The sequence below is a fragment of the Rhizobium freirei PRF 81 genome, from assembly GCF_000359745.1.
GTDB lineage: Bacteria > Pseudomonadota > Alphaproteobacteria > Rhizobiales > Rhizobiaceae > Rhizobium > Rhizobium freirei.
This window is the reverse complement of sequence record NZ_AQHN01000086.1, coordinates 56,853-114,523: the sequence shown is the minus strand read 5'-3', so window position 1 is coordinate 114,523 and position 57,671 is coordinate 56,853. Positions and strand designations below refer to the sequence as shown.

General features: G+C 56.9%; 52 protein-coding genes and 3 pseudogenes (1 of these 55 only partly in view). 26 read left to right on the top strand and 29 right to left on the bottom strand.

From position 1 onward, the window contains the following. Positions 1–81: 81 nt before the first annotated feature. The 3 genes and pseudogenes from istB to RHSP_RS26955 all read right to left on the bottom strand — a co-directional run bounded on the left by istB (position 82) and on the right by RHSP_RS26955 (position 3,628). Entirely contained in the window at positions 82–882 is an 801-nt protein-coding gene (gene istB, locus RHSP_RS26965) for an IS21-like element ISSme2 family helper ATPase IstB (RefSeq protein WP_004126157.1), read from the bottom strand. After that, positions 882–2,167, bottom strand: a pseudogene (gene istA, locus RHSP_RS26960) (IS21 family transposase). Before istA ends, istB begins: the two are co-directional and overlap by 1 nt. Positions 2,168–2,734: 567 nt before the next feature. Then, positions 2,735–3,628, bottom strand: a complete 894-nt coding sequence (locus RHSP_RS26955) for a MurR/RpiR family transcriptional regulator (RefSeq protein ID WP_004126151.1) — start codon at positions 3,626–3,628, stop codon at positions 2,735–2,737. 498 nt (positions 3,629–4,126) lie between these two features. Between RHSP_RS26955 and RHSP_RS26945 the strand changes: the two genes are divergently transcribed. After that, the gene (locus RHSP_RS26945) at positions 4,127–4,498 is read left to right on the top strand and encodes a transposase (RefSeq protein WP_240535525.1); all 372 of its coding nucleotides are present in this window, start codon (positions 4,127–4,129) and stop codon (positions 4,496–4,498) included. Continuing rightward, positions 4,495–4,617, top strand: a complete 123-nt coding sequence (locus tag RHSP_RS35905) for a transposase (protein WP_141694186.1) — start codon at positions 4,495–4,497, stop codon at positions 4,615–4,617. The genes RHSP_RS26945 and RHSP_RS35905 overlap by 4 nt, the downstream gene beginning before the upstream one ends. A 76-nt stretch (positions 4,618–4,693) precedes the next feature. Here the strand turns inward: RHSP_RS35905 and RHSP_RS26940 are convergent, their stop codons facing one another. From RHSP_RS26940 to RHSP_RS35755, 3 genes are read right to left on the bottom strand one after another with little or no spacing between them, the layout of a single operon-like run. Further along, positions 4,694–5,701, bottom strand: a complete 1,008-nt coding sequence (locus tag RHSP_RS26940) for a tyrosine-type recombinase/integrase (RefSeq protein ID WP_004126146.1) — start codon at positions 5,699–5,701, stop codon at positions 4,694–4,696. Next, entirely contained in the window at positions 5,698–6,630 is a 933-nt protein-coding gene (locus RHSP_RS26935) for a tyrosine-type recombinase/integrase (RefSeq protein ID WP_004126144.1), read from the bottom strand. The genes RHSP_RS26940 and RHSP_RS26935 overlap by 4 nt, the downstream gene beginning before the upstream one ends. Further along, on the bottom strand, positions 6,627–7,205 hold the full coding sequence (locus tag RHSP_RS35755; protein ID WP_240535524.1) for a site-specific integrase: 579 nt from the start codon (positions 7,203–7,205) through the stop codon (positions 6,627–6,629). Before RHSP_RS35755 ends, RHSP_RS26935 begins: the two co-directional genes overlap by 4 nt. 147 nt (positions 7,206–7,352) lie before the next feature. Between RHSP_RS35755 and RHSP_RS35900 the strand changes: the two genes are divergently transcribed. The 3 genes and pseudogenes from RHSP_RS35900 to tnpC all read left to right on the top strand — a co-directional run bounded on the left by RHSP_RS35900 (position 7,353) and on the right by tnpC (position 9,714). Beyond that, positions 7,353–7,478 carry a hypothetical protein gene (locus RHSP_RS35900; RefSeq protein ID WP_276307848.1) on the top strand — a complete coding sequence of 42 codons (126 nt, stop codon included), beginning with the start codon at positions 7,353–7,355 and terminating at the stop codon, positions 7,476–7,478. A 331-nt stretch (positions 7,479–7,809) separates the two neighbouring features. Continuing rightward, positions 7,810–8,040: pseudogene (gene tnpB / locus RHSP_RS36110) on the top strand (IS66 family insertion sequence element accessory protein TnpB); the annotation flags it as partial. 75 nt (positions 8,041–8,115) lie between these two features. Further along, positions 8,116–9,714, top strand: coding sequence for an IS66 family transposase (gene tnpC, locus RHSP_RS26925; RefSeq protein ID WP_004126142.1), 1,599 nt, complete (start codon positions 8,116–8,118; stop codon positions 9,712–9,714). Positions 9,715–9,994: 280 nt separating this feature from the next. Here the strand turns inward: tnpC and ectB are convergent, their stop codons facing one another. Then, a complete protein-coding gene (gene ectB, locus RHSP_RS26920) occupies positions 9,995–11,269 on the bottom strand; it encodes a diaminobutyrate--2-oxoglutarate transaminase (protein ID WP_004126138.1) in 1,275 nt (424 codons plus the stop codon). A 243-nt stretch (positions 11,270–11,512) separates the two neighbouring features. After that, positions 11,513–12,481, bottom strand: coding sequence for a LuxR family transcriptional regulator (locus tag RHSP_RS26915; RefSeq protein WP_004126135.1), 969 nt, complete (start codon positions 12,479–12,481; stop codon positions 11,513–11,515). Between the two features lie 258 nt (positions 12,482–12,739). Here RHSP_RS26915 and RHSP_RS26910 point away from each other — a divergent pair, with 258 nt between their 5' ends. Beyond that, positions 12,740–13,573 (top strand): IS5-like element ISRtr4 family transposase, encoded by an 834-nt coding sequence (locus RHSP_RS26910; protein ID WP_004126132.1) that lies wholly within the window; start codon positions 12,740–12,742, stop codon positions 13,571–13,573. Positions 13,574–13,817: 244 nt separating this feature from the next. Here the strand turns inward: RHSP_RS26910 and RHSP_RS26905 are convergent, their stop codons facing one another. Then, entirely contained in the window at positions 13,818–14,312 is a 495-nt protein-coding gene (locus tag RHSP_RS26905; protein WP_240535523.1) for a hypothetical protein, read from the bottom strand. A gap of 755 nt (positions 14,313–15,067) precedes the next feature. Between RHSP_RS26905 and RHSP_RS33215 the strand changes: the two genes are divergently transcribed. Next, positions 15,068–15,781: a response regulator transcription factor gene (locus tag RHSP_RS33215; RefSeq protein WP_157385444.1), complete on the top strand. Its 714-nt coding sequence runs from the start codon at positions 15,068–15,070 to the stop codon at positions 15,779–15,781. A gap of 263 nt (positions 15,782–16,044) precedes the next feature. Here the strand turns inward: RHSP_RS33215 and RHSP_RS26895 are convergent, their stop codons facing one another. The 12 genes from RHSP_RS26895 to RHSP_RS26840 form a co-directional block, all read right to left on the bottom strand. Continuing rightward, entirely contained in the window at positions 16,045–17,058 is a 1,014-nt protein-coding gene (locus tag RHSP_RS26895; protein WP_004126123.1) for a 1-aminocyclopropane-1-carboxylate deaminase, read from the bottom strand. A 373-nt stretch (positions 17,059–17,431) separates the two neighbouring features. Continuing rightward, positions 17,432–17,656, bottom strand: coding sequence for an exopolysaccharide production repressor protein (locus RHSP_RS35750; protein WP_210305378.1), 225 nt, complete (start codon positions 17,654–17,656; stop codon positions 17,432–17,434). Positions 17,657–17,711: 55 nt separating this feature from the next. Beyond that, positions 17,712–18,041, bottom strand: a complete 330-nt coding sequence (gene fdxB, locus RHSP_RS26885; RefSeq protein ID WP_004126119.1) for a ferredoxin III, nif-specific — start codon at positions 18,039–18,041, stop codon at positions 17,712–17,714. Continuing rightward, positions 18,038–18,241, bottom strand: a complete 204-nt coding sequence (locus RHSP_RS26880; RefSeq protein ID WP_015342006.1) for a CCE_0567 family metalloprotein — start codon at positions 18,239–18,241, stop codon at positions 18,038–18,040. The genes fdxB and RHSP_RS26880 overlap by 4 nt, the downstream gene beginning before the upstream one ends. Positions 18,242–18,267: 26 nt before the next feature. Beyond that, complete coding sequence (locus RHSP_RS26875) at positions 18,268–18,756, bottom strand: NifX-associated nitrogen fixation protein (RefSeq protein ID WP_004126118.1); 489 nt, start codon at positions 18,754–18,756, stop codon at positions 18,268–18,270. Positions 18,757–18,768: 12 nt separating this feature from the next. Further along, positions 18,769–19,269 (bottom strand): nitrogen fixation protein NifX, encoded by a 501-nt coding sequence (gene nifX, locus RHSP_RS26870; protein WP_015342005.1) that lies wholly within the window; start codon positions 19,267–19,269, stop codon positions 18,769–18,771. Further along, complete coding sequence (nifN, locus tag RHSP_RS26865) at positions 19,235–20,626, bottom strand: nitrogenase iron-molybdenum cofactor biosynthesis protein NifN (RefSeq protein WP_004126114.1); 1,392 nt, start codon at positions 20,624–20,626, stop codon at positions 19,235–19,237. Before nifN ends, nifX begins: the two co-directional genes overlap by 35 nt. Then, a complete protein-coding gene (gene nifE, locus RHSP_RS26860) occupies positions 20,626–22,071 on the bottom strand; it encodes a nitrogenase iron-molybdenum cofactor biosynthesis protein NifE (RefSeq protein WP_240535527.1) in 1,446 nt (481 codons plus the stop codon). The genes nifN and nifE overlap by 1 nt, the downstream gene beginning before the upstream one ends. Positions 22,072–22,183: 112 nt before the next feature. Beyond that, positions 22,184–23,725: a nitrogenase molybdenum-iron protein subunit beta gene (gene nifK / locus RHSP_RS26855; protein ID WP_004126108.1), complete on the bottom strand. Its 1,542-nt coding sequence runs from the start codon at positions 23,723–23,725 to the stop codon at positions 22,184–22,186. A 125-nt stretch (positions 23,726–23,850) separates the two neighbouring features. Next, entirely contained in the window at positions 23,851–25,353 is a 1,503-nt protein-coding gene (nifD, locus tag RHSP_RS26850; RefSeq protein ID WP_004126105.1) for a nitrogenase molybdenum-iron protein alpha chain, read from the bottom strand. Positions 25,354–25,456: 103 nt separating this feature from the next. Then, positions 25,457–26,350: a nitrogenase iron protein gene (gene nifH / locus RHSP_RS26845; protein ID WP_004126102.1), complete on the bottom strand. Its 894-nt coding sequence runs from the start codon at positions 26,348–26,350 to the stop codon at positions 25,457–25,459. Positions 26,351–26,956: 606 nt separating this feature from the next. Further along, positions 26,957–27,931, bottom strand: a complete 975-nt coding sequence (locus RHSP_RS26840; protein WP_004126101.1) for a LysR family transcriptional regulator — start codon at positions 27,929–27,931, stop codon at positions 26,957–26,959. A gap of 995 nt (positions 27,932–28,926) precedes the next feature. Between RHSP_RS26840 and RHSP_RS26830 the strand changes: the two genes are divergently transcribed. Continuing rightward, positions 28,927–29,892, top strand: coding sequence for a phytanoyl-CoA dioxygenase family protein (locus tag RHSP_RS26830; RefSeq protein ID WP_004126098.1), 966 nt, complete (start codon positions 28,927–28,929; stop codon positions 29,890–29,892). 194 nt (positions 29,893–30,086) lie between these two features. Here RHSP_RS26830 and RHSP_RS26825 read toward each other — a convergent pair whose 3' ends face one another. Further along, the gene (locus RHSP_RS26825; RefSeq protein WP_004126095.1) at positions 30,087–32,168 is read right to left on the bottom strand and encodes a prolyl oligopeptidase family serine peptidase; all 2,082 of its coding nucleotides are present in this window, start codon (positions 32,166–32,168) and stop codon (positions 30,087–30,089) included. A 429-nt stretch (positions 32,169–32,597) separates the two neighbouring features. Here RHSP_RS26825 and RHSP_RS34900 point away from each other — a divergent pair, with 429 nt between their 5' ends. From RHSP_RS34900 to RHSP_RS26810, 3 genes are all read left to right on the top strand, one after another. Beyond that, on the top strand, positions 32,598–33,059 hold the full coding sequence (locus RHSP_RS34900) for a hypothetical protein (RefSeq protein WP_028755198.1): 462 nt from the start codon (positions 32,598–32,600) through the stop codon (positions 33,057–33,059). A gap of 303 nt (positions 33,060–33,362) precedes the next feature. Then, positions 33,363–33,746: a hypothetical protein gene (locus RHSP_RS26815; protein ID WP_240535522.1), complete on the top strand. Its 384-nt coding sequence runs from the start codon at positions 33,363–33,365 to the stop codon at positions 33,744–33,746. Between the two features lie 227 nt (positions 33,747–33,973). Continuing rightward, positions 33,974–35,356: an IS701 family transposase gene (locus RHSP_RS26810; RefSeq protein WP_004126092.1), complete on the top strand. Its 1,383-nt coding sequence runs from the start codon at positions 33,974–33,976 to the stop codon at positions 35,354–35,356. 50 nt (positions 35,357–35,406) lie between these two features. Here the strand turns inward: RHSP_RS26810 and RHSP_RS26805 are convergent, their stop codons facing one another. From RHSP_RS26805 to RHSP_RS26790, 4 genes are all read right to left on the bottom strand, one after another. Further along, complete coding sequence (locus RHSP_RS26805) at positions 35,407–36,228, bottom strand: IS5-like element ISRtr3 family transposase (RefSeq protein WP_004126090.1); 822 nt, start codon at positions 36,226–36,228, stop codon at positions 35,407–35,409. Positions 36,229–36,441: 213 nt separating this feature from the next. After that, the gene (locus RHSP_RS26800; RefSeq protein ID WP_004126087.1) at positions 36,442–37,497 is read right to left on the bottom strand and encodes an LLM class flavin-dependent oxidoreductase; all 1,056 of its coding nucleotides are present in this window, start codon (positions 37,495–37,497) and stop codon (positions 36,442–36,444) included. A gap of 246 nt (positions 37,498–37,743) precedes the next feature. Beyond that, complete coding sequence (locus tag RHSP_RS26795) at positions 37,744–39,246, bottom strand: SDR family oxidoreductase (protein ID WP_004126084.1); 1,503 nt, start codon at positions 39,244–39,246, stop codon at positions 37,744–37,746. 115 nt (positions 39,247–39,361) lie between these two features. Next, a complete protein-coding gene (locus tag RHSP_RS26790; protein WP_004126081.1) occupies positions 39,362–39,928 on the bottom strand; it encodes a nuclear transport factor 2 family protein in 567 nt (188 codons plus the stop codon). A 999-nt stretch (positions 39,929–40,927) separates the two neighbouring features. Between RHSP_RS26790 and RHSP_RS34035 the strand changes: the two genes are divergently transcribed. Then, positions 40,928–41,656, top strand: coding sequence for an amino acid kinase family protein (locus RHSP_RS34035; protein ID WP_004126078.1), 729 nt, complete (start codon positions 40,928–40,930; stop codon positions 41,654–41,656). A gap of 76 nt (positions 41,657–41,732) precedes the next feature. On the opposite strand, the pseudogene RHSP_RS35745 reads toward RHSP_RS34035, so the two are convergent. Both RHSP_RS35745 and RHSP_RS26785 read right to left on the bottom strand, forming a co-directional pair. After that, positions 41,733–41,880: pseudogene (locus RHSP_RS35745) on the bottom strand (SOS response-associated peptidase); the annotation flags it as partial. Between the two features lie 77 nt (positions 41,881–41,957). Continuing rightward, positions 41,958–42,821, bottom strand: a complete 864-nt coding sequence (locus RHSP_RS26785; RefSeq protein ID WP_240535520.1) for an isocitrate lyase/phosphoenolpyruvate mutase family protein — start codon at positions 42,819–42,821, stop codon at positions 41,958–41,960. Positions 42,822–43,554: 733 nt separating this feature from the next. On the opposite strand from RHSP_RS26785, the gene RHSP_RS26780 reads away from it, so the two are divergent. Both RHSP_RS26780 and rpoN read left to right on the top strand, forming a co-directional pair. After that, positions 43,555–44,094, top strand: a complete 540-nt coding sequence (locus RHSP_RS26780) for a peroxiredoxin (protein ID WP_004126073.1) — start codon at positions 43,555–43,557, stop codon at positions 44,092–44,094. Between the two features lie 79 nt (positions 44,095–44,173). After that, positions 44,174–45,616: an RNA polymerase factor sigma-54 gene (gene rpoN, locus RHSP_RS26775; RefSeq protein ID WP_004126070.1), complete on the top strand. Its 1,443-nt coding sequence runs from the start codon at positions 44,174–44,176 to the stop codon at positions 45,614–45,616. Between the two features lie 45 nt (positions 45,617–45,661). Here the strand turns inward: rpoN and RHSP_RS26770 are convergent, their stop codons facing one another. Next, positions 45,662–46,318, bottom strand: a complete 657-nt coding sequence (locus RHSP_RS26770; RefSeq protein WP_004126068.1) for a nitrogen fixation protein NifQ — start codon at positions 46,316–46,318, stop codon at positions 45,662–45,664. A gap of 484 nt (positions 46,319–46,802) precedes the next feature. Between RHSP_RS26770 and RHSP_RS26765 the strand changes: the two genes are divergently transcribed. From RHSP_RS26765 to RHSP_RS26720, 12 genes are all read left to right on the top strand, one after another. Then, entirely contained in the window at positions 46,803–47,123 is a 321-nt protein-coding gene (locus tag RHSP_RS26765; protein WP_004126065.1) for an iron-sulfur cluster assembly accessory protein, read from the top strand. Between the two features lie 25 nt (positions 47,124–47,148). Next, on the top strand, positions 47,149–47,790 hold the full coding sequence (locus RHSP_RS34025) for an iron-sulfur cluster assembly scaffold protein (protein ID WP_004126062.1): 642 nt from the start codon (positions 47,149–47,151) through the stop codon (positions 47,788–47,790). A gap of 47 nt (positions 47,791–47,837) precedes the next feature. Then, positions 47,838–49,064, top strand: coding sequence for a cysteine desulfurase NifS (nifS, locus tag RHSP_RS26760; RefSeq protein WP_004126059.1), 1,227 nt, complete (start codon positions 47,838–47,840; stop codon positions 49,062–49,064). Between the two features lie 195 nt (positions 49,065–49,259). Then, a complete protein-coding gene (nifW, locus tag RHSP_RS26755; protein ID WP_004126055.1) occupies positions 49,260–49,643 on the top strand; it encodes a nitrogenase stabilizing/protective protein NifW in 384 nt (127 codons plus the stop codon). 181 nt (positions 49,644–49,824) lie between these two features. Then, positions 49,825–50,676: an electron transfer flavoprotein subunit beta/FixA family protein gene (locus tag RHSP_RS26750; protein ID WP_004126051.1), complete on the top strand. Its 852-nt coding sequence runs from the start codon at positions 49,825–49,827 to the stop codon at positions 50,674–50,676. 12 nt (positions 50,677–50,688) lie between these two features. Further along, positions 50,689–51,801: an electron transfer flavoprotein subunit alpha/FixB family protein gene (locus RHSP_RS26745; protein WP_004126048.1), complete on the top strand. Its 1,113-nt coding sequence runs from the start codon at positions 50,689–50,691 to the stop codon at positions 51,799–51,801. 12 nt (positions 51,802–51,813) lie between these two features. Further along, positions 51,814–53,118 carry an FAD-dependent oxidoreductase gene (locus RHSP_RS26740; protein WP_004126038.1) on the top strand — a complete coding sequence of 435 codons (1,305 nt, stop codon included), beginning with the start codon at positions 51,814–51,816 and terminating at the stop codon, positions 53,116–53,118. A gap of 12 nt (positions 53,119–53,130) precedes the next feature. After that, entirely contained in the window at positions 53,131–53,430 is a 300-nt protein-coding gene (locus RHSP_RS26735; protein WP_004126035.1) for a ferredoxin family protein, read from the top strand. A gap of 176 nt (positions 53,431–53,606) precedes the next feature. Then, positions 53,607–55,355, top strand: coding sequence for a nif-specific transcriptional activator NifA (gene nifA / locus RHSP_RS26730; protein WP_004126033.1), 1,749 nt, complete (start codon positions 53,607–53,609; stop codon positions 55,353–55,355). Positions 55,356–55,587: 232 nt separating this feature from the next. After that, positions 55,588–57,069, top strand: coding sequence for a nitrogenase cofactor biosynthesis protein NifB (gene nifB, locus RHSP_RS26725; RefSeq protein ID WP_004126030.1), 1,482 nt, complete (start codon positions 55,588–55,590; stop codon positions 57,067–57,069). 34 nt (positions 57,070–57,103) lie between these two features. Next, positions 57,104–57,298: a 4Fe-4S binding protein gene (locus RHSP_RS34020; protein WP_004126027.1), complete on the top strand. Its 195-nt coding sequence runs from the start codon at positions 57,104–57,106 to the stop codon at positions 57,296–57,298. Between the two features lie 93 nt (positions 57,299–57,391). Further along, positions 57,392–57,671, top strand: partial view of a nitrogen fixation protein NifZ gene (locus RHSP_RS26720; RefSeq protein WP_004126025.1) — the 5' portion only. 44 nt of this gene lie beyond the right edge of the window; the window shows 280 of its 324 coding nt (coding positions 1–280); it begins with the start codon at positions 57,392–57,394; its stop codon lies off the right edge, out of view.

The window sequence follows — 57,671 nt, the reverse complement described above, 5'->3', positions numbered from 1 at the left end:
CGTAGACAGAGGCAGCCCCAGACGAACCTGTCAAGCGAATCGAGGAATTGACCCCTCTGCCGAATTGAAGAACTGACCCCCTCATTTGTTTGCAGTTTCGTTGGTTTCAAGCGCCGCTCCGGCCTTCTGCAGAAGGCCGGAGCGGCGCTTTTCGCGAAGTCGGTAGCTATCGCCCCGAATGGTGATCACTGTCGAGTGGTGAAGCAGGCGATCCAATATTGCCGTGGCAACGACGGGATCCCCAAAAACACTTCCCCATTCGCCCACAGAGCGATTTGAAGTGATCAGGATTGAGCCCTTTTCGTAGCGCCGAGACACCAGTTGGAAGAACAGGTGGGCGGCATTGGCCTCGAAGGGCAGGTACCCCAGCTCGTCAATGATCAACAATTTCGGTCGCGACAGAATCGTCAACTGTTTGTCGAGCGAGCCGTCGCTGTGAGCCTTCGCCAGCATCGCCACCAAGGTAGCCGCCGTGACGAACTGGACGTTGTAATTTTGACGGATCGCCTCGCGGCCGAGGCTCACCGCCAAATGCGTCTTGCCTGTACCTGGCGGTCCAAGGAACAGAACAGTGTCACCGTGGGCGATCCAGCGGCAGGTCGCTAGTTCCCTGATCTGCCCCTGATCCAGCGAGGGCTGCGCCTCGAAGTCGAAGCCGTCCAGTTCGCGCACGAACGGGAATTGCGCCAGCTTGCTCGACATTGATATCCGCCGCTCGTCGCGCCGGGCGATCTCGCGCGATACCAGGAAGGCGAGAGCCTCCCGCAATGTCATCTTCGACCGCGCTGCCTCGTCCAGCAACGTATCGAGCTGGTCGCGGATCGCCGTCAGCTTCAGCCGGTCGAGCGTTGCGATCAGCACGTCATGATCCACAGTCGTCATCACCAGCCTCCTCCAACCACTGCTTCATATTCCGCAAGCGGCCGCAGCAAGGCAGCGGGCGCGGCCTCGATGGCCTCCTTACGAACCGGCCCGTCGAAGCCGGTAACGCCAACAAAGTGCGCCCGGTCCACAATTCGTTGTCGTCGCCCCCGGCACTGGGGATGGTTAGCGATGACCTGGCCGGCATGACGGATAATCACGCGGCCGGCCAACACTACGACCTGAACGCTTTCACCGATCAGGTGCCAAGGGACCGAGTAGCTGTTGGTATCGAGGTCGATCGCGCAATCGGCTTGAACCTTGCGAACCAGATCCCGCAATTGTCCGAAGGGTGCCCGTCCGGCCAGCGGACGTAGCGCCTTGGCTTCGTCGGCAAAACGTTCCGCCGGTTTGACACCGGTGGTGCCGTGTTCACGCTGGTCGGCAACTTCGCGTGTCCATCGATCCAGGTGCGCTTCGAACTCGGCCCAGCTCTCGAAGCGTCGCCCGGCGATCGCGTTCTTCTTGATGTAGCCGACCCCGCGCTCGTCTTTGCCTTTCGTTCTCGCCCGATACGGTGCACAGGCCCGCGGCGTGAAGCCCCAATAACGGGCAAAAGTATGCAGTCGCGCGTTGAAGCTTACCTCTCGCGTCACCGCATCATGATGCTCGACCAGGGCTTTCGCATTGTCGATCAGCACTTCCGCCGGAATCCAACAAACCGCAGAAAGGCGCCTTCCATCCCCTCGAACCAGTCCGCCTGCCGCTCCCTCAGTGACGCGCGAGCGTGCATCCGTCGCGAATAGCCCAACGTCGCCACGAACAGATGAACCCGAGCCCGCTCGCCGCCGATCCATACCTTCGTATCACCGAAGTCGATCTGCATCTGATGGCCTGGCGCCGTCTCAAAGCGGACTGTCGCCCGCTTCTGTGCTTTTAGCTCTCGCCGCCACTGCCGAACTCGAAGCTCAACTGAACGCAGACCGATGGTGATTCCATGCTCGCTCGCCAACTCCTGGCGGATTACATCCGCATTGCCGTCGTGCCGGAAAAAACGCTCGCGAAGCCAATCATCAAGCCCGTCGAACCCCGTGCGCCGAACAGGCTGTTTGAACGGTGCAACTCCGCCTTCTCGAAGATAACGCCGGACCGTATTGCGGGCGCATCCGAACTCCTTCGATAGACGTTTGGCGCCCCAACCGAGCTCGTGCAGCCGCAACATCGCCACCACCTCATCAGCCTGAAGCATATCCCCGTCCTGCATCGTTCGCGACAATGCAGGATGCGATAAAATCGTGCTCGTCATCCATCATTCCTCGTTTTGACACGAGGGGTCAGTTCTTCGGTTCGTCAGGGGGTCAGTTTTTCATTTCGCCCGACAGAACCTACGGAAATGCGGTAAACAACCCGCGCACAAGAGTATGCCAACCGTCGTCGAAAGCCCTGCCTCCAACTTTGTATATCAGCTTCATCTACACGGCTTCATCACTGCTGATGGAAGGGACACAGTCATGCCTAGACCACTTGACAACGAACATAAGAGGATTTGAAGACTCGGTTTGATAGCCAGTTATCGCACGTGAGCTCTGATGTTCATTGTAAAGGTAAATCGTGCAACCTTCGGCCTTCCTTATTATGGGCCTGGTATTTGGAGCGGCTGCGCAGGGCGGGAGACAGAGCTTTAGACAGTTGAGCAGCCAGCGACGCGAGCCAGATGGTGGCTCAGCTAGGTCCGCATGTGCGCTATCAAGGGCGCTGATCGATCCTGTCCTCCGGCCAATCGATAGGGGAAACAAACGCAACTCAGCCTCGATGCGATAGAGTTCAGCGACCTGCTAGGCGGAAACGAGCGGTTCAAATTTCTGGCTCTTCTTTAGTCATGAGAGTTCTTGCCGACGCCGCTCTTCAGAGCATAAGTTTCGAATTCCATAAGTTGTTCTTCATGGTCAGCCAGAGCTCGAAGAGCGAAGCTCCCGCGTCTCGCGGCGACCAGTTCCATGAGACATTCTACTGCGGCCAATGCGGGAGTCATCGTGTGAATAAATGAAGGAACTTCGGTGCGAACGCGGATTACCGCTTGAGAAATCTTGGCGATTGGAGACAGTTCGCTGTCCGTCAAAGCGACGAGTTTTGCACCACGGGATACGGCAAACTCGGCTGCCTGTACTGTGAAGCGAGTGTAAGGGTTGACTGTGACCGCTAGCAAAATGTCTTCTGGGCCGACAGACCGAAGCGCATCATCGGAGGCACCGCCCATCCCATCGATCAATGTTGTAGGAGAGCCAAGCAATGATCCAACATGGTGCATTAGATAGGCGATGGGAAAGCTTGAACGGCGGCCGACGCAAAAAATTTGTTTCGCCTCCGCTATTAGGTCGGCTGCTGCCGCCAACGCGGCAATCGCGGGCGGCTGCGCGAACCTGCTTAGATGACCCTGCAAAGCATTCACTGTATCGCATATGAGGACGCCATCGCCCCCGATCTCCGCTCGTGCCAATAACTCCTCTCCACTCCCACCGAAGCTTTCCGGCCGTTCCCTGACCCTATCGGCGAATACCTCCTTTAATTTGTCGAAACCGTCGAAGCCAAGGCGTTTTGCAAGTCTCGTTAATGTTGCCGGAGGCACTCGTGCTCGGCGTGCCTGCTCCCTCATTGACAGCAGTGCGACCTCTGTCGGATGGTCAACCAACCAACGCGCAGCGACCTTCATTTGCCGAGGAAATCGCTCATAGTTGTTCTTTATGAGACTTGTGGTGGGACAATCCATTCTTACTTCCTGAAGTCTATTAGGCAAATGCTTAAGCGACAAAGGCTTTTCCTTGGTCTATGGATTAAGGTCGCCGTCTTCGTTGACAAACGTGACCATTCCGCGATGCCTCAAACAGCCCGTGTTGCCTACGGCATCCACGTGCTTAAGCGTTCCCCGGGACCTGGTTTGATTGAAACTTTCTTGAAGATCAGGCGATGTCAACCCAAGCGCACCAACATCGTCAGGAGAATCAGGACGGCGCCGAACATGAAATTACTCGATGTGCGGCACGCTGTCTTCTACTTCTCATCATCATAATCTCGTCCTTGACGTTAAGATCGGCAGTCCATTGCTTCGCAATAGGAAGCAAGCAAAAGATGTGCCAACTCCGCAGAATTAGCCAACGAAGGGGTTATCTCCACTGTTCGTAAGCGGACAGGCCATCCCACGTAGCATGGAGACGCGAAATCGCTCATTTTCAGCATGAATCATGCTGGGAATCCTATGAGTGAAGATATGAATCATGATCGTACGTTCGAAATTCTGACGGCGGAGCCGGTGCGAACGCGGCGGAAACCGAAGTCGTGGTCAGATGAGGCGAAAGCTCTGATCCTGGAGCAAGCGTTGGCTCCGGGCGCAAATGTCTCTGCGGTCGCGCGTGCCCATGGAATGGACCCATCGCAGCTCTTTGGATGGCGGCGCGTAGCCCTTGCATCTGGTTCGGTTCAGCGGTTGAGAGCAACCGAAAACGATGAGGCCTTTACTCGTTTCGAGGCGGTGCGGACGGACACTGTCGAGATCCAGGTGGGCGACACGACACTTCGCGTCAGCGCTTCGATCGATCCGGCGCTGCTGAGCGGCATCGTCAGGGCGGTACGGCAAGCATGATCGCTTCGGGTGTCGTGGTCTATGTGTCGTGCCAACCGGTCGACTTCCGCAAAGGCGCGGCCTCGCTGATGGCCCTGGTGCGCGATGGCGGCCTCGACCCCTTTTTATGCATCGGGTGAGATTTTGTGGCGGAGCCGTCATGGCGCCAGCCGGGGACTGCCAAATCTGGCATCTTCCGCCACATAATGTTTTAGCTTAGATGCTGTTCAGCAGTTGCAGAACGGCATCGGTGGGCCGGAAGCGCGTCCCGTAATCGCCCTTGATGCCCGCCTTTTCGAGTCCGTTACGCATCATCTCGACATCCGCGGCGGCATAGCGGTGGGTGGTGGCGACCTGTGCGTGCCCGAGCCAGGCTTGAATCGTCAAAAGATCCACGCCGGACTGGAGAAGCTTCATGGCAAGGGAGTGCCGGAAGATGTGTGGCGATATGGGCTTTTCGGCCAAATCCGGCCTTGTGGCCACTGCCTTGGCCGCCGCTCGTCGTACGATGTGGGTCGCCCCGAAGCGCGTCAGGCGCTCATTGTGGGCACCGATAAAGATCGGTCGTGGTTCGTGGTTGGTGATTCCGCGCTCGCGCAACAAGGCCGCCAGCGCTCTCGCCAGATCCTGAGGAACGGGGATGACGCGATCTCTGCGCCCCTTACCGTGCAATAGCACCTGCGAGTGCGGGCGTCCCAACTGAAGGTCGTCAGCATTGACACCGATGGCTTCGGAGACCCGCGCGCCGGTCCGCGCCAGGAACAGCAGAAACGCGCGGTCGCGCCGACCACGGGGCGTCCTCTGATCGGGCGCCGCAATGACGGTGTCCACTTCTGCGTCGGTGAGATGGTGCGTCACCTCAATGTGCGCGCGTTTTGTGGGAATCGTCAGCACGCGTTGCGCGACACCAAAGGACGCCGGGTCGGCGGCTGCCACATGGTGGAAGAAAGATCGTATCGCAGCTAGTCGGGCATTACGCGTGGCGACGGTGTTGTTCCGCTTCTCCTCGAGTTCGTCGAGAAATGCGAGAACGAGGTCTCGATCGAGATCTTCGAGCACCAACGCCGCCGGCCTCTTCCGCAACCTGGCGGCGGCAAAGAGGATCAGCATGCGCAAGGCGTCGCGATAGCTCGCGACAGTCGCGGGAGTGGCGTTGCGCTGCTTGGTTAGGCGCCGGCGAAAGTAGGATTCCAGGAGCGGCGCCAGGAGCAGATGTTCGCTCATGCTGCACCTCCATCGAGGAAAGCGCGGTCCGCCGCAATGGCGAGAAGATCCGCCGAACCAGTGAGGTAGTAAGCGGTATCGCTGTAGCTGGCGTGGCCGAGATAGGTGGCGAGCAACGGGAGCAACGCCTGAACGTCTGCGCGCTGTTGATGCCAGAAGCTGAGGCGGGTCACGGCGAACCGGTGCCTGAGATCGTGCGGCCTTAAGGGCTTACCGCCATCAAGGCCGGAGAGCTTACGCACCTCGGCAAAACCGTTTTGCAGGCCGGTCGCTGAGAGGCGGTTGCCACGAGAGCTGAGGAAGAAGCCCTGGTCCTTGGGCGTGGGAAAAGCGGCGTCACGCTCACTGGCGTAGTGGCGAAGGGCAGCCTGGGTCGTCGTGTGAACTGGAACGAGACGGTCCTTGCGGAACTTCGTCTTCCGAACGAGAAGAACCCCGTTGGTCAGATCGACGTCGGAACGATCAAGCCTTACCACTTCGCCAGATCGCAGTCCCGAGCTTGCCAACAATCCGATTAGCGTTGCCATCGTCCGCCCCCTGAGAGGGATGCTTGGCGAAATGCGCGCACATGCGTCGATGAGCGACGCCAACTCTGACTCGCTGAGGATCCGCGGCGGCGGAATTGCCCTGGATCTGGGAAAGACCCTACGCTCCAAGCTCTCGGTTTGGGCGTCATAGACGGCGAGATACTCGTAGAATCTGCGGAGCACGCCGTGACGAGTGGTGCGGCTGTTGGCGGCCCCGCCGAACGATAGGACGAAGTCCAGCGCCATCGTCCGGGTGGCGGGCGCGTCGATTTGAGTGCGTTCAACGTAGCGGACAAAAGCGCGCAACGTACCAGCTTGCTTACTGAAGGCATAGCCGAGCGAGTGGCGCAGTTCGATGTAACGCTCAACCTTCTCGCCGAGGAATCGGGCAAAGGCGGTCATGCGGCGCCTCCCGGAAAGGGGAGTGCGACCTCGGCGAGTTGCGAGGCCGCAACCTTCACGTACAACGCCGTTGTGTTGATGCTCCGGTGGCCAAGAAGATCGGCGACCTCGTTGATTGGCCTTTGCTGCCTGACGAGCTGGGTGGCAAGGCTGTGGCGCAGGAGATGCGCACCTGCGACTCGCCCAAGTTCGACCCCGCCATGCCGCAACCGCTTCCGCACGATCCTCGAAACAGGCGACGCGCACTTGAACGGCCCCAGCGGCGGCGTGAAGGACAGGAACAGATACGGACTATCCACCTTCGGTCGAGCGCGCAGGATGTAATCGGCGAGTGCGGCGCCGGTCTCCTCTAGGAGTGGCACCACCCGATCACGCTTGCCCTTGGTGCGCCGGACAAAAACCTCGCCAGTACGCCAGTCGATATCCTTCAGCCGAATGGCGCGTAACTCGCCGTTGCGAATGCCCGTAGTGGCGAGCAGCAGCAGGACGGCTCGATCGCGGATGTCGACCGGCGTCGTTGCGCCGATCGCATCGATCGCCTGCCGAACGTCATCCCATGCAAGGCGTGGCGGCAAATGTGCCAAACGCCAAGAGGGCGTCCTTGGGACAACGCCGGCGAGATCTTGGCGATGGTAGCCAGCCCAATACAAAAACCGAAGAAATGTTCGAGTGTGAGCAGTCGCTGCCGTGCGGCTGCCGGAGGTCGCCGATAGCGACAGCCGATGCTCGACAGCAGCAAGGACCTGCTCAGCCGTCAACGGCTCGAGGTCCTGGCCGAGATGGTGATGGCGGAACCAATCCAGAAAGCGGCGGCCGCCCAGAAGAACGCCTCGCGGCAAACTGGCTAAAGCGCGCAATCCGGCTCAGGTAAATCTTGGCAGACGCTCGCTTATAACCGAGCGTGAAAAAATGCTCCGCGAAGCGATCCATCTCGCCGCCGAGCGCACCGCTACGCAGACGCTTGAGTACCCCACGATACGAAAAATAGAAGTCGAGCATATTGCCCCTCCAGTATTGCGGCGCAGGGGGATCCCGCGCCCGTCAGAGAGGCATGAAATATTATGTGGCGGAGAATTCTAGATTTGGCAGTCCCCGGCTGGCGCCGTAATGGCTCCGCCACAAAATCTCACCCGATGCATAAATATGGTTATGTGGCGCGCCACATAACCCTTTAACGGTGCGCTTTATGTATTCCGCTCGAAACGTGCAGACCGGATCCGCATTGTTTGGTGGGATGGCAGTGGGGTCTGCCTTTACGCCAAAATAATCGAAGAAAATGGCTTCTGCTGGCCTGTCCCGTCTGCTGCCCGCGTCCGTCTCGACCATGCGCAATTGATGGCACTTCTGGCCGGAATGGATTGGAAAAAGATCCGCCCCGCCAAGGTGCGCCGGCCACTTTCGATCGGCTGATGACGACGTGCGGCAAGTTGAATCATGTTGCTGTAAGTGTTGGGAAATCGGCTGATTTTATGCTCTATTACGCGCATGATTTTACCCGGTCCCGACCTTCCTGACGACATCGATGCGCTGAAAGCGATGATCATCGCTTTGAACGCAGAGAAGGCTGCGACTGACGCCGAAATTGCCCGAATGAAGGCTGTCCAACAGAAAGCCGACGAGCGGATCACCACTTTGACGGCGATCTTGAAGGTTTTGCAGCGGGCCCAAAACGGTACGCGCTCCGAGCGACTGCGGCTGGCGATAAACGACGAGCAGATAGACTTCGCTTTTGAGGAGGTCGAGACTGGCCTTGCGGCGATTGACAGCGAGCTCGGCCAAGTGGGCAAAGAGCGGCCAAAAAGGGAGGCGCGGCCACGCAAAGGTTTTGCCGCCCATCTCGAACGCATCGAGGAAGTGATCGAGCCGGAGATCCCCGACGACTGCCAAGGCTTGGAAAAGGTTCTGATCGGCGAGGACCGATCCGAGCGGCTTGATGTCATACCGCCGAAGTTCAGGGTCATCGTCACACGCCGCCCGAAATATGCCTTCCGCGAACGTGACGGCGTGCTGCAGGCTTTGGCGCCCGCGCATATCATCGAAGGTGGGCTGCCGAGCGAACGGTTGCTGGCCTATATCGCCGTGTCGAAATACGCCGATGGTCTTCCGCTCTACCGGCAGGAGGCGATCTATCTGCGCGACAGCGTGGTTCTCAGCCGCTCTTTGATGGCCCAATGGATGGGGCATCTGGGCTTCGAGCTGCGGATCTTGGCGGATTACATCTTGGAACGCATTAAAGCCGGAGAGAGGGTTTTTGCAGACGAGACCACCTTACCGACGCTGGTCCCCGGCTCTGGTAGAACGATGAAGGCGTGGTTATGGGCCTACGCTTGCGATGACCGACCGTTTGGCGGGTCTGGCCCGCCGATGGTTGCCTATCGCTTCGAAGACAGCAGGGGTGGCAAGTGTGTCGCGCGTCATCTCGCCGGGTTCAGCGGCATCCTGCAAGTGGATGGGTACTCGGCTTATACCAGCATGCTCAAGGAGCGCGCCAAGTCCGGCAGCAATGAAACGATCAAGCTTGCCGGATGCTGGGCACATTTACGCCGAAAGTTCTACGAGCTGCATGTCGGCGGCATTAATGACGCTGCAACGGCGTCGATCACAGCCATGACGGAACTTTGGAAGGTCGAGGACGAGATCCGCGGCAGTGATGCCGAAACGCGCGCGAGGCGCCGTCAGGAGACGTCCGCTGGCATTGTCGCCGATCTCTTCCAGTTGTGGGAGAAGGAACTCTCCAAAGTCTCCGGAAAGTCCAAGACTGCTGAGGCGATACGCTACGGCCTGACACGCCGGGAGGCGCTGGAGCACTTCTTGACGGACGGCCGCGTCGAAATCGACTCCAACATAGTCGAGCGTGCCATCCGGCCCCAAACCATTACGAGGAAGAATAGTCTCTTTGCCGGCAGCGAGGGCGGCGGAGAGACATGGGCGACGATCGCCACACTTCTGCAGACGGCAAAAATGAACAACGTCGATCCGCTTGCCTGGCTATCTCAAACGCTCACCCGCATCGCAAATCGCTGGCCAGCCGCTGATATTGAGCTGCTCATGCCATGGAACTTCAAACCAGACGCCGTCGGCTAACCGCTTACCACTGTTCAACTATTTAGGTGAGGATGGGGCAACGCGCAGGGCCGAACTCCGTGTCATGAATCCGACAAATCAACCGCAGTACCCAACAAGCTTAAGGGTCGTACTTTTTAAATAGCGGCAACCCATTACGAGTGGCGCCAACGAAGACGCCCGTCCGGCCGCACGATCGGAGAATGAACCGGTTCGTGCGAGCCGCGGTGCCCAAAACTACGATAAATGCCCTCCCCCCATTGCTTTGGCTCTGCCATGCCTCCAAGAGGCAAGCGTAGCTTTATACGCTTGAGTGGACGGACTTCTCCAGAATGTCCAAGCCACGCTGCAAGATCTGCCGTTCAATTGTCAATGGAGGAAGAAGCTTAATAACCTGATCTTCAGCGCCACATCGCTCTACTACAAGCCCGTCTTCAAAGGCTTTCCGTACGATTTCCCCCGCCAATTTGCCCGTACTGCAGTCGAGCCCCACCATCATGCCCCTTCCACGTACGGTAATGTTGGAATTTCGGTTGCTTTGGGCGACTTCCTGAAGGCGCTCTCTTAGAATGCATCCTGTTTCGACAACTCCTTTAGATAGCTTTTCATTTGTCCAGTATTTTCGCAAAGCAGCAGTCGCTGTCACGAGTGCGAGATTGTTGCCCCTAAAGGTTCCACTGTGTTCGCCTGGTTGCCATACGTCAAATTCGGGTTTGAGCAGCAGGAGCGACAGCGGCAGCCCACAACCGCTGAGAGACTTAGACAAGAGAACGATGTCTGGAGAAATGTCCGCAAACTCAAAGCTGAAAAAATCGCCAGTTCGTCCGCAGCCCGCTTGAATGTCATCAATAATCAGGAGGATCTCGTTCTTCCTGCAAAGCCGCTCTAGCGACTGCAACCAGTTTCTGCTCGCAGGATTGATGCCGCCCTCACCCTGAACGGTTTCGAGAATAACAGCTGCAGGCAAATCGACGCCACTGCTACCATCCGCAAGCACTTTGTCCAGATATTCCGTAGTATCCTGATCAGGCCCCCAATAACCGTCGTAAGGCATGAAGACCGCGCCGGAAGGAGGAAGACCTGCCGCATTTCGGAAGTATCGATTACCAGTTACAGCAAGCGCGCCCAGGCTCACCCCATGATAACCGTTGGTGAATGAAACGACGCTATGACGTCCAGTGACCTTGCGTGCAAGTTTCAAAGCTGCCTCGACGGCATTGGCGCCAGTGGGACCGACAAACTGAAATTTGTATGAGAGACCGCACGGGCGCAAAATCAGGTCGTCAAAAAGCTCCATAAACTCTCTTTTCGCCGGCGTAGCCATGTCTAACCCATGAATAACTCCATTTGAATGCAGGTATTCCACGGCAGCACTTAGGATGTGCGGATCATTGTGACCGTAGTTAAGGGCACTCGCGCCGGAAAGAAAATCAATGAACGCACAACCATTTTCGTCTTCGAGGATGGCTCCTGCCGCTTTCGTGAACACCACGGGGAATGATCGGGAATAGGATCGCACGTTCGATTCATGGTTTTCAAAGGCAAATAGGGAATTGGAAATGCTGTCATTACTCACGATTATTTCCTCAACCAGATGCCATGACCCACCAGCGCCTGTACCCCTCGCCAATTACCGCGAGATCTTAGCAATGCTCCGAAAGCGGGCTCCATTTTGAAAGTTTCCGCAACTCTATACGGCCATTGCCAACTGTGCTCCTACCTAGAATGATAGTGTTCCTACTTGCCTATTGTTCGTCGCAGGAAAACAGGCCTGCGGCAGTGGCGGCACTATCACTTAGCGACGAACGAACATCGCCTCCTACAACTCGATAAATCCGAAATTTAACGCCTTAATAGCCGCGACGGTTCTACTCGCAGCGTCTAATTTTCTCATGACGTTTTTAATGTGAAAATTAACAGTATTTTCAGATATACTCATAATAATTCCAATGTCCCATGACGACTTTCCCCGTGCTACCCAGAGAATACATTCTTTCTCCCTTTGCGAGAGCTCAGGCACTTTCTCCATGACATTCGAACTCCCGACATTAGCAAGTCTCAGATGGAAATGTATCGCCGCTAGTTGTAAGTAGGCGATTGCCCTGTGGTGGAATTCACGCTCAATCTGCTGGGCAAAGCTCATGATGGCGAAACTTCCAGCCGCGCTGCGCAATGGAATGGTAATGCCTGACCTTACGCCAAAGCTTGCAGCCTCGTCGAAGATGCGCCGTTCGTTTGGAGTTGTGCTCGAGCTAACGTATGCCTCCCTCCATTGAATAGGGCCTGATCGCATTCGACTTTCCTTGATAATAGGAGCTTTCCGATCATAACCCATTTCGAGACATCGCTTCTGCCATTCATCAGGATAGTTCAGGATCTCAAAAGAAGGGCGTCGAACCGGCTGTAAAACCTTGCGCTCGGTTGTAAGAGGACCGTAGGCTATCCACGTGCAGCCAAGATTCAGAGCAAAAGCTGATAAGTGCTCAAATAACTGTTTAGACCGAGCGACGGTATGTGTCTGGTCAAGAAATCGGCCGAACTCGGCCGCAAGTTCCCCTCGATTTAAAGCTTGAGAAGGTGGCGAGAGGTCCGAGGAATTCAGATCGGTAACTCGGCCAGTCTGTTTATTGATTTGAGTGGAACCGCAACCGTCCCGAGACAATCGATGCTGTCTCTCGGGCAAATAATGGCACGCCATGCTGTCGCCAGATGAAGTCGCTGGCCGTGAGCGGCCACCGGCGAACGTTATCGCTAAAGCTTTGGAAGCGGGCTGTGGAAGAGCTGACATCCTGCTTTCCTCTCGTTTTTTCCGAGGGGTCGGAATTGCTGTCCGTAGTTCAAGAGTCGTGCCAATTTGAAAGAACCCACAGAGCCTCTACCAAATTTTCTTAACTGCATGCGAAATGCAGCATAATCAGCCGAGTACGTCGCGACCCTGGGTTGGACAAACCTGACAATAGTTCTCTTAGAGGCTGCCTCAAAAAGAGGTGGGTGATTTCAACAGGTTATGATTCCTTCGGATTTGCGAGATTCGATGGAGAACACGATGGCCTGGACCAAAATCACCCGTCGGCAATATGCCCGGCGAACGGCACGCTACGCAAGCGATATGACGGATCGGGAATGGGGTCTGGTTCAGCCTTTCCTGCCAATGCCGCGCCGCTTGGGCCGCCCGCGGACCACGGATTTGCGAGAGGTGGTGAATGCCCTGCTTTACATCGCCACAACTGGTTGCCAATGGCGGATGCTGCCGAAGGATTTTCCACCCTGCTCGACCGTCCAGCGCTATTTCTATGAATGGAGAGCGTTGGGACTTTGGCCACGCATCAACCATCGTCTCGTGATGGAAACGCGCGAGTTGGAGGGCAAGGAGGCAAGCCCGACGGCCGGTGTGATCGATAGCCAGAGCGTCAAAACCACCGAAAGCGGCGGCATCCGGGGCTATGACGCGGGCAAGAAGACCAAAGGCCGCAAGCGCCATATCATCGTCGATACGCTCGGCCTGATGGTCGGTCTCATGGTGCACAGCGCCGACATCCAGGATCGCGACGGTGCTCCCGATCTCCTGAAATCCATCCGCCACAGGTGGCCATGGTTACTGCATGTCTTCGCCGATGGTGGCTATGCGGGCGATAAGTTGAAGCGGCGACTGAAAAAGATCGGGCGCTGGACGATCGAGATCATCAAGCGCTCAGACAAGGCGAAAGGCTTCGAGGTTCTGCCGCGTCGATGGGTGGTCGAACGGACCTTCGCCTGGCTTGGCAGATGCCGCAGATTGGCCAAAGACGTCGAACGCTCCATCGCATCAGCCGAAGCGTGGATCATGATCGCCCACATTCGTCTCATCACCAGACGGCTAGCAAGGTATGGATATCGTTGAACGCTTTTCGAATCCGACTCTTATGAGTCACTTACGCCGTGACGTATGTATGAAAGGGCTCGAAGAAAGAAGAGAGCGACTCGCTGGTTGGCATACGCGCAATTTGGCGTCAGGAACCAAGCTTTGCATTTTGACAACAGGGAACGCATCTGGGGCCTCAAAGATTGCGTGCGCCGAAGGAACAGGGTTGCGGCCAGATTCTTCAGTTGCGGCACTCAAAATCTTGCTGCATGGATGTCGTTGTTCATCGTATTTCGCCGGGTTCGGCACACATGACATAGATTGGATGACCGTGAAAACCAAATGCTGCTTCAAAGAACTCCGGATCGTCATGCGAGCGACGTTTCCGCCTCCGCGCAATCCTCCGAACTAACGCCGCATCAAATTTATAAATGCCGACGAGGCTCAAATCTGCAGACGCACTTTTATAGCTGTCGGAGCCTTCGGGTACAATTGCTGTAAGGCGTTGCGCTTTGCCCGTCAGCACTCGTAGCGATCGTTTGCCGAGTGACTGGCTCACAACGACAATGTTGCGATATGATGACCGTACCAAGCGCTCCAGCACAGTTAAATTGATCACCATTTCCGCGGTAAATATCAAAACTACTCCATCGACATCAGCGACTTCCTCTGCCGCTGTCACATCAATAAGACGCCCGGGATATGGCGTGCGCTGTGGGCGTACGCGGAGCTCCATACCGTACAGCTCGTGACAGAAACGATGGTCGACCTCGCCCATGCCTCCTAGTCCAAGGATAATCGTCTTTTGCACGCCAACGCGTGCCAATTGAGATAATAGATGTTGCAGAACGGACGTGCCGCCGACCATAACTGCGCGCGCTGGGAAGCGCTCTTTGCCAGTTAACATAGTATGTCGGGGGCTTGCGATAACAATCGCACATGTCTCCATTAGCAGTGCCCTCGGATCGTGCACATAAGCTGAGACTAACCCCGAAACGTACTTGGTCCACTCCCTAATCAGATAGTTGACTAGCTGGTGGATCAGCGCCTCCTCCAGGCGCATGTCCAAACGCTGTTCGCAGCCATCGGCGACGGCGAAAGCATCAAGATCAGAGGGTCGAACAGATGGTCCGCGTCAAGAGTATGCGGTGTTCTTTCTGCCGCTGACAGATACATTTCTTCACGAACCGAAACGCGTGTTAATGCAAGGGCGCGCTGGCTACAGATCCGCTGAAGTATCTTTGCTTTAGTGGCAAAGCGCCCAAGTCCGAGTTTCAACATGTGCGCTCTAGATTAGAGGCATGGCACTGTTTCAAAACGATCTTTTCATTGGCACGATGTGTGCATGGTTATCCGCAAAATTGCCGACTGAGGAGTGAACTCCCTCCGGATCAAGCCCATTCGCCGAGGTGCCGCAATGGAAAGCTTCGGCGCGAGCCGCAGTTCAACAAACTGGGTTTTGGAGATAAGTGCAAAACTTTGTTGGCGAAAGAATTTGAAGGTCGGTCGAACTTTCATTGAAGGATGCACGCGATGGCGGAGAACGAGACTAATCGGGATTTCCACTCAGCGGCGGTGCTGATCACTGCACCAGAAGATTGCTCTGGTCAGTTCTTGGAATGCGCATGTAAGCACCTCAATACCAGCCATGGGAACGTCCTCGCCAAACACTTCCAAGAGGCGACGCCAGATGTGGTGTTTCTTAGGACGCATTTCCCTGACGTTGAGAAGCAGACGCTCTGTATTCGCCTGCGTCTTTCTCGCCGGGCGCGGTCAATGTCGATCATTGCGATTGCGGCGGTTGCTGATGAAGTAACTCAAGGAGACACGGTCACTTTCGATGACAATGAGCATGTTAGCCGATCGCGAGAGATAGCGCTGACGAGCATCGGCAGAATCTTGGACGGCTCGTGTCGGAGTTCCATTCCCAGGCATCACGAACTGCTTGCCTTTCAGGACATTGAATTGGATGTGGCCACGCATCGTGTGCGCCGAAACGGCCGGACGATTCATGTAGCTCCAACCCAGTTCCGCCTGCTGGAGCACTTTATGAGGAACCCATACCGGGCCTACTCGCGAGATGAACTAAAGAATGCAGCTTGGCCCCATGCCGTTCATATCGGGCCTCGCACCATCGATGTTCACATCGGCAACTTGCGCGCGGCACTAAATAGGGATAGCGACCGCGATCTGATACGGACTGTAAGAACTGTCGGCTACGCGCTTTCCGAAAAACCGGATTCGTAATTGCGGGATCGGCGTGAAGCTGGCCGTGTAAGCGGCGCCAATTTGGCGGCGTCTTAATCAGTCAAATTCAACAGCGCTTGATATTCAGCTTTTTCAGGCGGAGGATTTTTTAGTTGCCAGCGGTATTCCATTGTTGCTGATGTTAGCCCATCTTCATATTGCTGAGATTGGCAAGAAGGGCCGTCGCCCGCAGTACTATTGCTTATTGGCGCATCCGTGGAACCTTCAAAGTCCAGGGCATCTATGGAGGCTCTTCCTTTGGATCAGCCGTTGCGAAACGTGTCGCTGTAAGCATTGATTGCCGGCACGCCGCCGAGATGCGCGAATAGGAGCCTTGATCCTTTCGGAAAGAAGCCCTTGCTGATGAGATCTATCATCCCTTGCATCGATTTCCCCTCGTAGACGGGATCAGTGATTATGCCTTCCAGCCGCGCGCAAAGGCGAATGGCCTCGTTTGTTTCCTCGGAAGGAATGCCATAACGGGGGTGCGCATAGTCCGCGAGCAATACCACATCATCATTGGCGATTTCTCTTCCGAGTTCGACGAACTTCGCAGTTTGCCGGGCAATGTTAAGCACCTGCGACTGGGCTTGGAGAGGGGTTGCCGAAGCATCGATACCGATCACATTGCGCTGTCGTCCATCCTTGGCGAAACCAACGACCATGCCGGCTTGCGTCGAACCCGTCACAGTGCAAACCACGATATAGTCAAAGGCAAAACCAAGCTGTTTTTCCTGCGCGCGCACTTCCTCGGCAAAACTCACATAACCCAAGCCGCCATATTTATGGACAGACGCACCGGCTGGGATCGCGTAGGGTCTGCCGCCCATTTGCTTGACGTCGTCGAGCGCCCTTTCCCAACTGCTGCGGATGCCGATATTGAAGCCGTCATCAACCAGTCGCACCTCCGCTCCCATGATCCGGCTTAAGAGGATATTCCCAACCTGATCGTAAACAGCGTTCTCATATGGTACCCAATCCTCTTGCACCAGAAGGCATTTCATGCCGATCTTGGCGGCTACTGCGGCGACCATGCGTGTATGGTTGGACTGCACGCCACCAATGGAAACAAGCGTGTCGGCATTTGACGCGATCGCGTCCGGGATGATGTACTCGAGTTTGCGGAGCTTGTTGCCGCCGAACGCCAGCCCCGAGTTGCAGTCCTCGCGCTTGGCATAGATCTCCACCTTGCCCCCTAGATACTCGCTAAGTCGGTCAAGCTTTTCGATAGGCGTAGGGCCGAAGGTAAGGGGATATCGTTCGAAGTTTTGCAGCATGTTCTCTCCAGTGATTTGCGCCTGAAATAGACGTGTTCACGACGCGTGGGCGGGCAAGCCCGGCAACAATCCTCGGCGTTTGATTAGATCCCATTGCTTCATCGGCCTTCGTTCGTCGTCGAGGCGGCGCAACCCACAGGCCGGTCGCTGCGTTTGCCACAGCACCCTTCAATGGGAACCGAACAGCAATAAACTCCTTAGGTTGCTACACCGTGGAAGCCATTGCCGACGGACACGTCGTGTAGTTGTTCCAACAACGTTATGCTCGATGATCAATGTCTTCCAGGCAGCCCGAGGCTCGCAACTGATCTGTTCCCGGCCCTCAAGGGCAACAAACCCACCATCGAGCCGAGCTGGAAGACAACGGGGTAGTTCAGTCTTTCTTTTCGCAATGCTCTGGCCGGTAACGCATTTCCTCGAGATCATCGAAACGCAAGACCCGCTGGCTCCTCTTTAAAGCGCAACTGGCGCGCCAGATCAAAAAAAGCACGCTTGCGAAATAGGCCACCTGAAGAAGGAGCCAAATATCCACCGTCGTGACCATTGCTCTGCGGATTGAATGTGAAACGAAGTAAGCGCCTAGAAGGCTGAAGCACATGACTGGTTGCAGGAGGCGACAGAAAATTGCAAAAGGCACAGTCGTTCTCCCGCGTTTATACGCCAGCACATGAAGCGAGCTTGTCAGCCGGTATATGAATCTGACAGTTCTTCGGGCAGACGCGGGCGCAGGCGCCGCAGCCGATACATCGCCCTGCTTCGTCCACGACCATGATCATACGATTGAGTTCGCCATCGAAGTCGTCGTCTTCGTCATCGCAGATGCCGAGGATTTCACCCGCTTCACTTGCGCCGTAAAGGTGCATGACATCGCGCGAGCAGACCTTGAAGCAGCGGCCGCAGCCGATGCAAGTTTTGCCATCGATAGCGGTCAGATACTCCGGCAACCAGGTGGATCCATCACGGGTAACGAAGGTCCCCGTCATCGCGAATCCTCCAAGGCGGCAAGCTCGTTCTTTGCCGCATTCAACTCCGCGAATGCGTCGAACGTCTTTGCTGCGATCGTCTTGATCTTGGGCCAGTTGACCGGCAGGTCCTCGGCAAGATCGTGCAACTCCATTTTCGCGGTTGTCGCTCGTGACTGCAGTTTACGGACCTTTTGAAGCTGCTGCACAATGTCTGACATTTATCTCTTTCCTCAAAAACCCGAATTCACGGCGCCCGCGCCACATCGGGGTAGGCTTTTATGGCGATGACAGCATCATCGACCAATTTCGTGCCGGCCTCGGTGAGTTTGCGAAGCGTCTCAAAGCCGAACCGATGGACGTCTCTGAGCGTCTTCGACAAAACGACCAAACGCCCTGTCGTGAGAACCACTCGCCCGAAGCCCTCGGGATTCATCGTCACGATCGAGGAGGCGACGAGGCCTGAGTGCCCTTCGATTTCAAGCCCAACGCAGGTGTAAAAGATTTGAAGCCTCCAAATCACGTCCGGATCGGGGTCGCCGATGATCGGCATTTGCCGGCGCTGCTCCTTCGTCACAATGAAATCGGCAAGCAGGTCAGTGTCCGATTTTCCGTCCCACGACCCATGAGTATCCTGCGCCCTGACCAAGCGAACCAGGCGCTTCATGAACGGGGTTGCCATTGCGTCGCGATCATCATCTGCGAGTGTGTTCGCAAGGTTGCTGGGCGAAGTCATCGCCGACCTCCTTTAATCTTCGTCGTCGAAGAACGGCTTGGCGAGACCCATGCCGGCGTCTGCAAGCACCTTGCGCAGCCATGGCGGCGGGGCAGTTTTCAGCATGGTCTGGGTGCGCATCAGTACCTCTTCGATGGACGATGGCTCCGGCACCTTGATCGGATGGATTTTTGCCGAGACGACCTTCGCGGCGGAGGGCCCGCCGATCGCCAGGCAGAACAGCAGATGACATCCCTTCAACGCCTCGACCCTCATCGCGATGCGATCGGTGCCGCCGTCGTTCGTGTGCTTGCCGCTTTCGTCAGTTGCTTCACCAAAATCGACGGCTTCGACGATCTCCCAACCGGTTGGGGTGACGTCATAGACTGCAAAAAGCTTGGCAGACCCGAAATGTGCGTTCAGCCTCTTCAGGTCCTGTGTCGCGATGGCAACGCGCAGAACTCCCTTCGGGCACTCTGGCGCAGGGGCTGGCCCCTCCTCAGTGACGAGTGAAAGACGTCTGACGGCCGTCATTTTTTGCCTCCATGTCTTGCAAGGGATTGAGCGCTTCGGGGCTCGGCCGGCGGCAGTTCGACTGAAAAATGTTGGCGGCCTCGAACAGGAAGTTGCGCGCGCCCTCATAGAGAATGGTTTTCTTATGCTGGCTGCCGAGCCGATCAAAGATCGGAAAGCCGACCCTCATCAGCGGGACGCCAAGCCGCTCGGCGGCCTGGCGGCCGTGGGAATGGGTCACGATCAAATCACCGCCAGCGTGGCGCGCCATGGTTTCGAGATCAGAAAGGTCGCCGACCTGCACAGCGTCGGCCGGCACCTTCTGCAGAATGCAGCTTGTGCCGGTGGTCGAAACGGCGGCGACTATTTCAGCGCCCATACCCTTGAAGAACGTTGCAAGTTGAAAAAGATGATCTGGCTCTGCGGCAATCGCGATACGTTTGCCGCCGAAATAAAAATGGCCGTCGAGGAGTGCGTCCTGCAATTGTGCGCGGCGCCGCCGCACAGCGGGCGGCACCGGATTGCCGGCGATCATGGCCAGCATCGTCATGAAACGGTCGATTGCCTTTAACCCGACAAGCTGCTCGAAGAGGACGTAAGGCACGCCGGTCTTCGCCTGCAGGGCCGCGGCGGCCGTGCGCATATGCTCGCCAATCGCAACCGCCTGGAAGCAGGTGCCGAGTTCGCGGATTTCCTCGACCTTCGTGCCGCCATAGGTAGTCGGCACCCAACGGTCGTCAGGAACCGTGCCGTCGAGCGAGCCCGAGACGTCCGGCAGGATCACCGGCTTCAGACCAAAGCTTTCGACCGTTTCGCGCAGAAGCTCAATATCGGCGACCGTCAGGTGCCAACCGGGGAGGATCGCAATCTTCTTCAGATCGCGGGGCCGGCCGCCTGGGGTCGTAATGCCTTCGATCATGGAGGTGACTGCCTTTGCCCAACCCTCCTCGATCGCACCGTCGAAATCGGGTGTGCTCGCTAGCACGACCTCGGTACCTGCTAGCTCTTCGGCACGCTCCAGCTTGATATTGACAAGATCGCCCTCGAAATTCTCGCCGCGGGTTTCCACCAGCGCCGTCGTGCAGATCCCGATCAGCTTCGGTTTAGCGCGTGTTTTGATATTGAGGAGCGCCTCTTCCAAATTGCCGGCGCCGCCGAGGATCGTCGCCACTGCGTCCATCGCCGTTGTCTGCAGGGGGATGGCTTCCTTGAAATGGCGCACGAAGAGCACCAGCGCGAAGCTGGTGCAGCCTTGGCTGCCGTGGAACAGCGGTATCGCACCATCGACGCCAAGATAGGCTAGAGCGGCACCGAGGGGCTGCGACGATTTCAGCGGATTGACCGCCGCCGACTTGGTCTGCGGGAGAATGCAGGCCATCAGCTTTCCTCACCACCCGCGGAAGCCGCCGGCGGAGGCGCCGACGAGATCTGTGAGGCGGGGAACGTCTCGCTCTCGCTTTGCGTGCTTTGCAGTTCTTCCTTCATTGCGGGCTGGGCGTCCCATGGTGCCGGCTCCCGCACCTCGCTCCAGATCGGGTTGTGGATAGCAAGATCGATCTGGCGAACGAGCTCCACCATGCCCTCATAGCCGGCATAGGGATGATGGCGCTCCTGGTTGATATCAAGCCAGGGCGTTTTTGCCTTCAGCGCGACATATTGCGTACGCCCACCAGACAGCATGATGTCGGCTTTGTGTTCTGCGAGAATGTCGTACATCTCCCGCGATCCCATCGACTCGAACATGCGGTGATCCTCCTTCAGAATTTCCTTGATGCGCTCCTTGTCTTCGGCCGTCGATTTCTTGGTCGAGGTGCCCACGATTTCGACGCCGATCTCCATCAGCGCGTGGGCAATCGACCAGGCCTTCACACCGCCGGTATTAAGCAGCACACGCTTGCCTTGAAGCCGCGACCGGTATGCCGCGAGCTTTTTCCAGGCGATCGCCTCCTGCTCTGCGATCAGCGCCTCGGTGCGCTCAAGAATCTCCGGATCGGCGCCCTTCCTGACGAGCAGCTCAGCGATCTGCCGCAGCGATTGCGACGTGTCGGTAATGCCGTAGAAGGACCCTTCGAAGAACGGAATGTCCCAGAGTTCCTCCATTTTGCGGGCAAGATTTATGAGTGCGGTCGAGCACACCATCATCGCTGCCCGGGCACGATGCGCTGAGGCAATGTCACGATAACGCGCGTCACCGGGGATGCAGGCGCGCACGCGAATGCCAAGCCGATCAAGAAGCGGCTTTACCAGCCAGAACTCGCCGGAAAGATTGAATTCGCCGAGGATATTGATGTCGTAGGGGCCGGCATCATCGGGCTCCACCGTGCCGATGACATGATCGAGCAGCGCCTCGCCGGCGAGCTTGTTTCCAAGATTCTTGGAGCCGGAAAAGCCGGGCGCATTGATCGGCACCACCGGCAAGCCGAATTTTTCCGCAGCGCGCTTACAGACCGCTTCGATGTCGTCGCCGATTAGCGCCGTAACGCATGTCGAATAGACGAAGATCGCCGGTGGCGCGTAGGTTTCCTTGATCTCGCGGATCGCTTTGAAAAGCTTCCGCTCGGCGTGGCCCATCACCACGTCGAGTTCGGTAAGATCGGTGGTGAAGCTCGTGCGCCAGAGCATCGGGCCGGACGAAGCCGTACCACGGTTATCCCAGGAATTGCCTTCGCAGGCGAGCGGAGCATGGATCAGATGCGCGACGTCGGTGATCGGCTGCAGCACGATCTTTGCGCCGTCGAACGCGCAGCCACCGGCTGCCGCCCCGGGGGTGAGCGGCTTGGAACAACCCTTCTTGCGGACATTGGCATCTTTGCCGCGGTTCATCTCGCAAGCGGGTTCCTCGAAGACGTCCTGGATCCTGGCATCGAGCGACCGGCTTGCGCCGGCCTTAGATGTCGATTGCAAGACACTCGGCGGCGGAGCCGAGCGTTTGCCGTTAGCGTGTGAGGTCATAGGAATAGTCCGTGACACCTGTTTGGCTCGTCTCGCGGTCGAGTTTGTCGAATATCGTGTCGAGGATTGTCGTTAAGACACGCAGCCCGCCTTGGTAGCCCATCAGCGGGAAGCGATGATGATGGTGCCGGTCGAAAATCGGAAACGTCAGCCGGATCAGCGGCGTGCCGGTGTCGCGCTCCAGATATTTGCCATAGGAATTGCCGATCAACAGGTCCACCGGTTCGGTGAAAAGCAGTGATCGCAGTGCCCAGAGGTCCTTGCCCGCCCAGACCTTGGCATCCTTTCCGAACGGCGAGGATGCAAGCAATGCCTTCATTTCGCTTTCCCACGCAGATGTGCCGTTGGTCGCGAGGCAATGTGTGGGCTCGCCGCCGGTTTCCATCACGAACCGGGCCACCGCATAGACAAAATCTGGATCGCCGTAGATCGCGTATTTCTTTCCGTGCAGCCAGGCTTGGCTGTCCGCCATGGCGTCGACGAGGCGCCCACGCTCCAGTCCGATCGCGGAAGGGATTTCCTTGCCGGAAATCTCCGAGATTTTCACCAGCAATTCGTCGGTTGCTTTAACGCCAAGGGGATAATGGAAGGAAGCCGTCGGCTGTCCGAACTCCTTGCAATATTCCAGCGTCTTGCGGGTGTTGTAGTGCTGCAGCGATAGTGTCGCTTCGGCGCCAAGAGCTTCCTTGACGTCTCCGATCGTCGTGCCGCCATCATACATGCGATACATGCCATCCGAGGGAGTATCGAACTGGTCGGATGCGTCCTGGATGAGGGTATACGATACGCCCATGAGGTTCAGCAGGCGCTTGAGCTCGCGGTTGTTGCCGACGCAGAAGCCGTCGAACCCGGGTATGATGTTGATGGTGCCGTTCGGTTCCTTGCGCTCCCTGCCCTTCCAGAAGTGCTCCAGGATGCCCTTGACCATGCCGTCATAGCCATCGACATGGCTGCCGACGAAGGCGGGCGTGTGGGCGAAAGGAACATCGAAGTCTAAGGGGACCGAGCCTTCGCTCTTGGCGTTTTCGATAAAGCCGTGCAAATCGTCGCCGATAACCTCCGCCATGCAGGTGGTCGAGACGGCAATCATCGACGGGTCGTAGAGCGCATAGGTGTTGGCGAGCCCGTCGACCATGTTCTTCAGTCCGCCAAATACCGCCGCGTCCTCAGTCATCGAGGACGAAACCGCCGACGAAGGCTCCTTGAAGTGTCGCGAAAGGTGCGACCGGTAATAGGCAACGCAGCCCTGGCTGCCGTGGACGAAGGACATGGTCCGCTCGAAGCCCGCAGCCGCAAAGACGGCCCCGAGCGGCTGGCAGGCTTTGGCGGGATTTATTACGAGGGCTTCGCGGGCAAGATTTTTCTCCCTGTACTCCCAGGTCTTGGTGAACTCGCTTTGATCGGCAACGACCTGGTCCGGGTGCGGACATTCGAAATTCAGCTTCTTTTCGGCAAGCATTCGCCTGTATTCCGGCTCGCGGAACAGAGGCGCGTGGTCGAGAATTTTTTCCGCCGACTGCGGCATGGTAATCGCCTTTCGTTTCATCGTGCCGCACCAATGGCGGCAAAGGACGTCGAGATGTTCGAGGTGTCAGGATCAAATCCGCGGCGAGAGCCTAGCCTGCCCCTGCTCCAAGACAGGCCAGGCCCTCATTCGGCCGCAACCGCCTCAGCCGGCGCGACCTTTCTCTTCCAGGGGGCGTCGTAAAGATCCCAGACTGGATTGTTGATGGCGAGGTCCATGTCTTTGGCAAAGATGGCAAAGCCGTCGTAGCCATGATACGGGCCGGAGTAGTCCCACGAATGCATCTGGCGGAATGGAATGCCCATCTTCTGCACCGGGTACTTTTCCTTGATACCGGAGCCTACGAGATCGGGGCGGATCCCCTCGATGAATTTTTCCAGTTCATAACCGGTCGCGTCGTCGTAGATGAGCGTGCCTTTTTTCACGTAATGGCCGGTGCGCTGATAGTCGTCGTTGTGGGCGAACTCGTAGCCGGTGCCAACGATCTCCATGCCGAGATCCTCGTAGGCCGTGACCACGTGACGAGGGCGCAAACCGCCGACGTAGAGCATCACGGTCTTGCTTTGGAGGCGTGGTCGGTATTTGGCGATGATGGCGTCGACCAAAGGCCGGTACTTGGCAATGACTTTCTCGGTCTTTTCCTCAATTTCCGGCCCGAAATGCTTGGCAAGCTTGCGCAAAGAGGCTTCGATCTGCGACGGACCAAAGAAATTGTATTCCATCCATGGAATGCCGTACTTTTCCTCCATGTGCCGACAGATGTAGTTCATCGACCGGTAACAGTGGATGAGGTTGAGCTTGGCCTTCGGCGCCCGCTCCACTTCGGCAAGCGTGGCGTCTCCAGACCAGTTGCCGACCACGCGCAACCCCATCTCCTCCAGGAGGATGCGCGTGGCCCACGCATCGCCGCCGATATTGTAATCGCCGACGACGTTGATGTCGTAAGGACTCGCCTCGAACTCGACATCCGTTTTCTCGAAAACCCAGTCACGGATGGAATCGTTGGCGATATGGTGGCCAAGTGATTGCGATACGCCGCGGAAGCCCTCGCAGCGCACCGGCACGATCGTCTTGTCGTGTTCCTTCGCCTTCTTGCGCGACACAGCCTCGATGTCATCGCCAATCAGACCGATCGGGCATTCCGATTGGATGCTGACGCCTTTGTTCAGCGGGAATAATTCCTCGATCTCATCGATGATCTTGTCCAACCTCTTGTCGCCGCCGAAAACGATGTCTCTTTCCTGGAAGTCGGAGGTGAACTGCATCGTCACGAAGGTGTCGATCCCTGTCGTGCCGACATAATAATTGCGACGCTGCGACCAGGAATATTGGCCGCAACCAACCGGTCCATGGGAGATGTGGACCATATCCTTGATCGGCCCCCACACGACACCTTTGGAACCGGCATAGGCGCAGCCGCGGATGGTCATAACGCCCGGAATGGATTTGATATTCGATTTGACGCTGCATTCGGAAAGAACGTCGTCCTCCTTGTCGGTCGCGTCTTTGCCCGTTGCAACGCCGAGGTGCTTGTTGCGGCGCTTCGCCGCCTTGTCCGGATATTGCGACAGCACGTCCGCTATAAGCTTTTCATGCAAAGCGCCGTTTTTCTCGTAGTCGAGGCTCATAGGGCCTGCCCTCTTTTAAGGTTCGGATGTCGCCTCGCGCTGAGGCGCGTTCTCGGGAAGGACGCGCCGGGTCAAGGGCCGGCGCGTCCGTCGAAAGCGGCGGTTATTGGGCGGCCGCCACCTTCGATTCCTTGGCCTGAAGTTCCGCAAGCATCTGCTCGTCGGTCTTCATGATGCCGAAGTCGAGCAGCATGTCCTCGAGCTCTTCCATGGTGATCGGGGTCGGGACGGTCCCTTGACCCGAATTGGCATGAATTTTCTCAGCCAGGGTGCGATATTCTCCGGCCTGTTTGGAATCCGGCGCATACTGGATGACCGTCATCTTCCTGAGCTCGGCGTGCTGGACGATGTTGTCGCGCGGCACGAAATGGATGAGCTTGGAATTGAGCCTGGAGGCCAGGGCCTCGGCGAGGTCGATCTCGCGGTCCGTCTGGCGCTCGTTGCAGATCAGACCCCCGAGCCTCACGCCGCCTGCATGGGCATATTTCAGGATGCCCTTGGCGATGTTGTTTGCCGCGTAAAGCGCCATCATCTCGCCGGACATGACGATGTAGATTTCCTGGGCCTTGTTCTCGCGGATCGGCATTGCGAAGCCGCCGCACACGACGTCGCCGAGCACGTCATAGGAGACATAGTCGACATTGTCGTAGGCGCCGTTTTCCTCAAGGAAGTTGATGGAGGTGATGACGCCGCGGCCGGCGCAACCAACACCCGGCTCCGGGCCCCCGGACTCTACGCACTTGATGCCCTTATAGCCGATTTTGAGCACGTCCTCGAGTTCGAGGTCTTCCACCGAACCTTCCTGTGCCGCTAGATGCAGCACGGTGTCCTGCGCCTTCGAGTTCAAGATCAGGCGGGTGGAGTCGGCTTTGGGATCGCAGCCGACGATCAGGATCTTCTGCCCGAGATCGACAAGGGCTGCGAGCGTATTTTGTGAGGTGGTGGACTTGCCGATGCCCCCTTTGCCGTAGAATGCGATTTGACGCAAATCTGACATGTTGCCTTCCTTCTTTCGTTCCATCCGTCGCGGAGTACGGTCGGCAGCTCGCGCCGCCCGCCGAGAAGCGTTTCAAAACGCGTGCCAAGTTGGCAGTCGACTTGAAGGGAAACTCTCTTGATTGTTTTTCAGCTATTTAGCTGCGCCAGACATGCGCTCCAACTGGACAAGCCTTTGTCGCGGGCCCGACAAATCGGACGCAATGTGTCGCAGTAAACTGATAAAGCCTGGCGATCGGAGGGTGCCGCAGGTTGGCCAAGACCACAGCGGGACCAAAGAATTTTTAAAATTGGAGACAATCCCACATCAAATCGTGCCACTGGCGAAGCACCCGGGTTTGCCTCAAAACAATGCCAAACCAGTTGAGACCCCAACTGCTTGTTCGGCCGCATCATGCCCCAGGATCGAAAGCGGCATATCCATGCGGCGCGACCCACACGAAACGGATAGGACAGCCTTGGCAATTTATGCGTTTGGAATCAGCGGTAAGCGCAGGGATCCAGGTAAGCTGCGCAATATTCCTGGCGGCCGGTCGCGGACAAGCTCGCATGCCCAATGGCTTGAAAAGTTTGAATGCATCGCAGCCGCATCAAGCGAGCCGGCCGTTTATCCGGCGTAAACTTTCGGACGAGTGGGCTTCATTGTCGGAGCATCTTGACGTTCCGCAGCCGGCGGCGAAACCATCCGGGCAGCCTCCCGAATTAATGTCTCCCGCATCCAAAGGCTTGCCGCATCGCTATTGTGGAGCGCGGGCCATTGGACGGCCTCGGTCAATGTGGCGATCGGAAGCGGAAGCTCCATGATGCGCAGGGGCGTCGTTTTCGCACAGTGCTGCGCCAGCCGCAAAGGCATTGTCCCTATACGGTCGGTACCTGCTAGCATGGGCGGTATCATGCTAAAGGATTGCACCACGACCTCGATACGTCGCTTGAAACCCCGCTCGCGCAAATACCATTCGTCAATGGCAGGCCTAAGGCCACTTCCAAATCTGACCGCAACATGGCCCATCGACATGTATTGCTCGAACGTGAACGGCTCTGATAGCTGCTTGTTCGTACTACACCCTACGCACACGAATATATCGTCGAACAGTGCAGCATGAGGATGCTTCGACATGAACACTTTCGGCATAATGAGGAAGTCGACGTCGCCGCGCTGGAGGAGCTCATCGAAGTCGTCTGAAACAGGTAGAAACTCGAAGCTGATGGCAGGAGCTTCCTGCGCCATACGCTCGACGACCTTTTCAAGAAACACGAGTGTCACGTAGTCGGATAGGATGATCTTGAAGCAGCGATCCGAATGAGCCGGATCGAACGGTTCCCAGGCAATAACGGAGAGCTGGATATACAGCAAAGCCTCTCGGACGGCCACGGCGAGCCTTTCGGCACGTGGCGTTGGGACAAGTTCACGGCCAACCATCGTAAAGAGATCGTCGCGGAAATAGCTTCGCAGCCGCGCGACGGCCGCGCTCATCGCGGGCTGGCTCAGATTGATGCTTCGTGCCGCTGCTGTGAGGTTGCGCTCGGTCATGAGGGCGTCGAGCACGACAAGGAGATTTAGATCAAGACCTTTAAAGCGCATGTTTTCCTTCATCCACGGCGTGGAGGTGTGCCATACACGCCATCGATCATCGTGCCTATTGAAAGAATATAAGTTGACCGAAATCAAGTAAATCGAGTGCACAGTTGCATTGGCTCGCCCGAACGGTCGCATAAATCGGCCTTGGGGATGTTTGGGGTTTACTCTCGTTGCGCGTCTTGGCAACTCTCTTAACCGGGCAACCCCTTTGGGGGCGGTCGTGAGACGACAAGACGTGGAACCTTCCACGCATCGTTGCATGGTATCGGACAAAATTTCGGGCCGACCCAGGAGCTCGGCATAAAGGCCTCCACTCACGTCATCGCGGCAAGAGCAATCGCTTGGTTCGAATATCAGAGCGAACGTGGCAAGCACCCGCCGTTGCCGAACACGCCGCCGTACGGGATCCACGCGAAGGAGATCGGCTATCAGCGCGTTTAATATCCGCTCATCCCCATTCCTTAACGCCTTGGCGATCTGACATCCGGTGGGGAGTCTTCAACAGGAAACTGCCGTACGGAAATGCCGGTGTAGATCGGCATCATGAACGGGTCTCAGTCCCTGAAACTGCGGAGCTGTGTCTTGATTTATCCATATCGTAAATAAGCGTTATCTAAACAATAAATTTGCAAACGAAGTCAAGAATCGGTTCCTATGCCTCCACATTGATCGTTCGAAAACAAACTTTAGGGAAATTGATGTTCAGTCATGCAATCAAAGCCGGTGCTCCCGATTTCCGCTCATTGGGCTAGGTCCGACTGCGCCTAATGTCAAATCTGGTTTCAATAAGAGGAGCAACGAACACATTCCCTTGAACGAATCCTCCCCTGGACAAGGCCAGCAAAGGCGCGTGCGACAGCACACCGCCTTTGCACATTCCGTTGATCCGTTACTGGATTTCATAGCATCAACAGGAACACGTTTTGTCGAGACTATCCGTATCGAGTGCAGGTTCTTGCCCGCAGGAGGAACTTCCATCATCCATGAAAGGCGATCGAATGCTCAGCTCCGCAAACTCCAACCCGAAGGACCTCGAACAGATCGCGCGCAACGGCGGGGTATTTCGTCGGATGGTGTCTCGAATTCCAACCTATCTCACTGATATGCGGGAGAACCCGGCTTGGCTACCAATGTTCCTGCTGGCACGCACGATGCCGTTCCGCAAGGCACATTGGCTGACCGCAAGACAAGCGCCGCGGCAGGAAAGTCGCAAGCCCTCGATGTTTGGTGACCTCAAGGCAGAGACGATCGCAGCCGAATTGAGAAGTACGGGCCTTTTTGCCGGCTTGACGCTTCCCACCGCAATCTGCGAGGAAATTGCCCGTTTTGGACATGAGACGCCTTGCTTCGGCAATTTCGACCGAAGGTTCGACTTCTTGGCCAGCGACCATGTCGAAGCCGAGGGGTGGTTTGGCAGGACGATACTAAGTGGCCACCATTACGAACGGGCGTTACGATGTGATGCCGTCGTTGCCGTTCAGCAAGATCCGCTGCTTCTCGACGTGGCAAGGCATTATCTCGGCGGCAACGCGAGATTGATCACCACGCGGACGTGGTGGAGCTTTCCGACGAAAAACGCTTCGGATGCGGATCTGAGCCGCGCTTCCTTCAAGTTTCACTTCGATCTTGATGATTGGCGGATGCTGAAGTTTTTCTTTTACCTCTCCGACGTCGATGGCAATTCCGGTCCGCATGTCTACGTGCGCGGCAGCCACAACCGTCGGCGCTTGAGGCATCAATTGACTCTGCTCGTTGGCCATCCGGCGCACGAGGTGCTTGATTTCTATGGCGCAGAAAATGCCATCACTTTGACCGGCAAAGCGGGTTCAGGTTTCGTCGAGGATCCTTTCGGCTTTCATATGGGTACCTTGGCAAAGCAGAGGCCGCGACTGATGATGGAGGTCGGTTTTGGCGTCTCAAAACCATCAAAACGCCGTTTCCATGGAGAGCCGGTTCTTCGCTAGACGAGCAACCGTTCCGGCGCGGATCCAAGTTCTGACAGGCCGCTTTCGCCTGTTGGAATGCACTCCGACTGCCTTCCTGGCAGGCCCTCTTCTGCCATGCAGTTGCCGCGCGGCGACCTAAGGGTCGATGATACCGTTTATGATGGAGGGAGTGCCTCGCCGCTTCAAGTCGATCTGCTGCTTTCCTCAACCAGTCACAGACGTTCCGAAAAGCCGATCGCATCGCGAAGGAAACCGTAACCTAGGGCTAGGAACGCCGCCTGCTCGCGATCGTCCGCGCCGGCACCATGACCACCGACCTCAGCTTCGTAGAAGTAAGCGGGGCAGCCGAGTGCCTGCAGCTTTGCAGCCATCTTACGTGCGTGCCCCGGATGGACGCGGTCGTCCCCTCTTCGGGTCGCGAGCAGGATGGGCGGGTAGAATTGCCCGGCTTCGGCCGTGTGATAGGCAGACATTTGACTGAGAAAGGCCCAATCCTCCGGCTTGTCGGGATCACCCTTTTCGTCAATCCGGCTCGCGCCCGCGAGGAGCTTGGTGTAACGACGCAGATCGAGAACGGGTACTGTGCAAAAGAGTGCGCCGAAACGCTCCGGATATCGAGTTAGCATGTTGGCGATCAGGAGACCGCCATTTGAACCGCCCTCGGCAGCGATCCGTCCGGGACGCGTGACACCCCGGCGCACCAGGTCGGCGGCCACGGTGGCGAAATCGTCATGGGCAAGACGCCTTTTCGCCCTTTTTCCAGCCTCGCGCCAGCGCGTACCGAACTCGCTGCCGCCGCGGATGTTGGCCACCACGCTCGTGCCGCCGGGTTCGAGCCACAGCTTGCCTATCGCGGAGTTGTAATGGGGCAGAACCGATTTGCCGTAGTCGCCACAGGCGGTGAGGTGGACCGGCGCATTTCCGTTTCCGTTTTCCGGCCCGACCTGTGTATAGGGGATTATTTCACCATCCGTCGAACCCGCCTCGTGACGCGTGACCAGCAATCCTGATGCATCGAATTTGTCTGGATCGCGTTTCAGGACGACGGGGGCGCCGAGCCGCGGCGCCCCGTTAAGATTGAACAAGAGAAGCTGCGGCGGCGTCACTGGATCTTCAGCCGAGACGAGGACTTCCCCATTGCTCTCGTGAACTTCCGCATCTAAGGGCCAGGCTCGAACAGTCGTCGCAGCGGGCATGGTGTCCAACGTTCGGTGCGTCCAATCCTGTCGTCCAGGCGTGAACATATCGAAGCGAGGAACGAGATTGTCGAGGAGGGATACCACGAGCTTTCCATCGTTCCAGAAGAAGGACTGCAGGGCGCACCTTTCGTCCGGTTCAAACAGCGTAGCAAAGTTACGCGCGCCGGCGATGAACGAGGACAGGGAGATGCCGATCAGTGCGTCAGCTGAATGGGTCGTTCCTCCGACCGTCCATGCGTTACGCAACTTCACAGCCAGCCAATCACCGAAGACGTTCCAGCTAGCATCTCGAGGAAGATCGATCTTGGTCTTCGGACCGCTCCTGTCGCCGATCCAGCCGACCGTACTGAAAAAGCCCCGCTCGATGAACCAAACGCGTTCGCTTGCGGCGGTACGATCCAGAAAGCCGAACACGAGGATGGAATCGGGACCCGCCTCGAAGATAACCGGTGCGGCGAGCGGATCGGAGTCACGCGTCCATAACCGCACTGTGCGCGCATAGCCGGAGCGCGTCGCCATGCCATCGCCGAGAGCGATGGAAAGCAAAAGAGTGTCGTAATCGAGCCAGGCAACATTGCCTTTGGCCTCCGGGAGATTGAAGCCGTCGGTAACGAGGCTTCGCGTGGTTAGATCGTACTCGCGATGCACGACCGCATCGCTGCCACCCAGCGACAGGTGAAGGACGGCGCTTTCGCATCTGCCCGGTTCGATCGAGGCACTGTCCCATATCCAGTCCTTTCCCTCGGCCTTGGCAAGGGCATCCACGTCGAGAACGATCTCCCACTCCGGCTCCGCCGCCATGTAGGCGGCGAGTGTTGTTCTGCGCCACACGCCTCTCGGGTTTTCGGCATCGCGCCAGAAATTATAAAGGTATCGGTCCCGGCGCGTGATCCCCGCAATCTTGTCAGGGCAGTCGAAAATGCCCGCGAGCGTGTCGCGGTCTCCTTCGAACGGCGGCCCGCCAAAACGCGAAAGCGTTCGCGCCGATTGCTCAGTGACCCAAATCAAAGCTTTCTCGCCATCGATGTCTTCGAGCCAGAGATAAGGGTCGTCATCGGGGGCATTCAGTGTCGGCCGAGCATCGATAACACTCATGTGCGAAAAACTCCTAATCGGGAAGAACTCCGTTGTGCGGGGAGGTAAGTCTGTGATGGCGGACACGATGGCCGTACGATCTGTCCCGAGAACGGATGGTATTGTCCTTGCCTGGTTTTGTGTTGCCGAGCCTCCGAAGGTGAGAAACACGTGGCTGTTTTAGCCGACCAAATGGATTTAGCCCTGCCAGAAATCGTTACTGCTCCCGTGGCCGCTGGGCGATGATCTCCGCAAACGGAGCAATCGTCAGACGGTTCGGTCTAGGCTCGCGGAAAGCTCGCACAGAACTAGGGCTCCACTCACCTCCGCAGGAAAAATCGTAGCTGGCGCGGCAAAGAAAAGGCGGTCCTCAATTTGGCGCCAGAACGGCTGTTTCACCGCCGCACCTGCGCGACTCTAATCCGACGAATGCGAAAGTCGGGTAAGCACATGTTCATTGAAACCAGCGGGGTTCATTGGCGACTATTGGTCGAGCCGAGTAATTATGAGAACGCCGCCACTCCAGCAATCGAGCGTTCCGATGCCAGGCAGGTAACGGTCCTTTTGGACTTAATGCGGATCTGCGCCAGACTTGGCATGATGCCTTTCTCCTCCTTTCATCGGATCGATCTCGTCACAGGTCATCGTTTCTATCACCTCCTGGCAAAGGAACTTCAAAAGCCGTGCCAGCTGCGCAAAGAGCGTGAAATGACCGCTATCCCAACGGTTCAAGCATGGATGCGTCAGTTGGCGAACACGTCGGTGTCGCGGACGGAACAAATCCGACATCGTCCCCCGAAGCAAAAACATCGCGAAGATTTATTGAAGTTTCAGGCGAGCGCGTGCCGGTTCATCACAGACCCGGTAATCGCGCCAATCGGCCAGAAAGCGGCAATACCGTCGGGAAGCTGACACACGGTTGACAGTGGCCGAGGCGCTGTTTGGCAAGCTGTTTGCTTGCAGAGCTTGGGGCAGCAAAGTCGACAAAGCATGGTCGGCAGCCAGTGGCGACATTGGGTTCTACTAATCAGCCCACAGGAGGAGCGACGGCGGATGACATGCATTGTCGGTTTGATCAGCGACGGATCTGTTCACATCGGCGGCGATAGCGCTGGTGTGGCCGGCTATTCGCTTACCCTCCGAGCCGATCGCAAAGTTTTCCGCAACTAGGACTTTCTCTTCGGGTTTACCTCTTCGTTCAGAATGGGCCAGCTATTGGCACATTCGCTCAAGCCGCCCAAAAGAGATCCTGAAACGGATGTCTATGCCTTCATGGTGACGGATTTCGTCGACGCGCTTCGCCAGTGCCTGAAAGATGGCGGCTACGCACGGCGGCAGGACGAAGTCGAGCGCGGCGGCACCTTCCTCGTCGGCTATGCCGGAAGGCTTTTCAGAATTGACGATGATTACCAGGTTGTTGAGCCGGTCGATGGCTTTGACGCCTGTGGATGTGGTCAGCAAATAGCACTGGGCGCGCTCTATGCATCATCAAGCTCACCGCCTCGCGAAAGGTTAGAGATGGCTCTGAACGCCGCCGAGCGTTTTTCCGCCGGGGTACGCGGCCCATTTCACTTCGAGACACTCAGTCTCGCTGGGTGATGATGGTCACTACGGCAGTTTATTGTAGCGAGTTCGCCAAAGTCTAAGCTTGACTTTGTACAAAATCTCTTTGGAGTTTCGGGTTTGTAGCGGCGGCGCTGATCTTCCGCGTACTGGCAGCGTGGCGCGCGCGGCACTCTCATTTTGAGGCAATTTGAGCGGGGTGAATCAATTCGCCGCAGTCTCTCTGACTTGCCTGTTTCGCGTGACCGGATTCGAACCGGTGGATGACCGATCATAATGAGAACTGCGTCGGGTCGGGTGATCCTGTTCCGCAAATCCTTCGCCAGTGGCTGTCGTCGTTTCGTCCCTGGTTCACGGCACCCAGCTGGGAGCATCTCCTGGTCCTGGTGATGGGTGCGATCCTGTCTCCAGGCAAACGAACAGTGACGTCCTGTTTGCGGATCACCGGCCGCGCCGAGGCTGGCAATTTTTCCCTCTACCATCAGCTCCTCAATCGCGCGCGTTGGAACCCGCGTACGTTGGCTTCGCGGCTGTTATCGGTCGTTGTCGCCAGCCTCGTACCCGATGGTCCCATTGTGATCGGTATGGATGACACCATCGAACGCCGATGGGGACCAAAGATTGCCGCGCGTGGCATTTATCGCGATCCAGTGCGCTCCAGTCACGGTCACTTCGTCAAAGCCAGCGGCTTGCGCTGGTTGAGCTTCATGGTTCTTGCCCCGGTCCCATGGGCCAAATGCATCAAGGCCCTACCAGTCTTAACGCTTTTATGCCCCTCAGAGCGCTACGACAAAAAGAGGGGACGAAGGCACAAACTGCTGACGGATTGGGCAAGACAGGGCGTGATGCAGCTTTGCCGCTGGCTGCCTGGACGCGATCTCATCTTTGTTGGCGACAGCAGTTTTGCTGTCCACACATTGGCTGCAGCGCTACCAGGCAGAGCCACCCTCATCACACGCCTGCGTCTCGACGCCAGTCTGTTCACCCCGCCAGATCCGCGACACGAACATACGCTCGGGCGGCCCGCACAAAAAGGCATGCCCTTGCCCAAGCTCAAGGCGGTCCTCAACAATCCCAAGACCGTCTGGCAACGCGTCATCGCGTCAACCTGGTATGGCAGACAAACCGATAAACACCTTGATATCACGACAGGCACTGGCTTGTGGTATCGGCGGGGAACCCCACCAAGGCCAATTCGCTGGGTCCTGGTTCGAGACCCGACCGGCCGCCGCGAACCGCAGGCGTTTATGAGCACCAATACCGAGCTCGAGCCGACCCAGATCATCGCCTATTTCGTTCGGCGCTGGCAGATCGAAGTGACGTTCGCCGAAACACGCGCCCATCTCGGTGTGGAGACCCAGCGCCAGTGGAATGGCAACGCCATCATCCGCACAACACCTTCGCTCCTGGCCCTCTATAGTCTCGTGACGCTGTGGGCGGGAGATGTTCTCAGCCAAAGCACGCGCCCTTACGCCGCCGCATGGTACAGGAAAACCGATCTGACATTCACAGATGCGATTGGCGCTGTGCGTCTCGTTTTGTGGAGCGACGATCTTTATCGACACTCACCGTCAAACCTGGAAATGCATAAAATACCGCCAGGGCGACTTGTCCGTATGGCGCAGGCGCTTTGCTTCGCCGCATAATGCACAAAGTCGAGCTAAGAGGCTGACTCAAAAAGACCTCAGCAATATCTTTATCTTGCGAGCCGCCGTGTAAGGATGCGGATGTGGGCGATTGTGATCCATGCCTCGGCGGAGGCGATCGTTTTCTCCCAATCCTTGGCCAGTCTACGGCAACGACCGAGCCAGGCGAAGGTCCGTTCCACCACCCAGCGGCGCGGCAGGACAGTGAAGCCCTTGGCCTTGTCGGAACGCTTGACGATTTCAATTGTCCACTGGCCGAACTTCGCCAATCTCCCCTTCAGCTTGTCGCCCGCATAGCCGCCATCGGCGAAAACATGTCGGAGCCAGGGCCAGCGGTGGCGGATCGATTTCAGGAGACCGAATGCCCCATCACGGTCCTGAATGTCCGCGCCATGCACTATCAGGCCGACCATCAGCCCCAGCGTGTCGACAATGATGTGGCGCTTTCGCCCCTTGAGCTTCTTGCCGGCGTCATAGCCCGAAATCCCGCCGCTTTCTGTGGTTTTCACGCTCTGACTGTCGATCACGCCAGCGGACGGCGAGGCTTGCCGACCTTCCAGCTCGCGCGTCTCCATCACAAGACGATGGTTGATCCGGCCCCATAAACCCATTGCCCGCCATTCGTAGAAATAGGCTTGAACTGTCGTAAACGGTGGAAAGTCCTTTGGCAGCATTCGCCACTGACAACCCGTCGAAGCAATATAAAGCAGCGCATTCACGACCTCGCGAAGATCGGTTCTCCGTGGCCTGCCCAAACGCCTTGGCCCAGGTAGGCAAGGCGAGATCAACCCCCACTCCCGGTCCGTCAGATCACTTGCATAACGACTCGCGCGTCGGGCATATTGCCGACGGGTGAAATCAGTCCAACCCATTGTGGTCTCCGTTCGTCCTAAGCAAACAAACAGAATCACAAATGACTGATTTCACTCAACTCTTTTTCGGTCAGGCTCTAAATCGCCGTCTCTTCTGGCCAGAGATCCGGATCGTCAGCGAGGGCCGTTCGCCGTGAACCGAGACCGACTTCAGTGATATCCAGACGGTTCATCATCAAAAATTGCTCTGTGATCTCGGAAGGGGTTATCCGGTCATGGCTGCGCATGACCGAGCGACTTGTTGACAGCCGGGATGATCTTGTCTCCCCAGAGTTCGATTTGCCGCAGCATCGCCTGATGATCGAAATCGCCCAATTGGCAGTGAATTGCGATCTGGGACGGCTTCAGCACACTGATCTCTTCGAGCAGGCGATCGATCACCCGATTCACACTGCCGATTGGTAGATTGTCGCGCATCGTCTGAAACGACAGGTCCTGCTTGGTCGGGGTTTCCTGCAGAAGATAGCCGTCCTCGGTTTGTTGGCGGCGCTGATGAAGCGCTTCCGATAGCCGGCGCTGGAAACGGGCGTTGTCGAGATAGCTGTTGATCTCCGTTTCGTTATCGCTGGCATAACAACAACGCAACAGCGAAATCTTGGCATCCGCGGCATCCTTACCTTTTGCGAGTGCCGCGTTCTCGACGCTCTCGCGAAGCTTGCTTAAAGCGCCCAAGCCATCGTGGAATGCCGTGACGAAAAGATTGTGTCCTTCCCGATAGGCCCGGCCCATGTTGTATCCGGACGCCGTAGCGATCCAGATTGGGGGGGCCGGCTTCTGGATAGTCCGCACCGAAATCGCCGTCGGTGGTACCTTTAAATATTGGCCATTGTGCTCAAAAATCTTTTGCGTGAGGCCCTTGAGAAGGACGTCCAGATATTCCGAAAAGACAGCGGGCGCCTCATCGATATCGACACCAAAGCGGTCAAACTCAAACTGCTGATATCCAGAGCCGACGCCAAGCTCCAGGCGGCCGCTCGAAACGATATCGGCGAAACCTATCTCGGAAAGCAGGCGCTGCGGTTGATAAAGCGGCAATACGCAAACACCAGTGCCGAGGCGGATGGAGTTCGTCCGGCCGGCGCAATGGGCCACCATCATCAACGGCGATGGAACGAGGCTATAGTTGTTGAAGTGGTGTTCGGCAAACCATGCGGTGTTGAAGCCAGCTTGCTCCGAAAGGACTGCCTGTTCGATTGAGTTGCGGATGATTCTGTCGGCCGATTGATGATAGCCCCGCTGGGAGGCAAGGATGAAGGTCGCAAATTCCATAACGTTTCCTCATTCACGTTGGGTCCATTCGCGAATGGTCAGCGGGCATGTATCCGTGGCTACTGATCCAATCGGCTTTTTTGATATTCGGGGCTTTGAAACAAAATCGCTTGCCGTTCCCCGGCCGCAAGTGCTCCTTAAAACTGTCAAATTCGATGACGCTCCGGATGCCGTTTGGCACACAGTGTCGTTTTCGATTTCCCGTGAATGCTTCCGATCGTGGGTAGAATACAACATTGTCCGAAGTCAGCCGGCGCCGACGTAGAGGGTCGATCCGTTGATGTATGAAGCATCTGGCGAAGCTAGGAAGAACGCGGCGTTTGCCATGCCTTCGAACTGCCCCCCGCCAAGGGCTGGGTTGCGGCGGCTGATCGCGTTCTGTGCGCTATCAGGTGTGTGAATGAAGCCAAGAGCAATCGTCGCAGTCCGAATGCCAACCGGCCCGAGTTCGGCCGCCATGCAGCGGGTCAGCATTTCCAAGCCCGCCTTTGATGCGCCATATGCATGGCGCTGGGCAATCGTCAGGGAGCGGTTGATGGATCCGATATTCAGGATTACCCCGTCGGGCCGCATCATTTTGATAGCCTCACGCGCGCAGGTGAAGGCACCGGTGAGGTTGACATCAATGACGCGCGCGATCTCGGCAGGCGTTTGCTCAACTCCCGACTTGCAACTGTCGGGCCAAGCGGCACTGTTGACGAGGACATCAAGCCCCCCGAACCGCTCCCGCAAATCGTCGAACAGTGCTACCACCTGCATTTCGCTTGCAATGTCCACGGATTTTCCAATGTGCTCGCCGCCGAGGGATTTTGCGAACTTCGCCGCCGCGGCGCCGTTTATGTCGGCAAGTACGACGGTATCGCCATTTGCTGCAAAGCGGCGAGCAACGGCCGCGCCTATGCTGGTCGCGCCGCCCGTGACGAGGACAATCCGCTTATTGGTTGATTGTGGCGGACGGGAAAGTTCGGCTTGTGGTATTTCGCTTACTCGCGGGTGCGCGTCGCCAGGCTGGTTGAAGGACATCCACCCGCCATCAATTGTCAGCACCGTGCCGTTGATACAGTGCGCATCCGGGCTGGCGAGAAACCGCACGGCTCGTGCAATTTCGTCCGGACGCGCCATGCGCCCCATCGGCACACGGCTGCGCACCGCCTCTAAGTTCGTCTGGCCAGCGTGTTCCAATTGCGCGACCATCGGCGTTCGCACATAGCCCGGCGCCACTGCCATCACGCGGATGCCAAGTGAAGCCAACTCGCAGGCGAGCGACTTCGTAATCGAGATAAGGCCCGCTTTCGAAGCAGCGTAGGCGTTGCGTTTTGGATTGCCAATTATCCCGGCCATCGAGGCGACGTTGATAATCGCAGCACCTGGCTGCATCCGCCGTGCGGCTTCGCGAGCCATGAGGAAGGGCCCGATCAGATTTACCGCCAATACGCGTCGGAAGTCGTCGATGGGGGTCTGCGTGGTCGCGGCCATGCTGGGCCCCATCGCCGCGTTATTGACAAGAACGTCGATGTGGTCGAACTGCGCGTCGATCCGCTCATAAAGGACAAGGATGTCCTCTTCCCGTGAGACATCGAATTCAAGTCCGAGATCCGCAGCGCCGAAACCGCGAGCCAGTTCAAGCACACCGCTGTCCGGGAGGTCCGCGGCAACAACAATGTCCCCGACATTGAGATGAGCGTCGACGAGTGCGCGGCCGATCCCGCCTGCAGCGCCTGTAATGATGACGACGCGTTGCTTTCTCATGAGGAATTCTCCTGACCGTTTCCCGGACCTTTTTTCCGGACAACCATCCCGACATGGCGGTAGACAGAAAGGTCACGTTTCCATTTCGCCGCCGACGAAGATCTGAAACCGCTCATCACCGAGGCGTTTTCGCCATGTGGCCTTCACGTTTCTGAAGAAAACGACGGTTCAAGAGCGCATAGACCGGATCGATTGGATATGATGCCCCGATCGGCTGCCGGAGACCGAAACGCTCCGTCTCGGAGGTCACTGGCGCGGGCTGTTCCTCGAACCAATCGTAGACGACAGTCCGCTCGGCGATGCGCCACTCACCTTCCCTTTTCTGAAACAGATCGCAATAACGGCCGCACAAGAGAACCTGACGTAGTGTCCTTGCCCCGTCCGGTCCGCGTTGCAGCGCAGTGAAGTAACTCTCGACGGCAGCCTCCGCCGGGTCGATGAACTCGATCAGAATGTTCGTGATCTGATGGATGTTGCGCTGTTCGGTCTTGAAGACACCGCGCGCGAACTCTATGAACCCCTCTGCCGAGCCCGAATAAGCGCCGTGATTGTCATGCGCATCCGGCCAGTACGCACTGCGCAGCGCCGCCTCGTCTGCCCGATCTATCCCGCGACAGTATCGATAAAGACAATCACGGATCGCCTCCCGATCAAGTAATTCGGTAATTTGTTCGTGGCGCATCGCTTTGTCGCTAATTTCAAGATGGGAAGAGGCATTCGTACATTGAGCGACGCCGCAACGGCGCCAGGATATTCGGAGCCGGCGGATCATCGAGGAGATGCTACACTTTGCACCTGGCACGGGGCGGCCCGCCAATATGCTTCTCATCTGTCAAACCGTCGTTTGGTTCGACGTCCGTAAGTTCGCTCAGCCGCGGCTTAAAGTTGTCGGGAATATGGCACGTCAGACCGTTCGCTCTTTTGGCTTCCATTGTTCTCTTCTTTGACAAAATCCGATTGGACGATTTGATACGGTCCGCCTTTTCTCCTGCCGACCGGATCGAATAATCGTTTACAGGTCAGCATCGCCATTCCAGCACCCATCCCATTCAAATCTCACGCCAACGCGACCCGTGTCGCCGGACGGAATGGTTTCGTTCGTCAATTTCAAATGTTTAGCGTGGGACGGCGAGAAATTGACTTAACAAAACCCGTGTCGGTTATCTGACGAATTGGACAGTGTGTGCGTTTGAATCTTCACGACGCCGCCTCTGAGGTGTTCGCTATCTTCAGCCCTAAGTCGGTAGGAAACATTGAGAAAACTTTTCGCGGGCTCGCTCTGCAAAGTTGGCATGGTTTTTGAGGTTGTTGCGACGCAGTGAGAGCCGCCGAGACATATTTCTCTCGTTGGTCGCTGCGTGGAACACTGGATCATGTAGGCCTACAGCTAAATGAAAGGCCCGTCAGCTTGAGCATCCCGGACAAAGAGCCGTAGCACGTTCGAGACGTCTCCAACATCGTTCGGTGAAGAATTGCGGAGAAATGGAGGAAGAGCGACTTTTCAAACGCGACGAAACTTCTCGACATTAGGTTCAACGTAATCGAGCTTGCTCTCCCAAATGGCGTTGAACGGATGCAGTTGTACGCTGCGGCTTTTCAGAAGGTCTCAGTTCTCCATCTGACATCGAGAAGCCCGCAAAACCTACATGGCGCCTTCACAGTGGCAGGGCGAGGTTCAGGCATGTTCACCCAAAGTCTTCCCCCATGCGGCTTTTCAATAGTTGTCAAGTTCCACGGAAGCCTCATGCATGATCTGTCGGTTTTTAGGACGGCTGTCGCCGAACTCGAGCGCTTGGTCGAGCGTGGACATCGAATTTTGGTCGTTCCTGGCGGAGACTTAAACGACAAGGCGATTGAGCGTGTTGAAGACCTATATCCTCCCCCATCGGTGATGACCCATCACGCGTGCGCTCTTGTCCAAGATGAGACAGGATATTTGCTGGCGAATCGTGCCTTCTCTTCGAAACTTGTTCCGTCTGCAACGTTGAGCGAATGTCGGAGCCTGGCAAAGGTTGGCAAAATTCCGGTTCTGCTTGCCTCGCGCATGCTCTTCACAACGGATTCGGTCGAATGGAGTTTGGACATAACGTCTAACGCTGTGGCGGCGTGGATTGCGTGGGTAACCAATGCTCCGCTACTGGCAATTCTGACCGATGTAGACGGCGTCTATCGCAATGCGGCAACTCACGATCCGGGGGCGTTGATCGAGGAAATAGATGCCCACGATCTTGCCGAGCTTGGTCATGCGTCAGTCGATGCTTGTGCAGCTCATTTCATGTCATTGCGGGGTGCTGCGGGGGTCGTTATCAACGGCACCCATCCAAACCGGCTGCGTGATTGGACCGAGGGAAAGCATGTGAGAGCGACCTACATCACCACAAATGAAAGGGTCCCATCATGTTCTGCTTAGTTAACGATAATGCCGACTTCAAACGGACGATCGTGGTACCTTTCTGCGGCACGTTCTTTCAAAATCTCGTCACCGATCACAGTGACGGCGGCTCCGCATCCTCGATAGGCTCGATGATATCGGGGCGGTCATTCAAAGCCCACATCCTTGCCGATCGGCCACATTGTCATCAGCTCGGCGGGAAAGTGTCTCATTAAGTCGTCCGGATCGGGCTCCGCAGACACCGTACCGAGGCTGACCGCTTCAGCTTACAAATGCTAATCACGCGCGCAGAGAGATACCGATTTTCGCCGAAGACGGTTCACCATAACGCAGCGGGTCCGTCGTCGAGCTTCGCGACCTCCTGCCCAATCGGCCCGGCGCTTGCTTCGGCGATGATCCAGTTGTACGCGGCCCGCATACCTGCAATCGCTGCACGCATCGCATGGTTGACCCAGACGACATTCGAGATGCCAGCCTCATGATGCGCTGAAATGACTGTGCGATAGTAATTCGAAGGCGCAATCATGATAGGAAGCCGTTTCCATTGCTTCGCAAAGGTGAGAACCTCGTGCGTCTTCGCTTCCCCCGAGTGGATCAGGATTGCATCGGCGCCGGCGTTCGCGTAGGCGTCCGCGCGCAATAGTGCCGCCTTGAGACCGTAACCGGCGATCAAGGCTTCGGTGCGAGCGACAAGCACGAGGTCGTTTCCCGTGGCATCCTTAATCGCCTTTAGGCGGCCGGAAAACTTTTCGATATCGTCCAGCGGAGGACGATTGCCGACAGAGGAATTCATTTTCGGGAAGCTCTTATCATCGATGCACACACCAGAGGCACCATGCTGCAAGAGCCTTGCTGTCATTAACCGCGCGCCATTCATGTTCCCGAAGCCGGAATCACCGTCAGCGAGGATCGGCAGGCCGCTGGCGTCCGCCATTCGTTCCATCACCTCTATCAAATGTGTCCAGCTTGCCTCCTTGACGTCGCGATAGCCGAGGCTCTTCGAAATGCACGGGCCAGACGCCCAAATGGCCTTGAAGCCCGCCTGCATGGCGACCGCCGCGGAAAGCCCATCATGCGCTCCCATCAGGTGCGTCAGGTCTGGGGAGGAAATCAGATCGCGGAGCGATTTCGTCGGATCCTCAATCGCCCCGATGCTCTTTGGAACGAAAACCTTTTGATCCATGTCATGCTCCATCAAAAATCGGAAAGTTCCAAGCGCAGCGAACAATCAAAGACGCAAGTTGCATGCCGGATGAGCGCGGGCGGCCGCACTGCACGACTTGCCCCGGCCGGCGGCCAGGCCTTGTAATCCAATCGTCGGTCTCCCGACATTCTTGTCCCGTTTCGCACATCAAAAGGTTGGCGAATGACCCCGCGAGGGAGAACCTAATCATTCAATAGCGATGACACGGCACGAACTTTTAATCTCATTGCGACCGGACACGCGGGCGCCTTGCCGAAGAGCTGGAGGGTGGCGCACGTCCCGATCTGGATATGATCGAGAGCAACAACAGCGGCACATCAGTCGGTGCAATGAGAAGAGCTGTCTCGGCAAATCGCTATGCCTAAGAACGCGAGCACGGCGGCCACGTCAAAGCCTGCCGGCGGTGCTCGTTCAAGGATCTGACATGACTATCCGAAACGGTTCCGTCTTTTGCGAACATCGGACGCTTGCCGATAACAAGCGACCCAACCGATGTCACCGCGGCGGAGGTCATTCGAGGTGAGAAGGTTGGGTCAGCGCCCTTGTCGGAGGCGCTCCTACTCAAACCCAGGCTCCTTCCGGCAGTACAATGATTTTCTGCATTTAAGGCAAATGGCATGGCGCTTGCTTGATCAATATATATCGACCGAGATCGGATATGCAGCCGCAATCGCCAAACATCGCGTCAATTGTCGGTATGAGGAACAGTTAGATGAACATCAAAAAGAAGGTTCCCTTCGTCACATTCCGGACGCGTGTTCGCGATGAGGCCCTACCAGGGCCGAACCCTTATCGGTGGAAAGACAAGACATCCGACGACTATTTCCGCGGCAAGCGCGTCATCTTGTTTTCGCTGCCAGGCGCCTTCACCCCCACCTGCACCAACCAACAGCTACCGGATTTCGAAAGGCTTTATGGGGAGTTTCAAAAGAAGGGCATCGATGAGATTTACTGTCTCTCCGTAAACGATGCATTCGTCATGAACGCCTGGGGCAAGTCCGTAGGGCTTCTCAACGTCAAGCTCATCCCTGACGGGTCGGGAGAATTTACTCGCAAGATGGGCATGCTCGTTGCCAAGCACAATCTCGGTTTCGGAATGCGCTCCTGGCGCTACGCGGCGCTGGTCGATAACGGCGTGGTAGAGCAGTGGTTTGAGGAAGAAGGCTTCTCGGACAACTGTCAAACCGATCCCTACGGCATTTCATCGCCGCAAAACGTCCTGGAAACGCTGAAGGCCACGGCCGCAGCATAACCACCGGAGGACTGAAGCCTCATAAAATGAAAAATTCGCGCGACGAAGTACCAAGATCGATAGGGGTTTCTCTCTTAGGATGCAGTATTTAGCAAACCTTCTCCAGCGCCAAAAGCAATCGCTGGTTATTACGCCTCAGCTCATCCAATCTATTCGCTTGCTGCAACTGGCGCATGGCGAACTGCATCAGTTCATCGAGCAGGAATTGGAGAAGAACCCGTTTCTAGAACTGGCTTCAAGTGACGGCATCGCCTCTGACGATGTCGTCTCGACCTCGGAGAACAGGCCCGATAGTGCCACACACGATGGCAAGGTTGATGCGCCGACAAGGCTCGAGGCTCCCGAGCCACTTGGAGAATGGAAATCAATTCGAAGTTCCGCCAACGCGTCGTCAGAGCACCCGCCGGGCTTCGAGGAGTTTGCTGCTTCTACTGAAACATTGCACGACGATGTCGCCCGGCAGATCGCCCTCACAGCATTCAGCTCACGAGATCGGCTGATTGCCGGTGCGCTTGCCAATCATCTGGAAAGCACTGGATATCTTCAGGTGCACCTATCAGAGCTGGCGGCAAGGCTGGGTGTCCACGAGGCTGACGTCGAGCGAGTCCTCGCGACCTTGCAGGATTTCGATCCACCTGGAATCTTTGCACGAACTCTTAGGGAATGCCTCGAGATACAGTTACGGCAGCAAGATCGGTTCGACCCTGCTATGGAAGCGCTGGTCGCAAATCTTGAGTTGGTTGCACAACGTGACTTTCGCGCATTGAAGCGGCGCTGCGGTGTCGACGACGACGACCTTCTCGACATGTTGCATGAGATCCGGACACTCGATCCGAGGCCCGGAAACCGGTTCCAATCGGGACGGCCGGAGGCCATCATACCGGACGTTCGAGTTCTGCCCTCGACCGCAGGCGGGTGGCAGATCGAACTCAATCCCGAGATGTTGCCCAAGGTGCTCATCAACCAAACCTATTTTGCCGAAGTCTCTCGTCTGACCGCGCATGATACCGGTGATCAGGCATTCCTCAACGAATGCTTCCAGAACGCGAACTGGTTGGTTCGCAGCCTCGATCAGCGGGCCAAGACGATCCTTAAGGTAGCAACTGAAATCGTCCGCCAGCAGGATGTCTTTCTGGAACGCGGCACTGCCTATCTTCGGCCTCTCAATCTTAAGACTGTCGCCGACGCGATCGAGATGCATGAGTCGACGGTGAGCCGTGTGACTTCGAACAAATACATGCTCACCCCTCGCGGCGTGTTCGAACTGAAGTATTTTTTCACGGTCGCGATTGCATCCTCGGAAGGCGGCGAGGCACACTCGGCCGAAGCGATCCGCCATCGCATCAGGGCAATGATCGCCGCGGAAACGGAGGACAGTGTGCTCTCCGACGACAATATGGTCGCCCAACTTCGGGAAAGCGGGATCGATATTGCGCGCCGCACCGTCGCAAAATACCGGGAAGCAATGAATATCCCCTCTTCCGTTCAACGTCGTCGAGAGATCCGTGCGGGATTTGTATAGGCGCCGACCAAGCGCTGACGATCTTGCACTGCTCGCGAAAGCGACTTAACGACGGGCTTCATCCGTTTCGGGGCCGAAGCACGCGTTAAAATCACTGCATTCCTGACAGCTGGGAGCGGCGCAGAGCGAGAAACCTTCAGCCTCGCAGAGCTTGCGGTAAAGGTACTTCTTCCACCTCATATTGTTGGTATTGCCTGCCGCTAGCGTCGGAAAATGCATGGCAAACAACCGACCAAGCTCGGCTCGGTCAAATAGACCAAGGTCCTGCCATAGATGGTCGTCGCGCAGGGCACGGCGGGCAATGATTTTAGCAAACCGGGCGCTGAATGGATCGTTTGGACGGGCATGCGAAAGTAGCAAGTCACGCAGGAGCTCTTCCTCCGTGCCGAGCTCTGGATCGCTCGCCTCTTCCGGAAAAAAGGCGTCGATGAGCTTGGCATGAAAACTTCGTGTCAGGATGTCCCGCAGCTCGGCGCGAGAAAGCCCGGTCGCCTCGGTCGCCGACGCCTGGCCAGCTTCAATCTCCTGAAGCGCTCGCGAAAAGACACAGGTAAGTACATAGTCGTCAAAGTCTATCTCCAAGCCCATTCGCAGCCATAGCCTGGCATTGGATGACTGTGAATGTCGCCACCGATCAGACATTAGTATCCTGGGACTGATGCTCTTTCCCTTTAAGATCTGGAATTGATGCTGATCTGACACGGCGCTTTTGCTCCTTCGTTTCATTGATCAAGGTCGCCTGCAGCTATAGCGGCCATGACGAGAAAGCTTCAAAAATTATGCCAGCCTGGCGATAAACAGCGTCGGCACAACTCTCCGGGAGTTTCTCAACAACGTGATGAGCGTGCAAATACAGATTGGCCAACGCAAAATGTCGGCTAATCGACAAACCAGACAATCGTTGTTGGTACCCAGGGCCTTTCCCGGTGCGCCTGCTACAAACCTTTTCCCAGCTACGATGACGGCAACGGCGTGAAAATGGCGCAGTGATGTCTTTGGCGGGCGTCCCCAAATCACGGGTGACTGCTCCTTTTTGATGTTGGACGTTCAGTGATGTCGGGCATTGTCGGGCATGCGCATGCATATTGCCAGCGGAAGATCCGACGCCTGCTCAATGCTTTTCTCTTTGGCACGGCACATGCAAGGTCATTTGCAAATTTCCCGACGACCAATGAGAACCATATTTATGATCACGCTCACAGAGAACGCCGTTGCCGCCATGAAGATTGCGCTCAGCCGAGCGGACGAGCCGGCCGAAGGCCTGCGCATCGCGGTCGAGACCGGCGGCTGCGCCGGGCTCAAATACCTGATGGGACCGGAGAGCGGCCCACGCGAGGGCGATGCGATCATCGAAACAGGCGGGATTACACTGTTCGTGGACGTAGGCTCTCAACCACACGTCAACGGCATGACGGTGGACTTCGTTACACGGCTGGAGTCCTCAGGATTTGTCTTCGACAACCCCAACGCGGCAGAGATGTGCGCTTGTGGCAAGTCCTTTGCCTGACCATCCGGGGTTGGTGTGAAAAGTCATGCGGAAGTATCGCGGCAAGCTCAAGACATCATTTTGCGATCACAAGGGCGCCCGCATTCTGCAAACAGCCAAATCTGAAAACAAGGTCGCATCTGGGGATGCGGTTGAATTAATGATGGGATTCGATCGGCCGACGGAAGCGATCAGTGCCGCAACACTGCAGTCGCTCCGAACCCGTTTCGCGATCGCCTGCTCGTCCGAGTTCATCGAATTTATTGTGGGCAAGAGCGCCTATGAAGCCATTCGAAACATCAATTGCGACTTAACGTATGTTGTCGACCGGCCGCCATCCACCTCGCCGTCGCCGTTTGCCTCATGTGTGGCGCAAAGTCGCGCGATCCGGTCACATGCTTCACAGCTGTCGAAGAAGCGACTGTTACGGTCCCTGCGGCGCTGTTCATTGAAGGCCTCGTTAGGTCAGAGACGAGTTTGTCGGCAGGCACAAAGGAAGGCAGCGTACTCGAGGTCCAAGAAATATCTTTGTAACCGACGGGGTTTTTCGGCGGCATGTCGCCGCGGATCGAGGATGCTTGGAGCTCGCCTGAACAAAGTTCACCGGAGCCTGAAATTGCCAGATAACGTTCCTGCAGCCAATTCGACCAATCGAACGCTGCGGCGATTGTTCTTGCCCGAGCAGTGAACGACGGAGCCTACCCGAGGTCACTCCGCCAACTGAGGATCGCTTCCATGAGATCTGTCTATCTCGACAACAATGCAACGACGCGAGTTGATCCTGAAGTCGTACAAGCGATGTTGCCGTTCTTTACTGATCAATTTGCCAATCCTTCGTCCAGTCACAGTTTTGGTGCCTCGGCAAGTGCCGCGATAATGACCGCGCGCAAACGATTGCAAGCTTTGATCGGTGCAGAGTTCGAGCATGAGATCGTCTTTACCTCCGGCGGCACGGAAAGCGATAATGCAGCGATCCTGTCAGCGCTCGAAATCATGCCCGATCGCACACAGATCGTGACGTCCGCAGTCGAGCATCCGGCCGTGCTAACGCTCTGCGCGCACCTTGAGAGGACGCGTGGCATAAAGGTGCACAGGATTCCAGTCGATCGGCATGGTCGCCTCGACCTGCGCACATACCGGGCTGCCCTCACCCCACATGTTGCACTCGTCTCGATCATGTGGGCAAACAATGAAACGGGCGCGATTTTTCCTGTCGCTGACCTCGCTAAGTTGGCCAAGGAAGTTGGCGCTTTTTTCCATACAGACGCAGTGCAGGCGGTCGGCAAGCTGCCGATGGACCTGAAATCGAGTGCGATCGACATGTTGTCGCTCTCGGGCCACAAGCTGCACGGACCCAAAGGGATTGGTGCGCTTTGGGTAAAGCGCGGCGTGCGCTTCGATCCGATGATCAAGGGGGGACATCAGGAGCGCGACCGGCGCGCCGGCACGGAAAATACCGCTGGCATCGTCGGGCTCGGCAAGGCCGCTGAACTTGCGTCGAGCTTCATGAAGGAAGAGAACGGACGAGTAAGATCGCTGCGAGATCGCCTGGAAAGAGGGCTTCTGCAGCGCATCCCAGATGCGTTCGTCACCGGCGATAAGCAAAAGCGGTTGCCGAACACCTCCAACATCGCCTTCGACCAAGTCGACGGTGATGGCTTACTGCTTCTCCTCGACCGCTATGGCATCGCCTGTTCTTCCGGCTCGGCTTGCACTTCTCAGTCGCCGCAGCCGAGCCATGTCCTGACCGCGATGAACATTCCCGATATCTCGAGCCACGGGGTCATTCGCTTCTCCCTGTCGCGTGATAATTGCGAGGAGGATATAGATCGCGTGCTCGATGTCTTACCCGGAATCGTCGGCAGTTTACGAGATGGTTCTTCGTTTAAGCCGACGCCGGCAAAGCGGCGAAGACCTTTGGCTTTTATGAAGCCTACGGAGACGGACGGAAACACCTCATGAAGCGGTTCACTTTCTGAAGACTCGATCTGGCTTGACGGAACCAGGCGATGTTCGTCGCTGTTGCGAGGCAGAAGAGCTCGGACTGGCAAAGCCACTTGTAGCCGTAAGAGCGAGCACTTTTCCTGCGGGGCTTTCGCGACCGCGGGTCATCGCACCGGAGCACCACAGAGCATCGTTCCAAACGGGGAGAATGTTATGAACAGTTTTTGCAACGCCAGTCGAACCAGCGATACGGCCGAAATCCTCGCGCGGTTGAAAAATCTGTCTGCCGCGGAGGAGTTTTTCGCGCTGCTTGACGTCGCCTATGATCCGAAGGTGCTTGACGTCTCGCGGCTTCACATCATGAAGCGGATGGGACAATACCTCGCCGAAGAGGATTTCGCCGATCTCCCGGAACAGGTGATTGCTGCCAGAGCACGCGCCATGCTTGAACGCGCCTACGAAGATTTTGCGACGTCCTCGCCACTTGCGCACCGGGTCTTCAAGGTGCTCAACGATCACAATCCGGCCAAGCCTGCCCAACCGGGTCACACGTTCGTGCCATTCGATTCTATCTTGAAGCGTTTCGGCAGGGAGTGAATGCGACATGGTTCCGGCTTGAACGATGTCGCGAAGCCGACAATGGCGAGTCCAGTGTCGGCACCTCAGCATAAATCATTGAAATTTCAAAGGGATGCCACATTCAAAAACCTTGGCACAGATAGTGCTTTAGAGGACACGAAGCGCCAAACCCGCCATTTAACAGCAGCTAGGAGACCACATGCACGTCGTAGTCTGTATCAAGCAGGTGCCGGACTCCGCACAGATTCGCGTCCATCCTGTAACGAACACGATCATGCGCCAGGGTGTGCCGACCATCATAAATCCTTACGATCTATTCGCCCTTGAAGAAGCACTGCGGTTGCGTGACGTGCATGGCGGCGAGGTCACCGTGCTCACGATGGGGCCGCCCATGGCAGAGGATTCGTTGCGCAAGGCGCTCACTTACGGTGCGGATCGGGCGGTATTGTTGACCGACCGCTATTTTGCGGGATCCGATACCCTGGCGACTTCCTTTGCTTTGTCGCAGGCGATTGCAAAAATCGGCGAGACCTTCGGCGCCCCCGACATCGTTTTCACGGGCAAGCAGACCATCGACGGCGACACTGCCCAAGTCGGGCCGGGCATTGCTAAGCGCCTCGACCTCCTGCAACTCACTTACGTTTCGAAGATTTGCTCCCTCGATCTTGATGCACGCGAAATTAAGGTCGACCGCCGTTCGGAAGGCGGTACCCAGATGCTGCATGGCAGGCTTCCCTGCCTCATCACTATGCTGGAAGGCACCAACGAAATCCGCCGCGGCTCGCTTGATGACGCGCTACGTGCCGCACGCAGTCAGATCGTAAAATGGAGCGCGGGCGACGCCGGCATCGAGGACCTCAGCAAGTGTGGACTGCGTGGTTCGCCGACGGTCGTCAAACGCGTCTTTGCCCCGACAGTAAGGACGGAAAAGGCAGAGCAAATCACCACCACCGATAAGGCGCTCGGCGATCTTGCTGATGAGTTGATTGTCGAAATCTTCGCCCGTCAGCCGGCGCTCGAACACGAACTCGCCTTCGACGCCAGCGCATAACGGCAAGGAGCCATGACGTTGACCGCAAATCAAGAAATACCGCGCCCAGCCGTCGGCCGCGCGGGAATGAAGAAAGAACTGCCCGATCATTTCAAAGACTACCGCCATGTTTGGGTCTTCATCGAAGTGGAGCGCGGAAATGTCCATCCCGTCTCCTTCGAACTGCTGGGAGAAGGCCGCAAGCTGGCGGACAAGCTTGGCGTCAAACTCGCAGGTGTCGTGCTCGGACCTCCGGGGGACGCCACGCAGCTGGCCATCGCAGAGGCGTTTGCCTATGGCGCCGACGTTGCGTATCTGGTGGAGAACCCCCTGCTCGAAGACTATAGGAACGAGCCCTTCACCAAAGCTCTGACAAATCTCGTCGCCACTTACCAACCCGAGATCCTGCTTCTCGGTGCGACGACGCTTGGTCGCGACCTTGCCGGTTCCGTGGCGACGACCTTGTTGACGGGGCTCACCGCGGACTGCACCGAACTCGATGTGGATGCGGACGGTTCGCTTGCCGCAACGCGGCCGACTTTCGGCGGCTCTCTACTATGCACAATCTACACGCTCAACTGCAGACCGCAGATGGCGACAGTGCGGCCAAGGGTCATGGCGATGCCGCAGCGCACGAACAAGCCTATCGGCTGCGTCATTCAGCATGGGGTCCTGATGGTCGAGGAGGAGATCGTCACCAAAGTCCTCGGGTTCATTTCCGACGTGCAATCGACAAATTCCAATCTCGCCTATGCCGATGTGGTGGTGGGCGGCGGCCTCGGTCTTGGAACATCGGAGAACCTGAAGCTGGCGAAGAATCTCGCGCGGGTAATTGGAGCCGAATACGGCTGTTCACGGCCGCTGGTCCAGAAAGGCTGGATGCCGGCTGATCGGCAGATCGGGCAAACGGGTAAGACTATCCGGCCGAAGCTCTATATAGCGGCCGGGATTTCCGGCGCCATTCAGCACCGGGTTGGCGTCGAGGGCGCTGATCTCATTGTGGCGATCAACACCGATCCGAACGCGCCGATTTTCGACTTCGCCCACGTTGGCGTCGTGACGGATGCGATCCGCTTCTTGCCGGCCCTCACTGATGTTTTCACCCAACGGCTGTCGCCGCACAGTCGCGATAAGCTTGCGAATTAGGGGGCACGGGTTATGAGCGGGGAAAAGTTTGACGCCATCGTGATTGGCGCGGGCATGGCCGGGAATGCGGCTGCTTACACCATGGCGAGCCGTGGCTTGAAAGTCCTGCAATTGGAGCGTGGCGAGTATCCGGGCTCAAAGAACGTCCAGGGCGCAATCATGTACGCGAACATGCTGGAGAAAATCATCCCGAATTTTCGAGATGATGCGCCTCTTGAGCGGCATCTCGTCGAGCAGCGCTTCTGGATGATGGATGACACATCCCACGTTGGGATCCAATACCGATCGGATGATTTCAACGAGTCGACGCCAGAGCGCTATACAATCATTCGCGCTCAGTTCGACCGTTGGTTTTCGCGTAAGGTGCGTGAGGCGGGAGCGACAGTCCTTTGCGAGACGACGGCGACAGAACTTGCCCAGGAAGGGGGCAAGGTGATCGGCGTGCGCACTGACCGTACTGGCGATGTCATACTTGCGGACACGGTCGTTCTTGCGGAAGGCGCCAATGGGTTGCTCGGCGCCCGGGCCGGTTTGCGTCAGACGCCGACTTCGGAGAGCGTGGCTCTCGCTGTCAAGGAAATACATTTTCTGCCAGAAGACGTGATCGATCAGCGCTTCGGTCTTCATGGCAACGAGGGTTGTGTGATCGAGGCGGCCGGCACCATCTCCCGCGGCATGGCCGGGCTCGCCTTCCTTTATACCAATAAGGAGTCGATCTCTCTTGGCATCGGTTGCCTCGTCTCCGACTTCGCCGCAACGTGCGAAAGCCCTTACGAGTTGCTCGAAGCGTTCAAGAACCATCCGTCGATCAAACATCTGATCGCGGATTCGGAAGTCAAGGAATATGCAGCTCATCTCATTCCCGAAGGTGGGTACAAGGCAATTCCCGCGCTCTTCGGCGATGGCTGGGTCGTTGTCGGCGACGCAGCACAGCTCAACAATGCCGTTCACCGCGAAGGTTCCAATCTCGCCATGACGTCAGGTCGCATCGCCGGGGAGGCTATTTTCGAGGTCAAGAGCCGCGGAGGTCGAATGACCAAAAGAAACCTCGCACTATACAAGACGATGCTGGACGATTCCTTTGTCATTAAAGATCTTAGGAAATACAAAGACATGCCGGCCCTACTTCATACCAATTCCCGCAATTTCTTCATGACATACCCGAAGTTGATGTCTGAAGCTTCGAAAAATTTCATGCGTGTCGATGGTACGCCGAAGATCGAAAATGAAAGGGCGACAACGGCCGCTTTCATAAAGGCGCGTTCGCGCTGGGGGCTGGTCAGCGACGCGGTGCGTCTGGCATTGGCTTGGCGTTGAAGGAGAAATAGGATGACCGTTGCAGTGACGAAGTTGCGTGTTGAGGACAAGCTTTTCCAGAATCGCTATCTGGTTGATCAGGGACGCCCGCACATTAAGGTGCGGCCGCACGAGCATCCGAGTGCAAACCTTTTGGCGCTAACACGCATCTGCCCGGCAAAATGCTATGAACTGAATGACAAAGGCCAAGTGGAGATTGCCGCCGACGGCTGCATGGAGTGCGGCACATGCAGGGTGCTGTGTGAGGCAAGTGGGGACATCACGTGGAACTATCCACGAGGCGGCTTTGGTGTTCTCTTCAAGTTCGGGTGAACAATTTATTGTTAAACTTTTGAAAAACACATTATGTCGTCACAGCCAGGCGCTGCATCAATTTTGACAGGAACCAGCTTGCAATTTCAGAAACTACCATTAGAGTTTCCGCTTATACAAATAAGCACAAACAGTGGTTGGAATGGGGGCATTCTACACAGCTAGGGGTGTTGAAAATGACCCGCATTCTACGCGATTGCGTCGATGAAGTTGGACCTTTGCCCGGGGTATCCAGCAAAACGCCTGAAGTCGGAATCTCCTGCAGCGGGATCTACGAAATATCGAAGCTCCTAACGGCCGCTGCCCCGCTGGAGATCACGCTTGTCAAGGTCGCCAATATCCTCCCCACGTTTTTGCGAATGCGTCATGGGGCAATCGTTATATGGGCGAGCGAAGGGGAGCCGGAAATTACCGCGTCGGCCGGCGTCGCCGATTCTCGTCAATCCGGCGCACGCCACACCATCCCACCGGCTGCAATGGATCAGATCGTGACGACCGGACAGCCGCTGGTGATAAGGGAGACCAGTAAATCCGAACTTTTTCGGGCTGACCCTCAGCCGTCTTTGAGCAGCGACACGATCCCCATCACATTTATCGGGGTTCCTTTGAGGGCTGCGCACAAACTGGTCGGGACGTTATGGATCGACCGCTTCAGGGACAGCGCCACTGAACTGCGTCACAACGAGGATATTCGCTTCCTTACCATGGTCGCCGATCTTATCGGCCAGACGATCGCGTTCCACCGAGCCCTGAGCACGTCCGGTCCGCAAATCATCCAGCTGCACCGGAAATCCGCCGAAGGGGGACGGAATGATCCGAGCCAAAACTCAAGAGCCAAAGTCGACTGGATCGTCGGAGAAAGCCCTGCAGTCAGGCGGGTGTTGGAAATCGTCTCTGCGGTGGCTATGACGAATACCACAGTGCTTCTGCGGGGTGAAAGCGGCACTGGCAAGGAATTTTTCGCACAGGCCATTCATGAGCTTTCCCCTCGCCGCAAGAAGTCTTTTGTCAAATTGAACTGCGCCGCACTGCCTGAAGGTGTCCTGGAATCGGAACTCTTCGGACATGAAAAGGGCGCTTTCACCGGTGCTGTATCGCAGCGCGCGGGGCGTTTCGAATTGGCAAATGGCGGAACGCTGCTCCTTGATGAAATTGGCGAAATTTCGCCTGCCTTTCAAGCCAAGCTTTTGCGCGTGCTGCAGGAAGGCGAGCTGGAGCGGGTTGGCGGAACCAAGACCCTCAAAGTCGACATCAGACTCGTATGCGCAACCAACAAGGACCTCGAGGCGGCTGTTGCAAATGGCGAGTTCAGAGCCGACCTTTACTATCGCATCAATGTCGTGCCGATCGTCTTGCCACCACTCAGAGAGCGGCCCGGAGACATTTCGCGCCTTTCAAAAGTCTTTCTCGACCGTTTCAACCGGGAGAACAATCGCGAGCACGCCTTCACGGCGCAGGCGCTAGACCTGATTTCGCAATGCTATTTTCCTGGGAACGTCCGCGAGCTGGAAAATTGCGTGCGTAGGACGGCGACGTTGGCGCGCTCGAAGACGATCGTTCCCTCGGATTTTGCGTGCCAGAACAACCAATGTCTTTCGGCTCGTCTTTGGAAAGGCGACGGCGGCGGCCGCGAGGGTAAGCCTATCGATGAGCTCACTCGGGGTGGAACAACGCCGGCAGTATCGCCGCTCTCTACCCAACCAGGCAGCGTCTCGCATCCCGAGGTAGCGCCCTTCAAGGCCTGCGACCCCAATGGTCCGGCTTGCCCAGCCCTATCACCGCGCCTCACAGAGCGGGACCGGCTGATCGAGGCAATGGAGAAAGTCGGATGGGTTCAGGCCAAAGCGGCTCGTATGCTCGGCCTCACGCCCCGTCAGGTCGGCTATGCTCTGCGCCGGCACAATATCGAGATGAAAAAGTTCTAAGCCTATGTCGTTCGTCAGGTCGGAAATGCGCTCTCGGCACTCTACGTGACAGAGGCGCGTCGCATTCGCGACGAGATCCATGTGCCGATTGTCATGAACGAACGAAATCGTGCGGGAGCAAGTGTATGCAATCCAACGCGAAACACTAAAACGCCGGACATAAGACAATCCCGGGCCCTGGCATAGGTCTTGCAGTTTGAACTGCAATCTTCACCAGCAACGGAATTGCTAGATGACCGCATCGATGATTTCGCTTGATCGCTCGGCCAGCGCCAAAACGTCCGACAATAGGCTGACCAATGCGAAGTCCGACAGCTGCAAATCCTCATCCTGCGGCTCAACCGCAAAACCGGATGACATGGATCCAGCGACATGGGAGAAGATAAAGGATCATCCCTGCTACTCGGAAGAAGCACACCACTATTTCGCGCGCATGCACGTCGCCGTCGCACCGGCTTGCAATATCCAGTGCAACTACTGCAATCGGAAATATGACTGCGCAAACGAAAGCCGGCCCGGTGTCGTCTCGGAAAAGCTGACGCCAGAGCAGGCGCTGCGCAAAGTTATTTCGGTCGCCAACGAAGTGCCGCAGCTTTCGGTCGTCGGAATCGCCGGTCCGGGCGATGCCTGTTACGACTGGAGGAGAACCAAGGCGACCTTCGAAAAAGTTGCCGCGGAAATTCCCGACGTCAAGCTGTGTATCTCCACCAACGGGCTAGCATTGCCAGATCATGTCGATGAGCTTGCACGCATGAATGTCGATCACGTGACCATCACAATCAACATGGTCGACCCGCAAATCGGCGCAAAGATATATCCCTGGGTCTTTTACAATCACCGGCGCTACACCGGCATCGAAGCCGCCGAAATCCTGCACAAGCGACAGATGTTGGGTTTGGAAATGCTGGCGGCGCGGGGCATCCTCGTCAAGGTCAATTCGGTCATGATACCCGGGGTCAATGACGAGCACCTGATCGAGGTGAACAGATGGGTGAAAGAGCGCGGCGCGTTCTTGCATAATGTGATGCCCCTGATTTCGGACCCAGCGCACGGCACTTACTATGGCCTGACCGGACAGCGCGCTCCGCGGGCAATCGAATTGAAGGCGCTTCAAGGTCGTCTCGAAAAAGGCGCCAAGCTGATGCGTCATTGTCGGCAATGCCGGGCCGATGCCGTCGGTCTGCTCGGCGAGGATCGTGGCAAAGAATTCACGCTCGACCACATTCCCGATGCAGTCTCGTACGACGAGCGCAATCGCGAGGCATACCGGGAAGTAGTGGCGCGGGAGAGAGGCAATCACGCAGCAGCCAAGAGCGAGGCGATCGAAATGGTCAAAGCAGCCGGCCCCGACGGGTCGCTTCACGTCGCGGTGGCGACCAAGGGCGGCGGCCGCATAAACGAACATTTCGGCCATGCGAAAGAGTTCCAGATTTATGAAGCCTCTCCGAGAGGAATCGCCTTCGTGGGGCATCGCAAGGTCGAGCAATATTGCCGCGGCGGTTGGGGTGACGACGCTACACTCGACGGTGTGATAGTTGCGCTCGAGGGGATCGACATCGTGCTCTGCGCAAAGATCGGAGATTGCCCTAAAAAGCGGTTGGCGGACGCGGGCATTCGAGCAGTGGACTCTTATACCTATGAGTACATCGAAACCGCCATCAGCATGGTTTATGCCACCGAGTTTGGAGTCGACCTGCTGACAGGGACGGCGTGAATTTTTTTTAGTTTAACCTCCTCAGGAGTTGAAAATGGCCTTCAAGATCATCGCATCCCAATGCACCCAGTGCGGAGCCTGCGAGTTCGAATGTCCATCAGGTGCGATAGAACTGAAGGGCGAGAACTACGTGATCGATCCGAAGAAGTGCACAGAATGCGAGGGAGCTTTCGAGACGCAGCAATGCGCATCGGTATGTCCGGTACCGAAGACCTGCGTTCCAGCCTGATCGCCTGTTCGCTGGCCGCCGAAGGCAATATCTCGTCCAAAGGTTTGACCTCCGCGGTTAAGCCGAGCAGTCTCAAGAAAGTGAGGCACCACCGTGGGCATAGGACGCGAACAAGAAGTGGAAATCGGCTGTTCACCGCAATTTCTACCAGGCGAGCGGGTTCGTGCCACGCGCCACATAAAGAATGACGGCACCTATCCCGGCAAAGACGTTGGCGAAAACCTGGTGCGAAAGGGCGATGAGGGTTATGTGCGCGACATCGGCACCTTTCTCCAGCAGTTCTATATCTATGCGGTCGAATGGGTGGATCGCGGCACCATCGTCGGCATGCGCGCGCGTGAACTGACGAGCCTCGACAAAGCCGCAGCAAGCA

Coding starts and splice junctions, on each gene's coding strand:
- istB (WP_004126157.1), bottom strand. CDS start 882: ATGACGACTGTGGATCATGACGTGCTGATCGCAACGCTCGACCGGCTG.
- RHSP_RS26955 (WP_004126151.1), bottom strand. CDS start 3,628: ATGGATTGTCCCACCACAAGTCTCATAAAGAACAACTATGAGCGATTT.
- RHSP_RS26945 (WP_240535525.1), top strand. CDS start 4,127: ATGAATCATGATCGTACGTTCGAAATTCTGACGGCGGAGCCGGTGCGA.
- RHSP_RS35905 (WP_141694186.1), top strand. CDS start 4,495: ATGATCGCTTCGGGTGTCGTGGTCTATGTGTCGTGCCAACCGGTCGAC.
- RHSP_RS26940 (WP_004126146.1), bottom strand. CDS start 5,701: ATGAGCGAACATCTGCTCCTGGCGCCGCTCCTGGAATCCTACTTTCGC.
- RHSP_RS26935 (WP_004126144.1), bottom strand. CDS start 6,630: ATGACCGCCTTTGCCCGATTCCTCGGCGAGAAGGTTGAGCGTTACATC.
- RHSP_RS35900 (WP_276307848.1), top strand. CDS start 7,353: ATGCTCGACAGCAGCAAGGACCTGCTCAGCCGTCAACGGCTCGAGGTC.
- tnpC (WP_004126142.1), top strand. CDS start 8,116: ATGATTTTACCCGGTCCCGACCTTCCTGACGACATCGATGCGCTGAAA.
- RHSP_RS26915 (WP_004126135.1), bottom strand. CDS start 12,481: ATGTCAGCTCTTCCACAGCCCGCTTCCAAAGCTTTAGCGATAACGTTC.
- RHSP_RS26910 (WP_004126132.1), top strand. CDS start 12,740: ATGGCCTGGACCAAAATCACCCGTCGGCAATATGCCCGGCGAACGGCA.
- RHSP_RS26905 (WP_240535523.1), bottom strand. CDS start 14,312: ATGGGCGAGGTCGACCATCGTTTCTGTCACGAGCTGTACGGTATGGAG.
- RHSP_RS33215 (WP_157385444.1), top strand. CDS start 15,068: ATGGCGGAGAACGAGACTAATCGGGATTTCCACTCAGCGGCGGTGCTG.
- RHSP_RS26895 (WP_004126123.1), bottom strand. CDS start 17,058: ATGCTGCAAAACTTCGAACGATATCCCCTTACCTTCGGCCCTACGCCT.
- RHSP_RS35750 (WP_210305378.1), bottom strand. CDS start 17,656: ATGTGCTTCAGCCTTCTAGGCGCTTACTTCGTTTCACATTCAATCCGC.
- fdxB (WP_004126119.1), bottom strand. CDS start 18,041: ATGACGGGGACCTTCGTTACCCGTGATGGATCCACCTGGTTGCCGGAG.
- RHSP_RS26880 (WP_015342006.1), bottom strand. CDS start 18,241: ATGTCAGACATTGTGCAGCAGCTTCAAAAGGTCCGTAAACTGCAGTCA.
- RHSP_RS26875 (WP_004126118.1), bottom strand. CDS start 18,756: ATGACTTCGCCCAGCAACCTTGCGAACACACTCGCAGATGATGATCGC.
- nifX (WP_015342005.1), bottom strand. CDS start 19,269: ATGACGGCCGTCAGACGTCTTTCACTCGTCACTGAGGAGGGGCCAGCC.
- nifN (WP_004126114.1), bottom strand. CDS start 20,626: ATGGCCTGCATTCTCCCGCAGACCAAGTCGGCGGCGGTCAATCCGCTG.
- nifE (WP_240535527.1), bottom strand. CDS start 22,071: ATGAACCGCGGCAAAGATGCCAATGTCCGCAAGAAGGGTTGTTCCAAG.
- nifK (WP_004126108.1), bottom strand. CDS start 23,725: ATGCCGCAGTCGGCGGAAAAAATTCTCGACCACGCGCCTCTGTTCCGC.
- nifD (WP_004126105.1), bottom strand. CDS start 25,353: ATGAGCCTCGACTACGAGAAAAACGGCGCTTTGCATGAAAAGCTTATA.
- nifH (WP_004126102.1), bottom strand. CDS start 26,350: ATGTCAGATTTGCGTCAAATCGCATTCTACGGCAAAGGGGGCATCGGC.
- RHSP_RS26840 (WP_004126101.1), bottom strand. CDS start 27,931: ATGCGCTTTAAAGGTCTTGATCTAAATCTCCTTGTCGTGCTCGACGCC.
- RHSP_RS26830 (WP_004126098.1), top strand. CDS start 28,927: ATGCTCAGCTCCGCAAACTCCAACCCGAAGGACCTCGAACAGATCGCG.
- RHSP_RS26825 (WP_004126095.1), bottom strand. CDS start 32,168: ATGAGTGTTATCGATGCTCGGCCGACACTGAATGCCCCCGATGACGAC.
- RHSP_RS34900 (WP_028755198.1), top strand. CDS start 32,598: ATGTTCATTGAAACCAGCGGGGTTCATTGGCGACTATTGGTCGAGCCG.
- RHSP_RS26810 (WP_004126092.1), top strand. CDS start 33,974: ATGACCGATCATAATGAGAACTGCGTCGGGTCGGGTGATCCTGTTCCG.
- RHSP_RS26805 (WP_004126090.1), bottom strand. CDS start 36,228: ATGGGTTGGACTGATTTCACCCGTCGGCAATATGCCCGACGCGCGAGT.
- RHSP_RS26800 (WP_004126087.1), bottom strand. CDS start 37,497: ATGGAATTTGCGACCTTCATCCTTGCCTCCCAGCGGGGCTATCATCAA.
- RHSP_RS26795 (WP_004126084.1), bottom strand. CDS start 39,246: ATGAGAAAGCAACGCGTCGTCATCATTACAGGCGCTGCAGGCGGGATC.
- RHSP_RS26790 (WP_004126081.1), bottom strand. CDS start 39,928: ATGCGCCACGAACAAATTACCGAATTACTTGATCGGGAGGCGATCCGT.
- RHSP_RS34035 (WP_004126078.1), top strand. CDS start 40,928: ATGTTCACCCAAAGTCTTCCCCCATGCGGCTTTTCAATAGTTGTCAAG.
- RHSP_RS26785 (WP_240535520.1), bottom strand. CDS start 42,821: ATGGATCAAAAGGTTTTCGTTCCAAAGAGCATCGGGGCGATTGAGGAT.
- RHSP_RS26780 (WP_004126073.1), top strand. CDS start 43,555: ATGAACATCAAAAAGAAGGTTCCCTTCGTCACATTCCGGACGCGTGTT.
- rpoN (WP_004126070.1), top strand. CDS start 44,174: ATGCAGTATTTAGCAAACCTTCTCCAGCGCCAAAAGCAATCGCTGGTT.
- RHSP_RS26765 (WP_004126065.1), top strand. CDS start 46,803: ATGATCACGCTCACAGAGAACGCCGTTGCCGCCATGAAGATTGCGCTC.
- RHSP_RS34025 (WP_004126062.1), top strand. CDS start 47,149: ATGCGGAAGTATCGCGGCAAGCTCAAGACATCATTTTGCGATCACAAG.
- nifS (WP_004126059.1), top strand. CDS start 47,838: ATGAGATCTGTCTATCTCGACAACAATGCAACGACGCGAGTTGATCCT.
- nifW (WP_004126055.1), top strand. CDS start 49,260: ATGAACAGTTTTTGCAACGCCAGTCGAACCAGCGATACGGCCGAAATC.
- RHSP_RS26750 (WP_004126051.1), top strand. CDS start 49,825: ATGCACGTCGTAGTCTGTATCAAGCAGGTGCCGGACTCCGCACAGATT.
- RHSP_RS26745 (WP_004126048.1), top strand. CDS start 50,689: ATGACGTTGACCGCAAATCAAGAAATACCGCGCCCAGCCGTCGGCCGC.
- RHSP_RS26740 (WP_004126038.1), top strand. CDS start 51,814: ATGAGCGGGGAAAAGTTTGACGCCATCGTGATTGGCGCGGGCATGGCC.
- RHSP_RS26735 (WP_004126035.1), top strand. CDS start 53,131: ATGACCGTTGCAGTGACGAAGTTGCGTGTTGAGGACAAGCTTTTCCAG.
- nifA (WP_004126033.1), top strand. CDS start 53,607: ATGACCCGCATTCTACGCGATTGCGTCGATGAAGTTGGACCTTTGCCC.
- nifB (WP_004126030.1), top strand. CDS start 55,588: ATGACCGCATCGATGATTTCGCTTGATCGCTCGGCCAGCGCCAAAACG.
- RHSP_RS34020 (WP_004126027.1), top strand. CDS start 57,104: ATGGCCTTCAAGATCATCGCATCCCAATGCACCCAGTGCGGAGCCTGC.